Below are 57671 nucleotides of genomic sequence, written 5' to 3' on the forward strand. Positions count from 1 at the left end.
AACATTTTCCAATTTAATCTGTCTGTTTAACCATTTAATTTCTGCATTAAGATATTTCTTGAAAGTCTTGGCATACTTAGTCTTATAATTTTTAAAATGCTTCAAGATCTTCTTGTAAAGGGCTAATTTTTTAGTCTTATTCGTTAGCTTCTGCCCCTTCTTGATGTTCTTATTGAAATAATTATTTGCTTTTTGGTGGCGTTTTGACCAAGTTTTCTTAGTTTTGTGGATATTGGTCTTTGGTTCGGGATCATTATCTTGGATAGGTTGCGAAATTGGTTCAGCTACAGGGCAAGATATTTCTGATATTAATACGTGGGTATCTTGGATAGGTTGCGAAATTGGTTCAGCTACAGGAGTTTCAGTTTTATCTGTTGCACTTGTGTCTGGATTATTTGTATTAGTGTTGGTATTAGTATTTGTATTTGTTTCGTTAGTTGCAGCGACATCTGCTAAAACAGCTGAAGTTTGACTAATAACTGGCGCTAAAACGGTAATACCCGCGACAGCTGCAACAATAATATTTTTATGTAATTTCACTTTGGTTTACTCCTTTAAATTTGATTTCAATAATTTTTATCGCTAGGCTGGTCATCACGTTTTGTCAGTTGATAGCTGTTTTTTAATAATTAGTAGCTAATGAACCAGCATTAAACTGATAGTCTCATTTTTGCCATGCTCTACATATTGTCTATTATATTTGCTTGGACTATTTTAGTAAAACTAATATTGCTCTGACCAGTAGCCATTTAATCACCGGGAGGAGTAGACATAGTTGTCAGCTGCTCTTTAGCGGTTTTAACATACCAGACAGCTTCATCTACCTGCGTGACAGTTGCCTTATCAGACCTTAACATAGCAGAAGCGTTTCTTAAGGCACAATCATAATTAGACATAAGATCATGATAAGCGCTATTTTGTGCTAGATCTTTTCCTTCATTAAAAAGTGTGAGCAGTTCCTGTTTGTCAGCTCCTGTCGCAATCTTTTGCCCATTTTCAGCCTGCGCAATTGTATTCAGTGCTTTTAACTTTAACCCGCTGACGTATTTCACATCGTTCACCTTAATAAAGTTATTGCCATAGATTAGTGCTTGCTTTTTTGCAGGGTAAGTTGGCTCTGAATTTGGCACCGGGTTTGGTTGCTTGGCATCAATCACACTAGCGTCACTGTAATTTAAACAATGATAAAACAGTTCCGCCTTGTTTTCCTCGGGTACCCAGAGATACATTAAGCCGTCAACTGTCAGATTACTGTATTGCGGCTTTATAATACGTTTACCAGTTGCCTTACCAGCTGTGTCATAAAGTTCAACGCTGTTGTCTGTCACTGGCGTAACGTAAGTATAAACTAAGTCGCGATAGTCAATGATAGGCAAATTCTTTTTCAATTTAACATCGTCTTCATCAACATATTCATCCGGATAGTCGTGCAGTCTATAAAGATAACCCTCAAAGCCATCATTTTGGTAAGGAATAACAGTTAAATCAAGTTTAATCTTCTGTCCTTTTTTCAGTTTACGTTTAACGGCAGAATAATTTACCGTTATGCTGGCGGTGTTCTTAAGAACAGTCGCTGACGAAACACCGCTGTAGCGAGCAATGTGGCCATTAATATAGCCGACATTGGCTGCTTTAATGTAACTATTATGTCCTAAAGAGTAAAAATATTTTCCTTTTATTTTGTGGGCAGGTACGTATTTGGCTTGGAAGTACCTTGCGACATCATTAAGGTAGTAAAAATATTTGGGTGTTTTAGTAGCAGTCTTAGCTTTACCTTGGTACTTAACAACTGTATTAGTTCTTAGTTTCTTTCCCGTTGTTTTGCCAGTCTTGGTGTAAATCAGTGCATCGTGTTTGATAGTCAATTTACCTTGTGTGATATTGCGCCCATTGACTTTTAAAACATTAGCACTATTAATGTAATAGTTATGCCCTAAGTGGTAAAATTTTTGTCCGTTAATTTTTTTAGTGCCGTAGTAGGGATAACTGGTTCTACTGTCATCATCATAAACTATCATTTCTGTAGTCAAATAGCCCTTGGGATCAGAGCTAAAGCCGTTAGGAATGTTATAGCTATGTGTACTCTGATTTTGCTTCAATTTTATTTTATGGCCTGACGGGTTGTAAACATAATCGCTCTCAAGCAGAGTGACTTTTCCTTTGGTTTTCTGAGCTGCTTCTACCGTTTGGGAGTTAGCGGTATATGGCAAAAATAGACTAGTAGTTATAGCCAAGGCTGTTAAGCCAATGCCAACTTTCTTGAAAAATTTCATTTTATGACCTCGCAAAAAATTACTTATGTTAATATCATTGTACCCTAAACTGCTGCTTAAAATTGTTTTATTATATAAATTGTTAGAACTTTTGTCTGGTTTACAATATTTTGGCAAGGGTAAAATGATTTTCAAAACATTCAATAAATTTAAGCAATAAAAATAGAGTTAATCCACCATAAAAGTGGACTAACTCTATTTTTTAATTTAACTCCATTCGGCGAAGTTTAAAGTACTTAATTGAATTTTGGTTGTGTCAAGTAGCCAAATTGCCTGTTTTACTTGTGCAATCGTTGCTTTTGGAGATTGTAAAACAGAAGAAGCAATCATCAAAGCATTATTATAATTACTTACTGCACTTTGTTGCTCACACTTAACATTCTTGTTATTCTTATTTTCCTCAAATTTTCTTTGCAATTCTTGCTTATCCTTATCTGTTGCTACTTTCTGCTCGCTTTCAGCGTCTTTGGCAGTATTGAGAGGGGTAAGTTTAATTCCACCGGCAAAAGTAACATCACTAGCTTTGACAAAACTGTTAGTATAGCGAATCTTATCTTCTGTCGATTCAATTAGTTTATTGTTTTTGTCAAGCTCTGGTTTTTTAAGGTCAGTACCATCGTTATTAACGAAATAGCTTCTGTCTGTTCTGTAGGTTAAAAAGTGGTAAAACAATTCTGCTTTGTTTGCGCTAGGTACCCATATGTAATAAAGACCATCAACGGTCAAGGGGCTTTGATTACGATTCCTGTAACTAATGCCTGTTGTAGTGCCGTCAAAATTATAGAATTTAGTATTTGTCGTCGTATTAGGCCTTACATAGGTGAATGTAAGTTCATCGTAACTTGATGTTGGCAAATAGTTTCTCAATTTAATGTAACTTTGACCAACATATTCGTTAGGATAATCGTGCAGACGATAGATATAGCCTTCAAAGTCTTCTGCCCAAGGCTCAACCGCTAAATCAACTTTAATTTTTTGACCCTTTTTGAGAACGTGCTTAGTAGAATCATTGGTTAATGTTTGAGTTGTCGTCTTTTTGAGAACAGTAGCATAGGTAACGCCATTGTACATAAGGGGATACCCATCTATACTATCAACGTTATTTGCTCTAATATAACGATTTTTCCCTATTGCATAACAGTCTTTACCATTAACAGTTGCTGTCGGCAAGTAATAAAAAGTTGCCTTTTGCTCAGAAACGTTAAATTTTGCAAAGTAATATTTTTGCTTAGATTGGGTTTGCTTAACCTGGCCCTGATAGTTAACGACTGATTTAACTGGTAGAGTCTTGCCTTTTAGTTTACCTGTTTTAGTATAGATCGCAGATCTGTGATTCAAAACCAGCTTACCAGTCTTAGAGCTTTTACCGTTAACGTTATTAACATCACCGTCATTAATATATTCTCCTTGACCAATTTTATAGTATTTTTGCCCATTAATCATTATTGTGCCGTAATAATCTAAGGAGTCGACATCAAAAGAAGAAACATAGCAGAAACCATTAACGTCTGGTTCAATTACAGAATAATTCCCGTTTTTTCTTGCTTTAAGTCTTTGACCATATTGATTATATACGGGTGCGTCATTGACTAAAGTAATTCTGTTTCTAGCTAGTTTTTGTGCTTTTGGCGCAGCTTGCACTGTTTGAATATGATTTAGACTTGGTAGCAGCGGACTAATTGTCAACACTGTTGCGGCTAAGCCAAGACCAATTTTCTTGAAAAATTTCATATCTTCACCTCATAATATCTATTTTTTTACTTATTATCATTGTACTGCAAACTAGTTAATAAATTTATCTCAAACAAGCGTTCGATTATTTTTGCTTGCTAACAAATGCTTGTATAATTAGGTTAGTAAGTGTCTGAAAGTAAATAAAAAGAAGATGTCATGATGAAGCAAGAATCATTATTTGCAAATAGTGGACAAAATGAACCATTGGCTAACCGTGTACGTCCCCAAAACCTAGCTCAATTTGTAGGGCAAGAACAGCTGCTGGGACCGGGGAAAATATTGCGGGAAATCATTGATAATGACCAAGTTTCCTCAATGATTTTTTGGGGACCACCGGGAGTAGGTAAAACAACTTTGGCGGAAATAATTGCCCGGCAGAGTCAGGCGAGTTTTTTCAACTTTAGTGCAGTTGACAGCAGTATTACTAAAATCCGCAAGATTATGAAGCAGGCTGAAGCAGAACACGAAGTAGGACAAAAAACGCTGGTATTTGTTGATGAAATCCATCGTTTTAACAAAGCACAACAAGATGCTTTTTTACCCTATGTTGAACGTGGCAGTATCACGTTAATTGGTGCCACGACCGAAAATCCTTCCTTTGAAGTTAACTCGGCGCTGCTTTCACGCTGCAAGGTTTTTGTCTTAAAACCGCTTGAAGTCAAAGATATTATCAAGTTATTGCAAAATGCTTTGCATAACCCTAATGGCTTTGGTAAGTTAACCGTTAAAATCAGTGAGCAGGAGATTAAAGCCATTGCCAAATTTGCTAACGGTGATGCCAGAACAGCTTTAAACACGCTGGAGATGGCAGTTTTAAACGGCAACAAAAATGGTAATACGATCGCTGTGACTATGGATAGTCTGGAACAATTAATCACGCAAAAGTCAGTCTTGTATGACAAGGACGGAGAAGAACACTACAATATCATCTCCGCTTTGCATAAATCAATGCGTAACAGCGATGTAGATGCGGCAATTTATTGGCTGTCGCGGATGCTTGAAGGGGGAGAAGATCCGCTTTATATTGCACGCAGACTAGTGCGCTTTGCCAGTGAAGACATTGGCTTGGCAGACACTAATGCACTGAATGTCGCGGTCAATGTCTTTCAGGCTTGTCAATTTATAGGAATGCCGGAATGTGATGTGCATTTGACGGAAGCAGTGATCTATCTGTCACTTGCGCCAAAGTCAAATGCAGTTTATAAAGCTAGATTAGCCGCTGAAGAAGATGTTAAGAAGACGATAGATGAACCAGTGCCTTTGCAAATTCGCAACGCTCCGACTAAGTTGATGAAAGATTTGGGCTATGGTAAAGGTTACCAGCTGGCGCATTATGCTAAAGACAAGTTAACAACAATGAAAACTATGCCACCGAGTTTAGAGGGACACGAATATTATTTGCCGACCTCGCAAGGCCATGAAGACCGCTTTAAAAAAAGGCTGGAGCAAATTAAAGAATGGCACAGAGAACACGATAAATAGCCTGAAATTGTTCCTAAAGTCAGGTTTCATTGGTTAGATTATAATGTGGCACTTCTATTCAAGTGCCAACTAAAGACAGGCAAATCACTCAAATTGTGATTTGCCTGTTTGTTATGATCTCAAATTTGTCCTGATTTTGGGATTAACAGCAGAAATGAAGGTCACGGCTTTTAAATTTACATAAGTTACAAAAGGTTACTTTAGTTTGATAAAGTTATTAACTTCACAAATAAGTAGTATTATCAATGTGAAAAGAATAACTAATAGGAGGAAATAAAATGAATATTGCGCAAGCAATCAAAGTAACTTTTTCGAATGTTGCGATTGTCAGTTCAATAACGTCAACAATTTTCATTATTCTATTGGGCTTTTACCTGCGTAAACGCGGTATTTTTACCGAAAAGTTTGGTAAAATATTGTCCAAAATAGTTTTGACAGTTGCGTTACCAGCATTGGCTTTTAACTCATTCATGCAACCAATTAGTAATGAAACTTTATCACAAGGGATGAATGTTTTAATCTGGGGAATTGTAATTTATATCATTTTGATATTCTTGACCCCGTTGTCTTATGTTAAATACCCTAAAGATAAAAGGGATGTTTTGGCAGTATTGACCACATTTGGTTCAACTACTTTCTTTGGTATTCCAATTGTAGGGGCTGTTTTCGGTCCTAAAGGTATCATGTACAGCTCTATCTTTAACATTGGTTACCGTATCTTTTTATATTCATATGCGTATATCAAGATGTCTGGACTCAAGATGAAGGCCAGCAACTTAAAGAAGATGTTTGTCAATCCGGTCGTAATTGCTACATTCTTGGGTTTGATTTTATGGTTATGCCAAAATTACGTGCCTCAAGTAGCTGTTAAACAAGCAGTTAACGGTGTAATTAATGCCAATGCACCAATAGTTCACGTTGCGTTTTACCGGATTGACCAAACCGCAATTTGGCTATATAAACCAATGCAATATTTAGCAAATCTGGCTTCGCCTCTTGCCTGGTTATCAATCGGTTCTACTTTAGGTTCAACTTCATTCAAAGAAGCTGCTGCCAACAAGACTTCATGGTACTACAGTTTTAACAAGGTTATATTAGTGCCAATCTTGAACTTACTGCTCCTAGTTATTTTGAGTGTAACTAATATTTTACCTGTTAGCTACATTGCATTAGGAACAATTATCATCATGATGGCTACACCAACTGCAGCTGTTGCATCATCTTATGCAATCAGTTTTGACCGTGAGCCGGTGTTATCTTCTGATGCATCATTTATTTCAACTATTATGGCGGTTATTGCCATGCCAATATGGATCGCTTTTCTGGGCGTTTTGAGTCAAATTGGCATATTTCATTAATTAGGAGGGAATTTTTAAATGTTTAAAATAGTAGCCTATGGCGTTCGCGAAAATGAAGTTGATTATTTTAAGAAATTAAATAAATATAATTATGAATTGCAGCTGGAATCTGACATGTTAACCCATGATAATGTTGAAACGGCTAAGGGAGCAGATGCAGTTTTACTCAGAGCCAACTGTGTAGGTGATGCAACCAACTTAGCCAAATTCAACGAGTGGGGCATTAAGTATGTTTTCACGAGAACAGTAGGATATAACCATATTGATCTTAAGGCCGCTAAGAAATACGATATGAAAGTTGCCCGCGTTCCTGCTTATTCACCATACGCAGTGGCTGAATTAGCTATGACTTTAGGGATGATGCTCTTTAGACATACCGCCTTAGCTACCACCTTGACTAATAAGGGAAACTTTTCAGTTTCGACTGCCACTTTTTCAGGGGAAGTCCATTCAAGTACAGTAGGTATTATAGGTACAGGTAGAATTGGTGCTACAGAAGCACAACTGTATCATGGCATGGGAACCAATGTTTTGGGCTACGATCCTTATCCGAGTGATTTTGCCAAACAATACGTAAAGTTTGTAAGTCAAGACGAATTACTAGCTCAGTCAGACATTGTTTCAATTCATGTGCCATATTTTCCAGGGCAAAATGATAATTTGATAGATGAAGCTTTTCTAGGTAAAATGAAGAACAATGCGGTTCTGGTCAATACTGCCAGATCACAACTGGCAGATTATCCTGCTGTAATTAAGGCAATTAAGGATGGTCAAATTGCCGGCTTTGCCAGCGATGTTCTGCCTGATGAAGCAGAAGTTTTGGGCCATAATTATAATGGCAATATCACTAATGAGTTGACCAGACAATTAACAGAATTGTATCCTAAAGTTTTATTAACACCTCATATTGGCTCATATACCAGTCCTGCTTTAACAGACATGATTAATGTCAGTTATGAGAACTTCCACCAGGTATTAGAGACTGGTCATACTGATAATGATGTGAAACTTGACTAAAGTTTATCTAATAAAAAACAAGCTACGACAATGATATGATCCCCAAAATTTGTCCTAAATTTTGGGTCACTTCACAATAGCTTGTTTTTTTATTTATTCAATTTGTATATTTTAATTGGTCGACCAACCTTTAAATAGTGCACTTTAGTGGAAAGTTTGCCGGTTTTTTCCAAATAATCCAAATATTTTTTGGTAGTAATGCGTGATAATTTTGATTGTCGTGCTACATCTTGATTGGAAAATTCACCGGCAAGTTGGGAAATAGCAGTTTCAATTTTGGTTAAAGAAAAGTCTGAAAGTCCTTTAGGCAACCCGGTCTCATCATTTAAGTTATTCATATCTTGGGTAATAAAAATATGGTCAAGTTCACCTTGTGATACCGTGTTGTTTTTTTGTAGCACCTTGTTATATTTTAAAAAATGTTCAATTGCCTCTTTAAAACGTTTAAAAGAAAAAGGTTTGAGCAAGTAGTCCAAAACGCCATATTTTAAGGCCATATTGATGTTGGTACTGTCTTTAGCAGCGGAAAGCATAATGACATTGGGATGGAGATTATGTTGAATAAATTGTTCCAATAATTCGGTGCCAGAAGTTTTAGGAAGGTAAACATCAAGCAGAATTAGATCAGGACTGATTTTTTTAGTAATTGCTAGTGCCTTTTTGGCAGTAGCAGTTTGATATACAGTCAGATTTTCCGGCTTAATAATTCTCATTAAATATTGTTTGTTAATCGAGCTGACCATCGGGTCATCTTCAACTATTAAAATTGTTAACATTTTATTCCTTTTCGTGTTTTTCCTGCAAAGGCAATTCTATATAAAAATTGCTACCATGAGGTTTACAAGATGAAACTTCAAGATGGCCACTATAGGATTTAATGATTTGCTGCACCAGAATAAGTCCATAGCCGTGATCCTTGCCCTTAGTTGAATACTTCTGTTTAAATAAATGCTTTTTAACTGCGCTCGAAATGCCAGTACCGGTATCAGCAACTTCAATAATTAAGACTGAGCTTTCACTATCGAAATTAATTGCCAAGGTGATTTTGCCACTAGCTTTAATTGCTGCTAAGGAGTTGTCGATGAGGTTGCCCAGTATTTTAATCAGGTCTAAATTTAATTGCTCGGTTATAACCTTTTGCGGTAAATTGGAGTCTGGCGTAATTTCCAAGTTGACCCTTTGCTCTTGTGCCTGGTTCATTTTTCCAGTTAAAAAGCCAACAAGCGCAGGAGATTCGAGCTGTTTATTCAGTTGACCAAATTCTTGCTGGTAATTTTGGTTTATTTTTGCAATGAATGAATTAACTTGATCATACTGCTTTAATTCAATCATGCCGTAGATTGCCTGCAATTTATTTAAAAATTCGTGTGATTGTGCCCTTAGTGACTGAATATATTGTTGGCTGCCGGCAAGCTGTTCAGATAACTTCTGGTATTTGGACTGATCCTGCAATAGAGCAACTTGACCAAAAATCTGCTTATGGTATACCAGTTGACTAACTGAAACAATATATTCTTTAGCATTGATTAAGACAAGCTCATTTGTTTTAGGTAATTGTTGGTTGTCTGCAAATAACAAATCAATTAGATTTTTATCCAGGGCTTTTCCCACCATTAAGGAAGGGAAAGATTTTTTAGCCAAGTAATTAGCAGTAATTAAAATTTTGTGATTATTTACAACAATAAGCGCTTCATCAATACTGTCATTAATAGCATATAATTCTGTGAGCTTAAATGCAATTTCGTTTGGTTCCATATCAAACAGCGTTTTTTTAATGCGTCTTGATATTAATAAAGCCAGCAGTATGCCAATTATTAATGAAACTAGAGAGCCAATCACAACTGATCTTTGGGCGACTCGAATAACTTTATTAATTGATTTGTCAGTGAGACCAACACAAACTATTCCGATTTGCTGCTTGTGTGCAAAAATCGGGCGGAAAATCCGGTAGCCAGTTCCCAAAACACCCATACGGTGAGAATAATGCGTCTTACCAGAGCTTGATTTTTGAGCATCAGAAGGTGAACTAAATTTTTTGCCTATATGATTCTCGGAAGGATGGGAATAGCGGACGTAATTATCGTCAAGTACCACAATAAAGTCTACTTTAGTTTCTTTTTTAACTTGTTCGGCATACTTTTGGATCGGGTTATATGTTGTGGGTTTGACTTTTTTTCTTAAAGCAATTTGTACCTGCTCATTATTGGCCACAATTTTAGACACACTATTAATTTCTTCTTTGATGATTTGTTTTTGATTTTGCGCTACTTTGTATGAGGTGATGGTTCCAGCAGTTAGAATAAAAACAATGGTGGTAAAGAAAACCAGAAAAATAGTTTTTGTTTGCAGCGTAAAACGTGTTTTTTTAAACATATATCTGCCTTTAATATTTTGATTTTGGATAACTTAATATCTCTTTCATACAGCTGAGACCCCTTAATTATTATTAGACTAATATTTTTGATAAAATCACATTTTACTTATACTGTAAAATATGATAAAATGATTAAAATAAATTAGAAGAGAAAGGCTGTGGGAAATGAGATGAAAATGAAATTAGCAAGAGCTGCTTTACTGTGGTTGTGTATAATTGAAATGGAGGCTTTTTTCTCCAATAAGCCGAATTATAACTTAATATGGTCAATTAGTGCATTCATCATAACAATAATTGCTACAGTTTGCTTTGAAGTAAAAGAAGATACATTTATTGACCAAGTCGAAAATGATTTAATTTACTGTTTGGCATTACAAGGCGTACCTATTAGTTTTGAAACTTTATATTTATTGAATATGACAGATGAGCAAGAAGATCACCCATTATTGATACTCTTAATTATTGTGTTAAATTTAATCTGTGTAATTTTACTTGACTATTTAATTAATCGGGTTAAATTTTATAAAGCTGAAGGTAAAAATGAATAAAATTTAATAAGATTTGAGTACCAGGCAACTATACTGCTTGGTATTTTTTCTAGCATAAAGTACGTTAGACTATTTGATAGTCCCTGGCTTTATTTCTGGCTTATTCGAAAACTTTTCAATACTAATCAGCTTTTTCTTTAGTTTGGAATGATACAAGTAACAACCATTATTTGATAAAAAAACGACACCATTCTCGTTACCTTTATTTGCTTTTAAACTAAACACACTGTCACTTATGCGTTTATATGTGCCTCTTTCAAATTGATGTCCGTCGACATTTATAGCATATTCGGGGTCCAAACCAAACGAAATTTCCACATGAGGATTGGAAGGATTTAGTGGCATTGTATTATTAGTAAAACCCCCAAATACAGTGGGCGGGTTTCTAGTATCATAGAGCAAAAAGCCTAAAGTGATAATAAATAAGAATCCAAAAATGTAGGTAGTAATTTTGTAACCATTTTTCTTCATGAGTTTTTCTCCGATGGTGAGGTAAAAGTAGAGGGTTTTCTACTAGCGTAATGCTTGTTGACTATTTATCTACATATAATAATAGAATCTAATTTTTGTCAAACTTAATTTGGAATTTACAAAATAGCGGCATTAATAATATACTTAAATAAAGTAGCAGTGTATGCATAATAGCAATCGATTATATGAATATAGGCCAAAAAATGAGTACATCAGTGATAGAAAACGTAGAAATTAACGGGACAAAACTTTATTTTTCAATTAGTTCAAAGCAAGGCCGGAAACCAATCATTTTATACTTGCATGGTGGTCCAGGGGATGCCTGCATTCCCTTGACGAAAAAATTTAATAGCGAACTAGAAGATCATTTTATTTTTGTCAATCTGGAACAAAGGGGCAGTGGACTGTCATACTACAAGTTTTCACCTGAAGAAGACTTGTCCATTAATACCATCTTGGCAGATATTCATCAGTTTGTGCTTTATTTATTAAAACGGTTAAAACAAGATAAATTGATTATCATGGGTCATTCTTGGGGTACGGTTTTAGGGCTCAATTTTATTCAAAAGTATCCAGACCTAGTTACGCAATATATCGGAATTGGCCAAGTCGTTAATATGAAAAAGAATATTGTTTTACAAAAAGCTTTTTTACGAACAAAAATGAAAAATACTGCCAAACTTGACCAACTTGATTTTGTCCATGAACCAACTAAAGCCAGCCTCAAATTAACTAAAATGATTGTGGCTTATGGCGGCTCAATTTACGGTGCTAAAAACTACCGTAAATTAATTTGGCCGTTTATATCTGCTAAAGATTATTCTTTTAAAGACTTAATTCATCGTTTGCAAGGCTCAAAGCAATCAATTCAATATTTTTGGGAAGAACTGATGGACGTTAATTTTGAAAATATCCTGCATTTTGCCGTTCCCATCACTTTCTGTGAGGGCAGGCATGACCACCATGTGTCCTCGCAGTTGACTGCAGAATATGCTGCTAAAATTACTAGTCCGTGCAATATAATTTGGTTTGATCATTCTGGTCATTTCCCGCAGTGGGAAGAACCAACTAAATTTAATCAGGAAATTATTGGACTTTTAGAGCCACAAGCAAACTAAAAAACTGGCAAATCACGTTATTAACAGCGTGAGTTTACCAGTTTTTTATGTTTAATTAGACCTTATTAGTTATTCTGAAAATTACTCAAAAACTTGACGGTTTTTTCATTTTGCGGGTGATTGAATAATTGATCTGGCGTGCCTTGTTCGGTAATTATTCCATCGCTGATGAAAAACATTTGGTCGGAAATCTCTTTAGCAAATGCCATTTCGTGGGTTACGATAATCATCGTTAAACCAGTAGTAGCCAGGTTCTTCATAACGCTTAAAACTTCGCCTACCATTTCTGGATCCAAAGCACTAGTAGGCTCATCGAATAACAGAATTTCAGGATCCATGCAGATAGCACGGGCAATCGCAACCCGTTGCTGCTGTCCACCTGAAAGCTGACTGGGACGAGCATTAACGTATTGCTCCATACCTACCTTTTTCAAGTTTGTCATAGCAATTTTGCGGGCCTCGTCTTTTGACCGTTTTAATACCAATTCTTGACCTACCATACAATTGGCTAATACATTCTTGTTTTCAAACAAATCAAATTGTTGGAAAACCATGCCGACTTTAGCACGATAAATATTGCGATTGTAGTTTGGTGCCAGGACATTTTCACCATGAAAATCAACCTCGCCGGCGGTAGGCTCTTCTAGCAAATTGATGCAACGCAAAGTTGTTGATTTACCACCACCTGAAGGACCGATAATGGTGGCAATTTCACCTTTATTAATGTCAAAAGAGATATCTTTTAAAACTTGGTGTTCACCGAATGTTTTCTTGATGTGCTTTAAACTTAAAATAGTTTCGTTTGTTTCAGTCATTAGTTCTTAGCCTCCATGTCTTTTGGTGTGCCCACTTGAACTTGGTTTGCCATTAAGTTGTAATTCTTACTTCCTTGAAGGTGTTTTTCAATTAAGTTGAATATTCTGGTAATGGTAAAGGTCAAGATGAGGTAGATAGCAGAAATTGTCAGGTAAGTTGGGAAGAACTTGAATGTCTGACTAGCAACAGTTGAACCTACGAAGAACAACTCTGATACGGAGATGATGCTCAGGACTGAAGTATCCTTGATATTAACGATAAATTCGTTAGTAATTGAAGGTAGGCAATTCTTGATCGCTTGTGGCAAAATAATGTGCCACATTCTTTGATTATGAGTCATTCCCAAGGCACTGGCTGCTTCAAACTGACCTTCGGGTGTAGAAATAATACCTCCGCGAATAATTTCGGCTAAATACGCTCCAGTGTTGATCGAAACAATGATTAGTGCGGCGACAGTTCTGTCAATATTCAGGTGCCAGAATTGGGCAATACCATAGTAAATCACAGCTGCTTGCACCATCATTGGCGTACCCCGGAAGACTTCGATGTAAACCGAAAGTAGCCAGTTCACAAACTTGAGCAGCCATCTTTTACCGGTAGTAGTTGGTGTAGGAATGGTTCTGACGATACCAACTGCCAGGCCGATAAAGAAACCTGCAATGGTACCAACTGAGGCCAGAAGCAGCGTCATGCCGATACCATTTAAGATCATGCCGCCATATTGGCGCCACATTGATACTAACCACGGTTCTGACTTAGCTTTTTTGCCTTTTTTGTTATTATCTGTTTTAGGCTGCTGCTTAACAGCTTCAGTCATTAGCTTAGTTCTTTTTGCTTCAGGAATAGTAGCTAATATCTGATTAACACTCTTAAGCAGTGCTTTATTAGGCTTAGCGATTCCGATTGCAGTGACAGACTCATCTTTTGTGGCGTGGAAACCAGCCATTTTGCTGACAGGAATTGACTTAATGTCAGGATCAACCATTTTAAAGGAAGTTGATTCAGTGTCTTCGGCAACATAGCCGTCAATGGTGCCGGAGATTAAACTTTGCCGCATTGCCGCAAAATCACGCATAGCCGGTTGACGCTTAGCGCCTTTTAACTGCTTGATCAGGTCATAGTGGAAAGTACCTTGTTGCGCAGTTAATTTAGCACCTTTAAAGTCGGTTAGTTTCTTAGCATTAGCGTATCTGCTATTAATCTTGGTAATTACCACGAAAGTACTGTTTCTATAAGGCTGAGAGAAATTAATGGCCTTTTCCCGCTCAGCTGTAGGGCTCATGCCGGCAATAATCAAATCAGCTTTGCCGCTGGTTAGAGCAGGAAGTAAACCATCCCATTCGGTCTTAACTACTTCAACTTTTCGATGCAATTTTTGCCCAATAATTTTGGCAATTTTAACATCATAGCCATTGGCGAATTCTTTTGAACCCTCAATAGGTACAGCACCGTTAGCATCATTTGTTTGTGTCCAATTGTAAGGCTGGTAATTAGCTTCCATAGCTACTTTTAGTGTGCCGTCATCCTTTTTGGCATCAGCTTCAGTAAGACTAAAATTAGTCGCTATGCTCAAACAAGTGAATAAGGCAACTAGGGTAGCCAACCACTTAAATCTTGACTTCATTTTGAAAACCTCCACAAAATATGTTTCAAATAAAGCCAATACAATAAAAGCGTAAATAAAAACCTCGTTGTTAATCAAAACAACGAGGTTCATAATCTATTTTTAAAACAAATCATATAGCGCTCCCTGGGGACTAACCAGGACAGTCTGCAAAATATTCTCTTGCAGCCCAACAAGAAAATTGAAACGAACAATATTCTTATTTCGGCGGTAATTCTTATCCTGAACTTCACAGTGTTCGCTCACTCAGATCAGTTTTGTAATAACCGCGACCTCTATTGCATTGGAAATTATTTAACTTAGAAAAATAATAGGCTATTAAAAGCAACTTGTCAATAATTTTATTTAAAAAATATTTTATAATTATCTCATTTATTTTCTTTTACTATTTTAAAAGACTTCGAAAAGCTACTGTTACTGCCAGCCATTGCCACTTTGGTAAGCTTTCTTTTTCATTCTGGAAACATAGGGGTTGCCAGCTACATAGTAACGCAGTTTTTTATTGGCCCATTCTAGTTCAGACTGGCTAACACCGATTCTGGCACTGGTTTTAATTTCCTTAGCCAGCTTTTTGTGACTGTCATCTAAATCAATTTTAAAAGGGGAGTCAGTTAAGAAGTGTAAATTCCATTTTTTATTGTGAATGCCAAAAGCCTGCATTATTTTCGCGGGGCCATTAGTTAAAAGGACACCGCCTTTACCTCCGCGATTTTTAATCATCTGCTCTATGCCCCAAACTGGTTCAATAGCTCTGATTAAAACTCCTTGCGGCTCATTATATTCTTGCGTTGCAACATCAAAAAAGAAATATTGTCTTTGAGCATAAATATAGATGGTTCCGCCTTTGCGATAAAGACCTTCATTAGCTGGGCTGCGATGACCGCCGTATGAATGAGCTGCGCGATCTTTGACCCCTAAATATGCTTCCGCTTCCACAATATAGCCACCCATTATATTCTGACCATCATTATATGTTAATGGTCTGCCAATTAAGTCTTTAGTAATAGCAGCAGTTGGTTTATTAGTAAAATAAGTTGAATAATTCATTTTTTCTTCCGTGTAGTAAACTTAAACTAAAAGGAGATATTACAATGACAAAGATAAAATTAGTGCGCATTTACGACCATGAGCAGCCTGCTGGCTACCGCATTTTAGTTGATCGTCTGTGGCCAAGAGGCAAAAGCAAAAAAGATGCTAATTTGGATGAGTGGGTCAAAGAAATTGGTCCCAGCACTGAATTGCGTAAATGGTTCAATCACGATGATACTAAATATCCTGAGTTTAGGCAAAAGTACCTGAATGAATTAGAGCATAATCCAGCGACCACCGCTTTTGTTGACCAGATTAAAGCTAAGCTGGTTGAACAAGATGTCCTTTTTCTTTATGGTGCCAAAAACAAAGAACACAACCAGGCAGTTGTGCTCAAAGAATATGTTGAACAAAAACTATAATTTGCGTTTACTCTTTTTAACACGTAAAAAGTGAAAAGCAATGGTTAAAATTAGGATGCTGAAAACGATTAATGCAAAGGTCGTATTAGGTAATTCGTAGTTCAGTGGTGGCAAAGACAGCAATAGTTTAAGAGCAATGATGCCGATTAAAATATAAGCCATTGGCTGCAATTCAGGAATAATATCCATCAATTTGATGATGATTTCAGCGACACCCCGCATGCACAAGATACCGATCATGCCGCCAATTAATACTACTACCGGATTACTGGAAACCTCTAGGGCAGCTAGCACTGAATCAATTGAAAAAACGATATCCATTGCTTCAATTGAAAAAACGGTCCGCCAGAAAAGTGACAAAAAATGTTTGCCCTTTTTAGGGGTATGCTTAGTAATTTTTGCCCTTTCAATCTTTGCGCTAGTGGCAGCCTTTTGGGGATGCCTTTGGTCGTAGAAAAACTTAAAGGAAAGATAGAAAAGATAGAGACTACCTGCTAATTTATCTCCCAGAAATTGATTAAGTAAGTACCAATGCCAATCACGATAAAGCGAAAAATATATGCACCTCAAAGGCCATAGAACAATGACTTTTCCTGTTGTTTTTTATCAGGCAGAACCTTGGTTTGGGCTGCCAACACAACCGCATTGTCAACGGAAAGCAAGCATTCCATCAGAATCAGGGTTAAGATGGTGAGCCAATCTTTACCACTGGTTAACACGTGGATCCAGTTGCTGCCACTAAAAAAGGGAGCATACATTTTAAAAATTGTCATTTAAAGGCTCTTTTCTTTTTCAGATAAATTTTAATTACTGTGTCAAATTTTAACAAGTAATAACTAGTGCTCCAGTAAAAAAAGCAATGCGAATAGCTTAAAGAGCCTGCTTAAAAATTTAAAGCTGCTTAAAAACATCTAGAGCATCCGCAATGATGGCAGAAATGCCTTCTGCGGGAATGGCTGTTTTATTAATTGCCCAAACTTTGGCGCCAGCTTGCCTGTAAGATAAAAGTTGAGCGAAGGGATAGACCACAAAACTAGTGCCTGAAATAATTACAAGGTCAGAATTTTGCATTGCATTGACAGACTTTGCCAAACTGTCTCCGTTAATTGCTTCACCATATAAAACGATTCCTGGTCTGATGATGCCACCACAATTATCATGACGGTAAGTTTTGGCATATTCAGCGTATTCAACTGTTTTGTGACATTTAGTGCAGTAGATATTATAAAGGCAACCGTGAAATTCAGTGACGTGTTTATTGCCAGCTTTCGTGTCCAAGCCATCAACATTTTGGGTGATTAAATCGCCTTTTTCATTGCAGATAGCGGCAATTTTCTGGTGGATTTCGTTTGGCTTAGCTTCAGGAAAGTACATATTATCCATTACGAACTTGTAGAAAAATTCAGGTCGCTGATAAAGCGTTTCTTCACTCAGAATTGTTTCCGGACTTTCAGATACGCCATCATAAATACCGTTTTTAGAGCGATAATCAGGAATACCGGAATGAGTTGATACCCCAGCACCTGTCAGAAAAGTAATATGGTGTGCCTGATCAATATCATTTTTTAACTCAGTTATCTTGTTAGAATCAATCATAAATTTGCCTTCCTTAAAACTAGATTTTCTACTGTTAGTTTACTACAAGATTTTGCCTGTGAGATAGGGTTATTGCAATAAAAACCATGCTATCAATTTCTGACAGCATGGCTTTTTATTTATTAAAGAATTTGAATGTCATGTTCCCTGCACTTAGTAACCATATCTTGAGGCCAGACGCTTGCTTGTACTTCGCCAATGTGGGCTTTACCGAGCAAAAGCATGCATAACCGAGATTGACCAATACCACCTCCAATGGTGTAAGGCAGTTCTCCATCAAGCAGCATGCGGTGAAACTCCAATTTTTCACGGTCCAGGCAATCAGCTTTCTTTAATTGTTCGTGAAGACTTTCTGGACTAACGCGAATACCCATTGAGGAAATTTCAATTTTTTGTTTCAAGGGCTCATACCAGAAGATTAGGTCACCATTTAGTTGCCAGTCATCATAATCTGGTGCTCGACCGTCATGAGGTTTACCACTTCTTTTGAGCTTGTCACCGATTTTCATAATAAAGACGGCTTTTTCTTTTGCAGTTATCTTGTTTTCCCGTTCTTCAGGACTAATATCCGGCCAGCGGTCTTCTAGTTCTTGCGTGGTGATAAAGTAAAGCTTCTCTGGCAAACGGTAAGTAGAAGCGGGATAGCGGGAAGCACAGCCAGCTTCAATTTCTTTAATTGCTGCAAAAATTTTAGTAACGATACTTTTCAGGGTTTCCTCTGTTCTCTCTTCTTTGGCAATGATTTTTTCCCAATCCCACTGATCCACGTAGAGCGAATGGAAGTTGTCTAAATCTTCATCACGGCGAATGGCGTTCATGTTAGTGAAAAGTCCTTCATGCATGTTAAAGCCGTATTTTTTCAGTGCCATTCTTTTCCATTTAGCAAGTGAATGAACGACTTCAAGCGTATCATCTGCAGGCAGATCCTTGGCATCAAAGGCAACTGGACGTTCGACCCCATTTAGGTTATCGTTAAGCCCTGTATGCTTTTCGACGAAAAGTGGGGCAGACATGCGTTGCAGATTTAATTTTTTAGCTAGAACTCTTTGGAATTCTTCTCTAATAAACACGATAGCTGCTTCTGTATCACGAATTGTGAGAGTAGGATGGTAACCTTCTGGTAAAATTAAAGTCATTCTTTTGACCTCCTATAAATTAAGGAAAAGAAAAAGCCCTTTATCCCGTTTTTAATAAAAACAAGGACGAAAGGCTTTTTCCGCGGTACCACCTTAATTGCCCCAAAGGGCCAACTCATGAAGCACTATCATGCTTCACCAGCGTGGTAACGTACTGGAGACGACACAACCTACTTTTACGTGAATTTCAGCGTGCTGCTAAAAGTGTTTTTCAATAACCCAGGGTCTAACGGTTTTACACTATCACCGTTTCACTTAAAGAGATAAGCTATTTACTCGTCTTTTTCACTGCATTTAATTTGATAATAATTAAATCATAATTTTAATAAAAATGCAAGTAAAATATCATTAATGTTGATTAACCGCTCTAAAGACTGTGAGTCTGTTATAATAGATGAAAATACAATTGAGGAGAGTCATATGATAGTTTTTTATCTAATTCTGGATGCCTTACTTTTAGGCTACACCTGTTATAGTTGGTACTGGCAGGCAAATATTGATTTAAAGGGACATTATCGCTCCTCTTCAATTATTTGGGCCGTGATTTTTATCTGGATCGGTTTTACCTGGCAATTAATTGAAAAGGGAGACCCGGGTTTAAGTATATTTTTAGCGATTTTCTTGATGATCGGTATTATTGACGGCTTTACAGGTCTTGCACCAAAAAGGGCCGTAGTTTCAGGTTACTTTCGCCGAACGATTTCATATTCGGAAATTGCAATGGTAACTTTAATTAAAGTACCTAATCCAAAGAAAAAGCAGGTAATCTGTATTTTAACAACCCAAAAGAACAGACAATATTACCTGCGCTTTTCCTATGGCGTTGCGCAAATTGTTGAGGCGCTCAAAAATCACATTCATCATGATATTCATATTGAAATTCAGGATATTTTTTAAGTCACGTAAAAGCGTGTCTTTTTTTGAATTATTTTTCTTCCCAGTTCATTTCCAAATATTTAGTAAAACCGCCCTTAAGAGCGCGTTTTTTATTGACCTGATTTAAAAAAGTGTCCTGGTCAACTTTTTTAAATTTGAGATAGGCTAAAATGACTTCGTAAACGTCACCCAACTCTTCAATTAAATTAGTTTCGGTTTTAGCGGCAAGAACTTCGTTAGTTTCTTCAATTAGTTTTTGCTTTAATGCTGGTTCAATTTCTGCTGGAGCAAGTTTGCGATAAGTAGCATAATGAGCAAATTCTGGAATTTTATCTCTGACTAGTTTTTTCATTTTAATAGACCTTTCTTAGCTGTAATAATTTATATATTATTATACTGCTAATAATTATAAATAATATGTGAAAGCGGTAACAAGATGTAGTAAAATTAACGAGTAGAGATATATTTAATAAAGAAAGTGTGACGAAATGCGTAATAACGATTTTAATGATGTGGTTCAAAATCGTCATTCTGTGCGCCATTTTGATAAGAGTGTCAAGATTCCGCGTTCAGAATTTAAGGAAATGTTTGAAGAAACAATTACAGCACCATCAGCTTGTGATTTACAAGCTTGGCATTTTGAAGTAGCTGATACACCAGAAAGCTTGGCTAAAGTAAAAAAATATATGATGAAATTTAATTATCCTCAGGTTGATAGCTGCTCTGCTGTTGTACAAATATTTGGCTATAGTGATGCTTACAAGTCCTATCATGAAATGTGGAATAAGAATTATGAAGAGGGCCAAATCACTAAAGAAAAATTGAATGAAATTTTAAGTACTTTTTTGCCATTGTATGAAAATGGCAGCTATGAAATGCGTGCAACAGATGCAATAGTTGATAGTTCTTTAGCTGCAATGCAATTTATGTTAGTTGCTCGTAATCATGGTTACGACACGAACCCAATTGCTGGTTATGATGTTTCTAAAGTTGCGCAAACTTTTAATCTTGATCCTAAACTTTATGTGCCAGTTATGGCAATTGCTATCGGAAAAAGTAAGGAAACTTCAGATTCTTTAATTAAAACAACTCGCTACCCAGCTGAAAGTGTTTATCACTTTGCGGAATAATTAATAGCGTATTTTAAAAGCCTTCCCGTTGTGGAAGGCTTTTTAGCTGCTACAAAATTGGCGAAAGCATTCGTGAGAAACTTTGCAAAATTTTGAGCCAGCGACTTTGTTTGGCAATATCTTCAGGAGTCAATAAGGATGAAACTTTCATGTCATCTTCAAATGATTTTGCGACTTCACGGGTGAAATCTTTATCATAAAAAACGGCAACGTCTTCAAAATTAAGATCATACGAGCGATAGTCTTGATTCATTGAACCAACCGTAGAAAAGGTATCGTCAACTACAATCGTTTTGGCATGAATAAATCCTTTGTTATATATATATATTTTAATGCCATAACGGGATAATTCATTAGCATACCATTGTGTAGCGCGGTAAATAAAAGGGTGATCAGGTTTACAAGGAATCATAATTCGCAAGTCAATTCCCGACATAGCAATAGTTTGCAAAGTCGCAAACATCGCGTCATCAGGAATTAAATAGGGCGTCTGAATCCAGAGTCTCTTTTTCGCTAAAGACATTAAGCGCATAATACCATTACGCATATTAGCATTGTAACGATCGGGCCCATCTGAAATTATTTGTGTAGCTACATCACCGGGATGAATTTCATTTTCATCTAAATTAGGGAAAAGGACAGTATTAAATGTGATTACTTGGTTTTCCTTTTGAATGGAAGCATTCCAATCCATGACAAATCGTTCTTGCAAAAGTAGAGAAGCTGAACCGACAATTCTAACCTGACTGTCACGCCAATAACCAAATTTTTTCTTGCGACTGAGATATTGATCACCAATATTAAAGCCACCGGTCCAAGAAGTTTTACCGTCAACTACAACAATTTTGCGGTGCAAGTGGTAGTTAATCCGGTAACGGGTAATCATATTACGTGAAGTAATAAAAGGTAATACCACACCACCGGCTTTTCTTAATTGGTCAAACCAGGCTTTAGTTGCTCCCATTGAACCCCAGGCATCATATAGTAAGCGTACAGATACGCCTTCTTGTGCCTTTTGAATAAGTAAGTCGAGAAAATCATTGCCTATTTCATCATTATAAAAGGTGTAAAATTCAACATTTACAGACTGTTTAGCTTTTTTAATGTCAAGCATCATGTCGTGAAACATGATTGCACCATCGGTATAAAGCTTAACGTGGTTATTTTTACTTAATGGTGACTCACCATCGTGATCAAAAAAATGGATAACCATCTTAGCTTTATTTGAGGTATCAGATGTACTGATTTTTTTAGGTGCAGCAGTAATAGATTTTTGGACATTTCGCAAGCCGATATGATGTTGTTTGTTAATAGCGAAAATATTTTCCTGCGAAATTCCCCGACCGAAAAAGCCGTAAATGATCATCCCTAAAACTGGAAAAACCAGCAAGATAATCAACCACGCCCAGGTTGTTGAGACAGACCGCCTTCTGTGAAAGACGATGTAAAAGGCTAAGATAGTATTAGTAATAATGATGATGCGTCCTATGTCACGGAGCAGAATCACACTTATTTCCTCCAAAAATCAAATTACTTTTTAAGACCAATAAATTTATCAATAATGTCGATCACAAAAGGATTATCATGCATCCAGCTGTGTTCTGCGTACTTTTTCCCCCGAATCTCAACTTCATGATAAGATTTGGCATAAGGTGCTAAAATGTAGCGGATGCTTTTAGCAGAAGTCACGGAAATAAATTTATCGCTGTTGGTGTTGTCTAAAACATTGCCATAAATGTTTAGCACTGAAATATTGGGATTAAATCGTTTGCGTCTGAGTAAAAGATACAAGTAGTGCAAGTTAACTACAGCTGGACGACCCTTTTGATTGAAGGCATTAACGTTAGGAATATCTCCCAAGTAAACTACCCCGTCAAAGGGACCTGCGATAAAAGCACATTTGACCAAATGAGGAAACTGCTTTTTACGGGATTTGCGCATCTCTGTGCGCACGATGCAGGGACAAGCAAGAGAGTGTGCGATTGCTGAATAGTGAGAAAAATGGTACCTTTGAGCTAAGAAGGGTAATGTAAAACGCAAGTAGTAATCAATCGCATAAACGCCAACGAGTCGTTGGCGAAAAACAACTTGCACAATGGGATTGCGATCACCTGTCCAGGTACCTTCGAGCTTGAAGTTACCCAGCAAGTCAGTAGTTACTTTGAGATACTTCGAAGTTCCTTTATCTATCAGAGCCTGCTGAACCATTACCTTGGTGGTATAGTCACCGCCACGAAAGCCATGAAAATAAATTATTGGTACTTGTTCAAAGTTGCCTTTTTTTGGTTCAATGGTGGCGTCATCTTCAATTCTTTTTTTATGCAAACGCAAAAAAACACGAGTTGGTGCAAAAGTTGCCAAAGCAGCGAGAAAAAGCATACTGAGCCTGCTGGGCTCTTGTGCAAGATCACGTTTGTGGTTTTTTTCCACTTCTTCCTTGTATTTTTTAGTATTGAAGAACATAATACCACCTTAAAAATAGAACTACTTCTATTTTAGCATTGACTAGATAAATTAGTGAAAGGGGAACATATGAAATTTTATGCAGTAAAAAAGGGCCGCAAGCCAGGCGTTTATCGTACTTGGGATGAAGCCCGAAAACAGGTTGATGGCTATTCTGGAGCTGAATTTAAATCTTTTAGCAAGATAACGGATGCTACGGAATATTTGGATTGGGATCACGAAACTGTTCAACAGGTCTTTCAAAAAGACGAAGACTCTTTAAAAGAGGCAATTGCCAAGATTCAAAGAGAAAGCCGTAAAATCAAGGAAAAGCCTTCTGCTGCGGCAACTTCTCCCCAAAAGAATAGAGCCTTAAACAAGGCAACTAAAGCGAATCCGACCAGCTTTTTTGCCACAATCTATACGGATGGCGGCACCCGCAATACCGGTAACTTTAAAGGCGGCCATGTGCGTGCAACGGATAAAGCTGCATGGGCCTATCTAATTGAATGGCAAGAAGATGGCCAACAAAAGTCTGCTTATGATTCAAACGGTGAGTTTGGTGCAACTAATAATAAAATGGAATTAACTGCTTTAATTGAAGCTCTCAAGAAATTGCTTGAGTTAAACTTTAACCGCCAGCCGCTACTGTTTGTACTTGATTCTCAATATGTGCTAAATCCGATTACCAAAGGCTGGCTTAAGGGTTGGAAAAAGCGTGGCTGGACCAAAAGCTCTAAGGGTCCAATTGCAAACCTTGAATGCTGGCAGGAGTTGGATCAGCTCTTGGGTGAATTTTCTCAGACTAAATTTGAATGGACTAAAGGCCACGCCAATAATCGCGGTAATGAATTTGTTGACCATACATTAAATAAATTTATGGACCAAATGTAATTAGTTAAAATGTAGTGACTATTAAACCGCCAAACAGGTGACTGAAAAATGAAGTGATGCTGTGCCAAATTTGTTCAAACCAATTGCGGTTTTCAGGGGTATTTATTTTATCGAAAATGTCTTTTGCATTCTGTTTAATGTTTTTTGATAAAGCATCGGCCTGGTCCCTAAATTTATGATTTTTTAAAGCACCAGAATCACGCACTTCAATTAAGATGTTGATTATTTGCTGTTTCTGATTATTGTTAATGACGTCGCCAAGATGATTGATGTTAATTTGATTGTTAACAATGTCATGAATTTGACTGTTTGAAATATTGTTACCGATTTTACCCATTTCCTGCTTTGCACCAGCAACAGCGTTGTTTAGTTGCGCATCACTATAGCCGTCTTTATCTTTATTTTCTTTAGTAATTTTACTGAGTGCGTTTATTTCGTCTTGAGCTGCATTAACCTGGCTCTGATTTAAGTTTTCTCCGGTTTTGCTGTAAGCAGCGTAGACACCGGCTAAAGCACCGGAGCCATCAATAGGAACGGCACTAGTAACGTAAATATTAGCGTCAGAAATACCGGCAGTTAAAGCAGCATTTTTATATTGATCGGATGTGATTGTGGTAATGTTGTTGTGCCCTTGATAGTCAAGAATGTGGACGTTAATACCGTTACCAGAAGCTGTCTTTTCAATCATCGCACTGGACCAGACACCGGAATTAGTAGTAAAGTTAGCACCGGATGGGTTAAGGTATTTGACTAAGTCGGCACCCGTGATCGTAATAGTTTGATAGCTAGCGCCCTTTAGAGGTTCGCTGAGAGTTTTTAACGTACCGTTTTTTTGCGTTTCAGTCAAAGACGTTCCCAGGCAAACTACGGGCAAATCATCTGCTTTAACTGTTTGCTTAACAGTGCCACATAAAATGGTACTAAAAAATAACATTGTAATAATAGCTAAAATAGTTTTTGCTTTTTTCATTTGTAATTAGCTCCTTTTGACTGTCCTTAATTATACTAAATGATAAACGCAAAAGTTTAAATTATAGTTATGTACTACTTACTTTACGTTATTTTTAATATTTAGATGGTATAATAACAAAAGTGAAGGAGGGAGCTATGACTGAGCAACCTGAATTAACTGTCATCATGCCAGTTTACAATGTTGAAAGATACTTGACTCGAGCACTTGATCATTTAGCACAGCAAGATGATCCGAATTTTAAGTTGTTAATTGTCAATGATGGTTCAACGGATAATACTAGAAAAATAGCTGAGAGCTATCGTGCGCGATTCCGTTACTTTAAAATAATAAATAAGCATAATGGTGGCCTGTCTGATGCGCGTAATGTTGGCATTGCAAACGTTGATACACCATATTTTACTTTTCATGATGGTGATGACTGGGTAGATTCTGGTTACACAGCTTTTTTTGTAAATGCTTTTCATGATCATCCTGATGCTGCAATGGTTTCCTGTGGCTTTTGGCTTGATTACGAAAATAAGCAGGGCTCGGTTCCCGTCACTAAAAAAGTTGTACGGGGGATGAAAGGTAAGGCTAGAACCTACCAGTTAATCAGTAATCCATTTGGCTCTTTATGTGATAACCATTGCTTGGCTACTTCTGTTAAAGGCTATACTTGGAACAAAGGATACAAATTGGCGGTTGTACGCCAGAATCATCTTAGTTTCAAGAAAAACTTGGCCTTTATGGAAGATCAAATATTTAATGTCCAATACTTAGCTTTAACAGAGGGCTTTTATTGTGATAGCAAGCCTCTATATCATTACTGGCAACGTAAAGACAGCATGGTTCATCACTTTAATTCAAAAATGATTCCTGATAATTTTAAAGCGAATTACATTATTGTAAAAATTATCATCCGCAGCTTGTGGCATGAACATAAGAAGGAAAATGGTTCTAATCAGAAGTTGATTGAGGCTAGTGAGAGAGACCAAAGATGAGAGAAAAAGTAAATGGTAATGAACTTTATTACAGTAAATTAGGTAAGGGCGCGCCGCTTCTTCTATTACACGGACACCATTTAGATGGTGGCATGTTTGACCAGATAGTGGCTCCTTTGTCTCTTTATTACACGGTTTATGTGCTGGATATGAGAGGTCATGGTCTGAGTCAGGGAGAAGCAGCAGAACACTATCAGACTGAAGTCGAAGACCTTGCGGCTTTTATTAGGCAGGTTCATATCAGAGGCTGCTATTGCTTTGGCTTTGATGCAGGCGGCTTAGTAGCAATGATGCTGGCTAGTCAAGACCAAGATGTCTTTAAAAAGCTGATGATAGCAGGGGTTTTTGTTAACGGTAATGGCATCAGGTCTTACCACTATTTGACTGAAGGCTTTCTGCGCTTCTTACGCATGAACCGGGACAGTAAAGTAGAATTATCAGAGAGCTTTATGTCGGTTGACAGCTTAAAGGCAATAAAGATACCTACCTATTGTGTAGTAGGTGAAAAAGACTGGGTTAAAGTAGAGCATGTTCGCTGGTATAGCCAGATTATTCCTCAAGGGCAGCTTTTGGTCATGCCCAGACAAAAACATGAAAGTTATGCCGTAAAGAGTTTTAAATTACTAAACTTAATGGAAGACTTTTTCCAATAGGTCATTAAATTTTTTAGAAATAAGAGTAAATTCGTATAGTAGAAGCCGAAAGTATCTTCGGCTTTTTGTTTGAATTATTACTTTTCTAGGCACTGATGACTTTTTTGGTTATAATAGACTTGCAAAGATTGTATTTTTTAAAAAACGAGGTAGCTATGAACAAGGAAGAACTTCTTCAGTTAATGCACCCAATGAAGCTAATTGGGCTGGGCGGAAATCCCGCTTTAAATGAAAAAATTGCGCAAATATTGAAAAAGCCGTTAATCGAAACTGCTGTGCAGCACTTCAGTGACGGTGAAATTCAAGTTAATATTGGCGAAAGTGTCAGGGGGTGTGATGTTTTTGTCATTCAGTCAATTCAAGATCCTGTAAATGAGAACTTTATGGAATTAGAAATTGTTTTAGATGCATTGCATCGGGCTTCAGCGCATAGGGTTAATGTAGTAGTACCATATCTGGCTTATTCACGCTCAGATACTAAAACTCGTTCACGGGAACCAATTACTGCTAAACTCATAGCTAATTTATTACAAATTACTGGTATGGATCACTTAATCGCACTTGATTTGCACGCTTCACAAATTCAAGGCTTTTATAATGTTCCGGTTGATCATTTGCATGCTATGCCGCTTTTAGCGCAATATTTTATTGATAACGGTATTGCTACCAAAGAAGAAGATGATATTGTAGTTGTTTCACCGGATCACTCTGGCGCTAAACTTGCCCGTAACTTTGGTCAGTGCTTTGATGCTCCTATCGCAATTGTGGATCAGCGCCGTGCCCGTTATGATGCGGATGTGCATGATATGATCGGTGATGTTAAAGACAAAAAGTGCATTATTGTTGATGATTTAATTGACACGGGATCACGCATTTCTTCTTCAACCAAGTCTGTTTTAGCAGCTGGCGCCAAGAAGGTTTATGTTGCTGCCACACACGCACTGCTCTCACAAAATGCGCTTGAAGTTTTGAATGAATTACCAATTGAACAAATTGTAGTAACTGATACAATTAAGCACAGCCATTATCCTGACAGAATGGTCCGTATTTCTGTTGATTTGCTTTTGGCGCGAGGAATTAATTATGTATATAATGATCGCTCAATGCATTTGTTAAGTGAAAGTGATTTAAAGTAAAGACATATTAAATGGCTTGCTGATAATATTTGTTTTTTAATCTAAATTATAAGCATATAATATACCGGTGCCTTTTTTGTTTATTTATTCTATATCATTGGTATAATTAAGGCAAAATGTATAGGAGCTGAGAAAACATTATGGCACGACGTAAAAATTATAAAAGAAGACGTACAATTTTAAGTAATACATTTCACTTGATTAGAGAAAATGGAATGGATAGTGTTTCATTTCAAATGATTGCAGAAAAGTCGGGAATTTCCAAATCCTTACTGCAATCGTATTATCCACATAAATCAAGCTTGATTACTGATGTAGTGCGCAATATTCTTAATACATTAGATAAGCAGGTGCAAAAATTCGGCGTTAACAAGGAAGACGAAGTTTGTGCGCGCACTAAGGCTTTTATTTATGCAATTGAAATGTTGGGAATCAATGATGAAGGTCTTAAGCGCATTATTACAGAAGTGTTTAAGAGTAACGAATCGTTAGATTTTTGGAGTAAGACCATTAATGACTGGTTAAAGGAAAAACAGCTATTTAACCACGTAGACTTTGATGCAAAAGAAGTACGGCTGGGAATTGCTTTTGTCGTAACAGGCATCAGTCGTCTTTATTATGATAATAAAGAATATGACGTTTCTCCTGAAGAAATAGCAGATTATGGTACAAAATCATTTATGTATAGTTTCTTACATTGTTCAAAATCTACTATTGATAAAGCGCTCAAAGAAGGTCATGAGATTATCGAATCTACCGATGTTAAAACCATTCATCATGCTATAGATACAATGTTTGATGAAGACAAGGAGATTGTCTGTTAGAAAGGAAAAATATGGCAAATGGCGCGCGCGATGGTTTGCACAGAATAAATAGAGAGCAGAACGAGGATTATAAAAAAGTTCTGTCCTTTATTATCTTTCTGATTGTGTCGCTAACCATGATTACCGCTACTTTCCTAAATCCCTTTTTCATGAAAGGGCAAATTAGAAGCAATAGTAATGAGGCTGTAGTTGTCAGGCAGATCAACAAGCACTTTGATGCTTTAGCAGAAATAATTGGTGCTAATAAAAATGGCAACGCTAATTTGTTGACTACTAAACAAACACAGCCAATTGCCGACCATATTATTGACTATACGTTGGGTACGCCATGGTTTAAATTCAGTAATATGAAATTAGCCAAGCAAATTTTGCATGACATTGATTTAAACGTTGATCAAGGCGTATCTAGTGATGCCCAGTTAGTACAAGAAAAACTAAAAGAACAGGAAAATAATGCCCCATATGACGTAATAGATGCTTTTAATTTGAATACTATTACACTTGGGGGCAATGTAGCTTTTATTTTATTAATCGTTAATGTAATCATACTAATAATGGCTATTATTAGTTTACGGTCATTAATAAGTGATATGAAGTTATTTTTGAATTCAAAAATGCTGACCCACGAAGTTACCGCATCTGGTATGTGGGCTGGATTTTGGTTAATATTAATTGCGGGCGTATTGGCAGTTATACCCGTAATTTTTAACGTTGAAAGTTTAGCTGTACTAGGTTATGTATTAGAAATAAGCAGCAGTATTTTCCTGGATTTTGTAATTATCGGAGTTGTTCTTTATATCCTGAGTGCGATTCCATGGGAAATTAGCTCGCCAAACAATTAAGTAGCTTGGCTTAAAAAGCAATTGGTCATTTTTACCAAAGGAAGCTCATATGAAAATTTATTTTGCAAATGCTTTGTTTTCACAAGCAGAAATCAACTATAACGCGCAATTAGCGGCAAAAATTCGGCAAATAGATGATGCCATTGATTTATATTTGCCCCAAGAAAACGCGTCAATTAATGATAAACAAGCGTATGCCGATTCTAAAATGATCGCTCAGGCAGATACCGCAAAATTACTTAACAGTGATTTGATGGTAGCGGTTCTAGATGGACTTAGCATTGATAATGGTGTCGCTAGTGAAATAGGCGTCGCTTATGCAAAAGAGATTCCCATAATTGGCTTATACACTGATACACGCCAACAGGGTGCTACTAACCAGGAAAAACTGCACGCTCTAACTCAGATAGCTGAGAATCAGTTTCATTATGTTAACTTGTACACTACCGGTTTGATTAAGCTTAATGGAACCATAGTTAATAATGAAAAAGATTTATTAGCTGCTGTTGCACGCTACCTTTAAAGTTTTATTCAGTTCAAAAATATCTATTTAAAAATGTAATTTTCTCTCTAAAAAGGGATATTAATTCATTTTACTAAATGCCATATTTCGCTTAAGTTTCGAAATATGGTTTTTATTTATTTAATTTTATCTATATTATACCCCGATATTTTATATAATGGGGTTTAATATAGATAAAAGAATGTGACTAAAATGACTAGAAAATCTGAATTGGAAAATTTGTTGAAACAAAATAACTATGTGCTGTCTAGAAAACAACTCACAAAGAAAAACTTTTCAGGACAACAAATTAAGAGCTATCTTAATAACAATACGTTAATTTTGATTGATAAAGGAATTTATGGTAGTCCAAACCATTTGGAAGATGCTTTTTATACTATTCAGCTTAGGCTCAAGAAGGGAATAATATCGTTGAGGTCTGCACTTTATTTATATGGTTTGAGTGATCGTGTTCCAGATAAAATTGATCTTACCTTTCCGAGAGGATATAAAAATTCGAAGCTAAAAGAACAAATTGTGCCCCATCAACAAGTACTTCAAATGTATAATTTGGGTATAGAAATAGTAAAAACTCCTAGTGGAAATAATGTTAGGGTTTATTCTATTGATCGAACTATGGCAGAAATATTACGACCACAGAATCACATTGATCCTGAAATAATAAATAAAGCTTATAAGCAGTATTTAAAACAGCCAAATAAAAATATTACCAAATTGCTGTACTTTGCAAGAAAATTCAAAACTGTTAAAAAAGTTCAAGAATACCTAGAAATATTGCTATAATAATGAAACTATCATTGCTCAAAAACTAGAAACAGTATTTAGTCGCAGTACTGCTAATACTCGAATGAAAGACTTTTATGACATATATATGTTAAACAAGCTTAGAAAACTAACAGATTATAAAAAAATAAAGCTGAACTTACCCATCGCTAGAACTGCTTTAGAAAATACTGCTAATTCAAGGAACAGTTTTAATGAAATTTTTGAAAAAGTAAATAAAGAAAATTATTTATGGCAAATTACATTAAATGACATAAAAAGTAGTAAGGCAATGCGAGATAAATGGGAAAATTATACCCACCAAAAAGCTTATGCCCAAAAGGTAAACTTTCAGGATACTTTGAATGCAATTGAAGAACTTATGTTGGAACTTTTTAAATAGCTGATTGTTTTCATTATTTAATAATGAAAACACATGGTCGTCATAGGACACATCATTTTCCGAGGTTTTTATTATTGAATTGATTCAGAAAGATTTTTGAGTTGAAACAGCTTAAAGGTATAACTGGTCAAGCCCGTGATTTTTACTTCATATTCATGACCAACAACCAGCGGGATTGATCCAGGATAATAAGTGATAATAGTTTCAAAATTGCCATAGCCAGTATGACTGTAATTATGGACATTCTTAGCCTGATAAGTTTGAGCAGTATCCTTATCAGTAATGGTAATTATTGGGTTGCCTTTAAAGCTTTGATCTGAAAGATAGACAGACCAGGCAATATTTTGACCTTGCAAAAGTTCAATTGGAAAAACACCGCTGCTGGGATAAGTTACCATTTCTTGGCTGGGAGCACGAAAAACGTCATCAGGATTAAAAACTTTTTGAACAGAATAGCGGTAGCCATTCTTACCGTACGCAGCGCCTGCTCCAGTTGAAGTTAAGCGTGTTGACAATAGCCATGCTCGGTGACCAGTGTCAGCGCCGGTTAAATTATATTGGTCGGTTAGCAAATCAGTAATAACATCACCAGCTGTTTGATCACTAGTATTAAAATTAAGGTTAGCTTTGCTTGAAATGTTGCGCGCTAACTGCCAAACATTTTTGTTAATTACTTTCGGACGCTTTTCAAAAGGCAGACTATGTTGGTTAATCCGAGGGTTGGCATTAAGTGCGGCCAGCACGGCTGCAGTTTTTTGTGCAGCAATATTATCCTGAAAATTTTCTTTAACAGGGTTCAAGCCAAATAGCTGTCTATAATAGTTGGTGTAAGCTAATTGACTATTGAGGTAAGCAGGAACGAGTGCGCCTTGTTTAAATCTGTTTTTAAACTGGGGTTTGCTCAAATAAAGATTATTAAAATTAAAAGTGGTATTATCAAGCTGTGCATATTCCTGTTGTAAATGGGTTACCTTATTTATTTCTTCAGGAGTGAACTCTGCCGCAAAAACTTCGGTGTTACTAAATGGAAAAATGAAAAGTAAACACAAGAGGGCAGTATAAATTTTCTTAATCATTTAAAGAGCTCTCCTTTCTTTAAGATAAATTATAAGGCAAAATTAAATTAAGTATTATTCAAATTGAAAAAAGATAGTGATATTTAATAATTTGTTGCACAGGACTTTTATGAGGAAAAAGTATTTTGATTAATAATGCGAATATGCAGCTGGCAAAAAATATTAGTATTACTTTAACCAGTAACCTAGATGATTGGGATGGGATAACCGGTCCGGTAGATAAGGACTTGCGGCAAGTAGTAGTTCAGAAAACTACTATCAATAATGGCTATGCTTATGCTTTGCAACATGTAGCTGGGGATACTTTTGTTTATCGTGGTCAAAATAACAGTAATGTTTCTTTTAATAAGCAATTACCAGTTTTACATCTAACTGGAACGGCTGCTGGTCATACACAAACTTTGGAGTATGCAGGAAGAAATGGGCAGTGGTTTATTGGCACCAAGCCAAATGATTTGAATTCAGGTTGGTCTAGCTGGTCTAAACAAATTGCACGTATTGCAATTCCACGATATTTTAAAGTTACTGCAAATACTAAAATGCGGCCGCGATTGTCCAATTTAAATTATGCAGGAGCTGATTTTGGTATCAGTTGCAGTGGAGATCAATTTGCGCGTGTAGAAGTTACTGTATCACCAGATTTACGTTACTTTTTAATAGCTTATGGGGATAATGACTTTACCGGCTATTTTGCACTTTATTATTTAAACGATATTAATAATGCTCTTGATCAAGCAGCAACGTTAACTAAACATGTTGATATTACTACAATAAGATGTTTAGCTGCCTTTAAAATACCAGATTTGTCTGGTCGCATGGGATTAGTAGGCTCGCTGCAGGGATTTGCCATAGATAATAATCGGGATATCTATATTTCCAGCCAGTTTGCAGACGACAGACTGGGCCAAAACCGCAAAATTGTTAAAATTCCTTGGAATGCAGTCAATCCGTCACATTGGGAACTAATTGATTTGTCTCAGAAAAATCAATTAGAGCTAGCCGGTTATTATACTGAGCTAGAAGGCATACAACTGATTAGCAGTAATGATATCTATTTGACTGTAGCCTACCATCAGTCGTTTGATCCGGTTAATCCTGGCAAGCATCCCACAAAAATAAATAAGCTTTATGAAATAACCTGGGAATAAAACGGTATTTTTTAATATAGCATAAATTTTTTGTTGATGATTTTGTCTTATACAAGGCTTTTTGCTTATAATAAAAATAATCCTAAAAAATTGTCTAAATTACAATTCTTCAGGTTTTTCTTGCCGTATAATAAAAAGTTAAGAAATAATGCTAAGAGGTAAAAATAATGACTAAGAAAACACAAGTTGGTTTAATTTTTGGTGGAAATTCATCTGAATATGAAGTCTCAATCATGTCAGGCCACAATATTTATAATGCGATTGACCAAAATAAGTTTGATGTTCACCCAATTTGGATAACCAATGATGGCTATTTAGCAAGCGAAGAGGATTCATTTAAAGTTTTAAAAGATCCTAAATATACTATTGAGAATCCACATGAAGTAGCCAATATTTCAAACTTAATTCAACTGCAGAATTTACCGGAAATTGATGTTTTCTTTCCAATAGTGCATGGTAATTTAGGTGAGGACGGTTGTCTGCAAGGACTGTTCAGAATCCTGAATAAGCCTTTTGTTGGCGATGATGTGTTAGCTTCTGCTGTAACCATGGACAAGGAATTTACCAAAATTTTAGCACAACGTGTTGGCGTTCCTGTTGCTGACTGGATTGCGATTAAACGCTTTGAATATGAAGATGATGCTAATGCCAAGCGCGACTATGATAAAGTCAGTGAGAAACTAGGTTCTGATCTATTTGTTAAGCCGTCAAATCAAGGCTCTTCAGTTGGCGTTCATCATGTTACCAATAAAGAAGAATTTGCTGATGCTTTGGCTGACGCTTTTAGATATGATGATAAGGTCTTAATTGAAGAAACCATTCACGGTACGGAAGTTGAAACTGCTGTTTTAGGTAATGACAAGCCAATTGTTTCAGGCGTAGGTCAAATTATCAATGCGGCTGGGACTTTTTACAGTTATGAAAATAAGTATGATGCTGATTCCACTACTACCTTGCAAATTCCGGCAAAATTACCTCAAGAAATTGTAGATAAAGTTAGAGCAAATGCTTTAAAAGTATATCAAGTTACAGAATGCAGTGGCTTGGCTCGGGTTGATTCGACATTACGTGCCAGTGATAATAAAGTTATTTTGACAGAAGTTAATGCGCTGCCCGGTTTCACTAATATTAGTATGTATCCTAAGCTGTTTGAAGAAGTAGGTATTTCGTATACTGAACTGATTACCCGTTTAATTGGAAAAGCGCAGGAGCGTTTTGACCATAAGAAAAACCTGTTACATAAAATTGGTTAATTAATTGTGCTAGGGAGTATATCTGATGAGTGAAGATAAGCATAATTTTGAAGAATTAACCGCACCTTCGGCAACGGCTAAACACCTGCACATTAGTGTTGCTACATTACGTAAATATTCTTTAATTGTGGAAAAAGTTACTGGTAAGCCTGATTATTATGCCAGAACAAAGCAAAATGCACGTTTATATAGCAAGCAGGATGTACAGGACCTGGAAGATTTTCACAAATTGGCCCAGGATAATGGTTTAACCTTACAGGAAGCTGCTCAACAGGTTTTTGCGGTTACTGCTAAAAAAGATAAGCCTGAAAAAACTGAAGATGACAAAAAGCAGGAAGTAATGTCTACTTCTCAGATGGTGAAACTGCTGAATGCTTTACAGCAAACAATTGGCCAGCAGAATACGGCACTGAGTAATCTGCAAAAACAATTGGATCATATCGAAAAGCAGAATAAACAGTTATTGGAAAAGCAAAAAGAGTTGGAAAAGCCTGTCCCTAAAACTACTAGTTCAGAAGATGATTTTAGCGTTTTGCCTGATATTTCAGGAATCGTGACTAATGTTGATGATATAACTGATGTTGACGAAATGCCTGATACTAAGCCACTAACTGCGGCTGAAAAGCGAGCTCAGGTGGCACAAGACGAAGAAAAGTCAAGCGAGCAAATGCATGAGGAAATTTTGGCTAAAGCTAAAGAAAATGCCGAAAAAGGTGCCAGTGCCAATACTCACCGGACATTAGCAGACATGCAGGTTGAGCCGGAAAAAACACATTGGTGGCAACGGTTTCTCGATATGTAGGTATAGAAGAAACGACTTTTAGTTAAAAGCCGTTTTTATAATATTTAAATTTTGCAAACTTAGCTTAAAATTTATGTTTAATGGCTGCTTTTAAGTTACAGTAGGTAAGTATAAATCGATTGGAATGATTTGGTTGAAAAAAATTAAAAAACGCTACTTATTTGCGGTATTAATTGCAGCTATAGGCTTGATTCTAACAGCTTGTACCTATTTTGCGACAGATATTTATTCTAAAAATGATGTGGCTGTAATTACCGATACTAAGATTAAGGATACTTTAGAAGAAAAAAGTACGGATGTTTATGGCAATAAAGATGAAACCAGAAAGCAGGTCCTTCATTTAAAAGTCTTGTCAGGTAAGTTTAAGGGTCAAACCTATAAAACTATTAATATGTATTACCCCTCGCAATTAGTTACACAAAAATTTCGCGCGGGTCAAAGAGTGCTGGTCAATGTTAAACATGGTGAACCGGTTATTCAAGATCCCAAACGAGACTGGGTTTTGGTTTTAGCTTTGACTGTAATGTCAACGCTGATGGTCGCAGTTGCCGGTAAAAAATCATTTAACTTAATCGCGTCAATGATACTCAGCTGGATAATTTTTTATATTGTTATCATGCTGGATATCAAACTTAACGGTTCTTATATTGTCCTGCTGTTTGGTTTGGCTGATATTGTTTTTTCATTCTTTAGTTTATTGGTTGTTCAAGGCTTTAACCGTAAAATGCTGGCAACGTGGCTGGCAACAATTCTAGGTACTTTTGTTTCTTTTGCACTGTGCTACTTGATTATGCGCCTGACTGGTGAATCGGAGATCAAATACGAAACGGGAGATTATGCCACCCAAGATCCTCGCGGCATCTTTTTAGCACAAACCTTGCTAGGCATTTTAGGGGCTGTAATGGATGAAGCTACTGATATTATTTCCAGTCTTTATGAATTAATTCAGACTAAAGCCGATTTAACTGCTAAGCAATTAATTAAAAGTGGACGTACTATGGGTCAGGAAATCATGGGACCTCTGATTAATGTTTTGGTGTTAATCTTTATGTCTGAAGAATTGCCAATGACAATTATCTATTTGCGCGATAATAACAGTTTGCGTTCCACCTTTGGTTTTACTCTTTCACTTGGTGTCACGCAGAGTATTATCTCAGCGATTGGTATAGTTTTAACAGTTGTCTTTGCCACTGGCTGCAGTCTGCTGTTTTTAGAAGAAAAAAAGCGGAAAGCGGGGACTGAAGAATGAGTACATTAACGGCCTTACTGATCGTGCTAGCAATCTTAATGACGATTGTAGGTGGAGAAACGGGAATTCGCAGTTTCTTTAGCGTTTTGATCAACACTTTATTATTAATCTTAGTAGCCATCTTGATTTCTTGGGGTATCAACATTCCTCTTTTGATTTTGATTTTTGTTCCTTTAAAATTGGTAACTATTATTTTCTTAGGCACGCATGATTATCAGGTTGCTAAAAATTCATTTTATTCTTCTCTAGTTGTTTGTTTAGCAGCCAGCTTGATCATTCTGGGTTTTGAATGGCTGGCGCAAGCTGCCGGACTTGGACCAGAAGCTGGTGAAATTTTGGTTGGCTTGTCGCAAATGCCGGGATTAAGTTATCCCTTAATTGCAGTAGCAGTTGCTATCTTTTCCACACTTGGCGCAGTGGCTGAAGCTGCTGTATCAATGAGCTCCGGTTTGCTTGAAATCAAAAAGCATAATCCAGCAATTTCATATGAAGATCTGAAAGCTAGTGGAGCAAAAATCGGTAATGACGTCCTGGGCACAGCAATGAATACCATTTTGTTTGGAATGTTTGGCAGCTTCCTTTCATTATTTTTATGGTATATTCGTTTGAATTACACTTTAGGCGAAGTACTAAATGAAAAAATGTTTGTTAATGAAGCTTTAATTATAATGTATTCTTTAATTGGTGTATTATTAACAGTACCATTAGCAACAACATTTTTAACAAAAAACATGGTAAAAGTGGGGGAGAAAAATGAAAGTAAATGATTTAACATTAACTAATTTTAACCAGCGCAAGTTCAACGTGCACACATACACTTTGGGGTCAATTGGCGAGCTGGTAACACCAAAACACCCCCTGGCAATTGTCGTTCCCGGAGGCAGCTTCGATCATTTATCCCAAAGAGAAAGTGAACCTGTAGCGCTGGCTTTCAATAACTATGGTTTTAACAGCGTGGTCATGGAATATAACCTCGTGCAAGACGAAGGTGACATTTATCCTGATGCCGGGCTTGATGTCTTAACTACTGTTAAGTACTTTCGCAATCATGCACCAGAATATCAGATTGATCCCAACAAAATAGTCACGATTGGCTTTTCCGCTGGTGGTCACGTAACTAGTTTTGCCAACAGCATGGCTAATTCTTCAAAGTATCAGAAAGAGTTTGGCTTTAAGAGTGAAGAAGTTTTGCCAAATAAAACTATTTTGGGTTATCCTTTAATTAACTTGACCAAAATTGGCTTTGATATCCCAGAAGATGAGCAGGATAAAGTTCCGCAAGATGAATTTATCAAGGATAGTTCTTTAGGCGTAACCACTAATACGCCAGCAACATTTATTTTTCATGCCTGGGATGACCCGGTGGTTCTTGTCACTAATACGTTTGAGTATGCAGCAGCTTTACATGATAATAAAGTTCCATGTGAAGTTCATATTTTCAATCGTGGTGGTCACGGTTTTTCTTTAGCACGAAAAGATATGGTAGTTAAAGGCAGGGAATGGCAAGAAAATCCGCACGCTGCCCATTGGTTTGAACTGGCACAGGAATGGTTAACAAGTGAATGGCAATAAAAGGGAGTACAGATTCTGTACTTCTTTTTATTCGGATTTAGAAGTTTTAATTATAAAATTATAATAATACTCATATTAGAAATAAAAAATTTAAATTATTTTAAGCAAAGGCCTTGCATTTATTTCCAGAGGGTATATAATACCGGTATTTAAATCGAAAGAAAGGACATGATTTTTTGAAGCTAACGAAGATAAAAATTTTAACGGCAGTTAATGGCTTACTAACTCTAAGCAGTCTAATCATGTTATTCTTTGGATTATGCAATCAAGTTAATGAGTCAAAGAATCTGCTAGAAGAAGAGCAAGCAATTTCGCTGGACAATAATAATATGATTATTTTGGCGGCTGTAGTTGCTTTAATGGTCTTCGGCTATGCATTCTTTGCTACTTGGTTAAAAGGTGAACCCGCAAAAGTTCATTTATTAAGACACAGAGCATAAGATGATTAGAAAAACTGAGCTGTACTTCAATGGTTGAGGTACAGCTCATTTTTTTTTACGAAAATAATTTAGACTATCTTTTTTGATTTCCTTTTTATATAGAGTTGCTTGTTTAACTAAACATATTTATGATGGGAATAAGTATCAAAAAGCCAGTAATAAAGGAAGGTATTATTGATAATGTGTACAATAAAAGATGAAGTTTATGATCCGTTTTTACCTACTTTACTAATTTCTCTACATGAGGAGTATGTAAAAGAAATTTTAACGGGACAAAAAATAATTGAGTACCGTAAGAGTTTTTTTAAGGACAGTTTTCAAGCCTTTGTTTATACTACCGGCAGTAATGGCGGGATACAACTATTTGTCAAATGTGCACCTTTGATTCGCAGCCATGCTGCTACTTTAGCTCAGATAGGTCAAGAAATTCAAAAAGATGATTATGGAGAAATTTACGACTATTTTATGCCTAAAGACGATGGCTGCATTATCCCAATTCTAAAATCATGTGTTGTTAAAAAAATATCTCTCAAGCAGTTGCGAGCAGTTATGGCTGAAATTGTTGTTCCACAAAAATATTTGTTCTTAGATCGACCTGATAAAAAGGACTTGCTCGACTTTTTATTAAAACAGAAATACGATAACTTAATCATTAATAAATGGGATGAACGGTATGCAAAAATTAGGCAAATAGTTGAAGAGAATAAGTAACTGTAAAAGAAATTGTTTCAAACAAAAACGCAACCTAACAATTAGTTAGGCTGCGTTTCTTAATGGGATATTTGTATTAAAGAGGTATCTTCTAATACCAGTGATGTGTTAGCCAGAAATTCTTGGCATTAACCCATGAACCATAACGACCGTAAACATATCTGTCAGCGGTTCTTTCTTGGTTCTTCTTAGAATAATTACCTTTTAGGTAAGCAATGTTTAATTGGTATTTGCCATAACAAACACCATTACGTGCGTAATAATTGCCACCCGATTCACGCATTGCAATCCATTTCTTGGCTGCACGTTCTGCTTTTGACATCTTACGAGCGGCTTGTACTGTTTGTGTACATGAATTATTATTAGTAGTTTCCAAAGCAGTGACAAAACTAAACGATAGCGCCAGTGCTGTAATTAACTTAAGTATTAAGCTTTTACTATTCTTCAATATCTTCAATCCCCACAATTAACTGTCTTAATTCTATGGATAATAATACACAGTCAATGTGTCATTGTTGTTACAGAAATAACACGCAACTCTTACAAAATTTTTGAAAAATTTAATAATTCTACTAGTTTTGAAAAAATTTATCTTAATAAAGCCAATTATTACTTCCTTGAATGTTTTAATGTCATTTTTATTTATGTCTGTTAAAATTGGTAGTAATTAATATTTTAGGAGGTAAATATGGCTGCTAAACATTTTTATGAAACTTTTCATCCAGAACACTATGATTTATTCATAGACATCAATCGGGAGCAGAAAAGTATTAATGGTACTTCGACAATTACCGGTGAAGCAATTGAGGACACTATTTTAATTAATCAGAAATATATGAAGATTGCTTCAGTAACAAGTGAAGGCAAAAAAGTACCGTTCACTGTCAATGACGAAAAAGAAGCAATTGAAATCGAACTAGGCCAAACTGGCAAGGTAAAGGTTGAGATTAAGTATTCGGCACCGCTGACCGATTCTATGATGGGAATTTATCCGTCATACTATCAAGTTGATGGTGTTCAAAAACAGATTATCGGTACTCAATTTGAAACAACAGCTGCACGTCAGGCTTTCCCATGTGTTGATGAACCGGAAGCCAAAGCTACTTTTTCTTTAGCACTTAAGTATGATGAGCATGAAGGTGAAACTACGATTGCCAACATGCCGGAAGTTAAAGTTGAAGATGGCGTGCACTACTTCGAACAAACCGTTAGAATGTCCAGCTACTTGATTGCCTTTGCCTTTGGTGAATTACAATCAAAGCTTACCGAAACCAAAGACGGCGTTCAAGTGGGAGTTTTTGCGACTAAAGCACATCAAACTAAGGAATTAGACTTTGCTTTGGATATCGCAAAACGGGCAATCGAATTTTACGAAGAATTTTACCAAACTAAGTATCCACTACCGCATTCTTGGCAATTAGCGCTGCCTGACTTTTCTGCCGGAGCAATGGAAAACTGGGGACTAGTCACATACCGTGAAGTCGCAATTTTGCTTGATCCTGATAATGCAACTCCGTACCAAAAAGCTTATGTGGCAACTGTTATCACTCACGAATTGGCGCACCAATGGTTTGGCGATTTAGTTACTATGAAGTGGTGGGACGATTTGTGGCTCAATGAAAGTTTTGCCAACATGATGGAATATGTTTCAGTTGATGCTTTAGAGCCAGGCTGGCATGTTTGGGATAATCTTTACCAAATTTCGGAAGTACCAGCAGCTTTAAAACGTGATGCCACTGATGGTGTCCAATCCGTTCACGTTGATGTGGAACATCCAGCTGATATTGATTCAATTTTTGATAGTGCAATTGTTTACGCTAAAGGTTCAAGGATGCTGGTTATGGTACGGGCACTCTTAGGAGATGATGCTTTGCGTAAGGGACTTAAGTATTACTTTGAGCAACACCATTATGGTAACGCTACGGGTGATGACTTATGGAACGCCCTTTCAACTGCTACTGATTTAGATATTGGCAAGATCATGCATACTTGGCTTGATCAACCGGGTTACCCAGTAGTTTCTGCCAAAGTAAACTCAGCTGGTCACTTGATTTTGAGCCAAAAGCAATTCTTCATTGGTGAAGGCAAAGATGTTGGACGTAAGTGGGCTATTCCATTGAATGCGAACTTTAAGGCGCCACAAATTATGTCTGAAAGAGAACTGGATCTAGGAGATTATCAAGAGTTGCGCAGTGCTGCCGGTCACGCTTTACGTGTAAATGTAGGCAATAGTTCGCACTTCATTGTTAATTATGATGAAACCTTAATGAATGATATTATGGCTGAATTTACTAAGTTGAAGCCGGTTGATCAATTACAATTACTGCAAGACTTGGGACTTTTAGCAGAAAGTAAACAAATTTCATACGCTGAGATTGTCCCGTTACTGCCAAAATTTGCGCATTCTAAGTCATATATTGTCATTAGTGCGTTATCTTCCAGTGTTCGTTCATTGCGTAAATTTGTTACTCCGAATTCACCTGCAGAAAAAGATTTAAAGGCATTCGTTAATAAATTGACTCAAAAGCAAGTCGAACGGTTGGGCTGGCAGGCACAAGCTTCCGATACAGACGATGACAAGAGAATTCGCCCATTAGAAATAGCTTTGTCGTTGTATACCGATAATTCTGCTGTGATAAAAGATGGTCACCAAATTTTTACTGAACACAAGCAAAACTTAAACGAAATTGATGCTTCGGTTCGACCATATGTTTTAATGAATGAAGTTAAAAACTATAATAAAGCGGGTCTAGTTGATCGTTTGCTGAAAGAATATCAAGCTGCCATCGATCCTAACTATAAGGACGATCTTACTGATGGTATTACTAGCACTAAAGATCCCGCTGAAATCAAGGAACTTATTGAGAATTTTGAAAATGCTGCAGTCGTTAAGCCTCAAGATTTGCGTTCTTGGTTTGCGAATGTCTTGGCCAATCCAAAAGGCGAACAATTTGCTTGGGACTGGTTACGGGACCAATGGTCATGGCTGGAAAAAACAGTCGGTGGTGATATGGAATTTACCACTTATATTACTGTGGCTTCAAACATTTTCCATACTGAAAAGAGACTGGAAGAATTCAAAGAATTCTTTGAACCAAAGGTTGATCAGCCGGGTCTTGGGCGTGAAATCAGAATGGATACTAAGAATATTGAGTCCAAGGTTGACTTGATTAATGCTGAAAAGGATGCTGTCAATCAAGCTGTTAAGGAAACTTTATAAGTAAAATTGTTTTATATTTAATATCATATTAATAAGTGTTAAAAAAGAAGCTGGTAAATGAATGTTTAAAAACATAATTTACCAGCTTTTTTATGCTTATATTGATATGTTAATTTCATAAAAGTAAGACTTTAAAATATGGTGCTCTCAATTTAGAGTAAGTGAAGTGCTCCAGAATAGTTGGATAGGTAATCTAATTATTGGAGCATTTTTTTACGACAAAATGTTTATACCAACTATATTCTTTACCAGTCGAATTATAATTAATCTTTGTGAAAAATTAGTTTAATTCTAAGAAGGCTAAGTTAAAGTCATTGGTACTAAAAGCAAAAACAAATGTCATGCATAAATTTATTAATTTTTGTAATTAATTATAAATACTGACTAACAATATTTTCAATTAAATTAATAGTATTGCCATAAAAATAGTTTAGGCTTGTGTTCTCAGAATCGGGCACACCACTGCCACTTTCTACGACAAAGGCTAAGTCACCTATATTGGCATAAGTGCTGTGTGGTGTAGCAGTAATGGTAATAATGTCACCGCCATCCTTCTTACAACCTGCAATTTTGATCAAACCATTTTTATTTTCTCCAGATTGTGAGAACGTAATCAAAGTATGAGGCGATTGATCAGATACAATTGAGATTTCAACGCCATCCAGGTCTACACCATAAATTTTTTTAAGTAATAGTTTGCGGTAAGTGTAATTAACTAAAATCTTGCAAAAGCCCTCACCAAATAAATAAGTTCTTTTTTCCAGCTTAATTTTATTGAAGAAATCAACAACTAATTCAGCGCTTAAATTACAGTGAACAAATGGCAGGTTGGCAAAGGTCTTTAGCGGCTGAGTTTTGTAACGAGAGGAAAGGAAAAAGATAAATTCTTTAAAGTTAGCAAAACCAGCCCGCTTGACTAGTCTGCTGACTGAAGCAGTTGACAGATAATTTTTCTTAGCTATGTAGCGAATGTCTAAACTGTCATTGTTAATGATTGAATCAACAATTGATTCAATCACTTTAATATCTTGATGACGCAAATGATTGTTAGGGAACAAACGGTCAATTTGAAAGATTTTTGTCATTTAACACACTACCTTGAAAATATTTTCCCATTTTGAAAATCACACCATAATTTGTGTGTTTTGTTGTTATTGCTCTTTCATTATACTATATTAACTTTGTTGAAAGAAAGCGTTTTAAATAATTTGAAAGGTGTGTGTGAATGAAACAAGTTGTTATTAATGCCGATGATTTTGGCTATTCACTGGCCGTAAATCGAGGAGTTATTAAAGCGTATAAAGATGGGATGGTTTCTTCTACAACACTCATGGCAAATATGCCAGGGTGTATAGAAGCAATCAAGTTAGCAAATGAAAACAAGGACTTAGGAGTTGGCTGTCACCTTAACATCACAACGGGTAAACCCATGACGGATGCCAAAACACTGGTTGATGAGAATGGCGAATTTTACCATTTGGCCGGTTATAAAGAGCATCGTAGTGAAATGGATCCCGAAGAAATTTACCATGAGTGGTGCGCGCAAGTCGATTTCTTGTTAAGTAAGGGAGTAAAGCTAACTCATTTAGATAGTCACCACCATGTTCATTCTTTTTCTGAGAACTTGAATCTTACCCAGCGCATTTCTGATAAGTATCAGTTACCGGTTAGAAATTGTTACGGTATTGAAGAACAAGTTAAGTTGTCTTATCAAAGAGGAATTGCTGGTTTTGACGATCTGATGAATTACTCGCATATTCGCAATTTGGATAAATCTTATCATGCAGATCAAGAACAATGTTTAACAGAAATACAAGCTGTTCTTGACCGTCTGCAAGATAACCAAATAACTGAGTTTATGGTTCATCCTGCATTTGTAGACGAAACACTTTACTTTAATTCTTCATTTAATGTGCCTCGAATCAAAGAGGTGACAATCCTCTGTGATTCGGCTTTTAAAAAGAAGTTGCAGGAAAATCAGGTAAAGGTAATTCCTTATCCCAAATCTTAAATAAAAATGTAAGGAGGCAAAATTATGAAGGGTAAGTTTATGAAGTCCGCGAATGTTTTTTCACGGGCAATAATTCAACCCGTTATGTTTATGGCCGTAACTGGTATTATCTTATCAGTTTGTGCCATTTTAAAGCTAGACTTAATGCCGACCATTTTGAAAGATACTGGTAATTTTATTTACAATATCCTGTCAAGTGGTATGATCGGGCAATTAAGTTGTATTTTCTGTGTAGGTATCGCTACAGCTTTGGCTAAACCTAAATATAAAACTGATGCCGCAATTTTAGGTATCGTTACTTATTTAATCTTTTTGTTCGCTAACAATTCATGGCTGCAATTAACCCATCGTTTGGCAAAGCCAAATTCTCAAGGACTATTTGGTACTGGTCAAAACATGGTTTTCGGTATCCAAGTCACTGATATGGGAGTTTTTCTCGGAATTATTTTAGGAATCCTAGTGGGCTGGATGGTAAATAAATGGGGAAATATTAAGCTCCATAAATATTTATCACCATATGCAGGAACAAAATCCGTTTACATTATTTTAGTATTTGTCACAATTCTGTTTGCAATTGCTATTACTTATGTTTGGCCTGCAGTTAACTGGGTTATTGAAAATATTGTTAAGGTAATGTCAACTACGGGCTCCATTGGGTTCTTCTTCTATGGCTTTTTAAACCGCATGCTTTTACCAGTTGGACTGCACCACTTCTTATGGATGCCTTTGTTCTACACTCCACTTGGTGGTACTGCCAGAATTGCCGGCAAGCTGTACACTGGTGCGTTTAACATTTGGTTAGCTGAGCTAGGCAACCCTAGTCATATTACTGCAATGCACCAATCCATTGGTTATCTGTCTAATTTTGGTTCAATTTCGTTACCTATCGGTATTGCTTTTGCTTTCTGGAAGATGTCAGAACCAAAGAATAGGCAAAAAGTTGCGGCTATTTTAATTCCAACTGTTACTACTGCCTTCTTAGCAGGTGTTACTGAGCCTTTGGAATTTATGTTCCTGTTCTTATCACCATTACTATGGCTAGCTCACTCAGTTGTTTACGGGATTAGTCTATTTTTGACAAATATAGTTGGTATCGATATTCAGTTTGATACCGGTATTAATATGATTATTAACAGTTTTGCCTTTCCAGCAAGGCTGGGACACCAGTATCTCATCCCAATAATGTTTGTTGTCACCGGTTTACTTGAATATTTTGTCTTCGTCTTTATGATCAAACGCTTCAACATTCCAACTATTGGACGTGCTAACGCTGACGAATCACTCCTTAATGGTGCAGAAAGTGAAGATGAATCTGTCGAGCAGGCAGAAGAAGAACTTGCTCAAACTGGCAGTGGAGCAGAATCTGCAGACACTGCAAAATTTGATAATCAAACTAAAAATATTGTAGCTGGTCTAGGTGGTCCAGAAAACATCGATGAAATGATTAATTGTTATACTCGACTTCGCGTTGACGTTAAAGATACAAACAAATTAGATATGGATCTGTTAAAACACAAGACAGGTACTAAAGGCGTAATGCAAGATGGTAATAATATCCAAATAGTATTTGGAGTTGATGTAGAAAGTATTCATGATAAAGTTGATGAATATCTTGATTATTTGAAAAAACACCCATCAGAAAGTGGAAAGTAATTTAGGAGGATTATTGAAATGGCAAATAAATTTGTAATCATTGGTGGCGGATCAACCCAATCACCAAGTATCTTGGAGGTTTTACGTCAACGTTCTGCTGACTTAGATATGAACCAGCTAGTTCTTTATGATATTGATGAAGAAAGAGTGTCTCTTTTAGGGCAGTACACCAAAATGTATTACGAAGAAACAGGCTCACCGGTTCATGTTTCTTACACGACTAACCTAGAAGAAGCTCTACAAGATGCAAACTTTTTATTCATGCAGATTCGTCCGGGTCTAAACAAACAACGGGCTATTGATGAAAAAATTTGTATTCGCAATGGCGTTATTGGTCAGGAAACTTGTGGACTTGGCGGCTTTTCTTTTGCAATGAGGGTAATACCGGATATTATCGCTATCATTAAGAAGGTTAAGCAGATTTGTCCTGATGCATGGATTTTAAATTACACTAACCCAGAAGCAATTTTGTCAGAGGCAATTTACCGAGAATTTCCTGAAGCAAAGGTAATTTGTATCTGTGACATGCCAATTTCAATTGAAGGTGCAATTGCACAATACTTTCATAAAGATTTAAAAGATATTACTTTCAAATATTTTGGCATGAACCACTTCGGCTGGTGGACATCAATGATTGATGAGAACGGTCAGGACTTATTGCCACAACTGCGTGAGGACGTCCAGTCTGGCAAGATTGATACCCTTGCTCAATGGAATGACGAAACTCTTGATGACCAGTATTGGATTGATACATACAAGCGCATGATTACCATTTTCAAGCGTTTTCCTGAATATTTCCCTAACTGCTACTTGCAGTACTATTTGATGCCTGATGTAATGATGGCTGAATCTGATGTTAACTTCACACGTGGTGACTGGGTAATGCAGGGACGTGAAAAGAGAATCTTCACAGAATGTCGGCGCGTTTTAAAAGCCGGCACAGCTAAAGGCTCTTCACTTAATTCTGGTGTTCACGGTAACTATATCGTTGATATTGCTAACGCAATTATCCATAATACCCGCGAACGTTTCACCGTTAACCAAAAGAACAATGGTGCCATATCTAATTTTGATCCAGATGCCGTAGTGGAAGTTCCAGCATATATTGGTAGCATGGGTGCAGAAACCATTAGCATTGGTAAGATCCCAACTTTTCATAAAGGACTAATGGAACTGCAAAAAGCTTACGAAAAACGGACAGTTGACGCAGCATTATCTGGCTCATATCAAGTTGCCTTAGAAGCAGTTGTCCTTAATAAGACCATACCAGATTACCATGTAGGTAAAAAGGTTTTGGATGAGTTATATGAGGCTAACAAACAATACTGGCCGGAATTGCATTAAAAATATCACTACTAAAGATATCTCACTACTAAAAAGATTAGCTTTAACTGTAGTTATTGCTAGTCTTTTTTGTGAGTAATCAATTTTTTTACAGAAAAAAGACTAACTTTCACTTCAAAGTTAGTCTTTTAGTATATTATTTGACTTATTTGATTAAGATTTAGTCATATACAATAACTGGCTCATGTTTACTTACATTGTGCCAGACCTGCTTAATTTCTCTGGGCTTAATATTAACGCAGCCGTGTGAGCCACCTCTTAAATAGGCTTTTTTACTCCAGTCACCGCGCCAGCCAGCGTCGTGAAATCCGCAACCAGTCAAGGTAAACGGCATCCAGTAACTAACAGGTGAAGCGTATTTAGAGCCATCGTTGTTGCGCCCACGCAGTACCGCATGGCGTTGCTTATAGTGAATATACCAGACTCCTTGAGGCGTACGGTTATTCTTATTACCGTCCTTTGTCCCGGTAACAACATCGTTAAGGTGAACAACCATCTTGCCTTTGCGCACAATCCACATTTCCTGCTTTTGCAGAGAAACTACAATATAGTCATCACCTATGCCATGATTATTTAAGCCGTAGCCTAAACCATAAGTGCTGTAGCCAAGACCATAAATATAATTTTTGCCGTCCAGATTTTTAGTTCCATTCAAAAATGCCTGCTCAATAGCTGTTTGTGCTCTTTTGACATGCACGCCCCAGCCATAGCTTTGGTTTTTAACACTAATTTTCTTTCCTGCAACTTTATTGCCTTTTGGAACCGCAAAACTATAGCTTTGATGAATTGTTGAAACATCCTGGTCAATTTTATTAAGCTTTGCCGTTAAGCTTTCACTGTTAAGAAAAGTGTACTTGCCTTTTCTATAAATTGCCTGGTTAATTAACTTTTGTGCTTTGAGTTTATAAACTTTGCCTGCAACATGGTAATTAACTACTGCGTGACTCATCGTTTGCATTTTTTTGTTAGCGGCATCCAGATCAGTATTGCGGTATTCATAGCTTTGCTTATTGGGCATAGTTGTATGTTGCTTTTTAAAATAAGCGGCAACTTCCTGCTTCTTAATAGTTTTGCTGCTAGGATCATATTCAAGTGCAACTTTACCATTTTCCAGTGAAACCATATTATTCGCTTTCCGATTGATTTTGGCAGTTGCTTTATTAATTGTTAAGTTTCCAACTTCTACGCCATAAATGTTAACATTAGGGTTAAAATGATTTGTAGCGAATGCTTTAGCCTGCTTTTGCGCTTCGACGTGATTGTTATACAACACCACGCCAAATACAACTGCTAAAATCAGAACTATTCCGATAATAATTAAAAGCAAGTTATTGCGGTTATTGTATTTTTTTAAATTTCTTTTTGATTGCATAAGTTCTACCACCGTTGGAATTTTCAAAAAAATAATTGCGGTTACAGTTTACCATCTATTGCGGCCCTAGTAAAATGCAAGATTTAAGAATGTTTTTGGGAGGGATTGCTCAATGGAAAATGACCCATTAGTGTTTGATGTTAACATAGCTAAAGAAAAGCCTAATTCTTATCATAAAGTTAAAAATAATTCTGGCTGTCCCTTTTGTGATGTGGCGGGTTTGACCCATATCTTAAAAAAACAGGGTGGGATGATTTGGCTTGATAATAAATACCATACGTTACGTGATACGGTTCAGACTGTTTTGATTGAGTCTAATAAGCATCAAGGAGATATTACCACTTATTCGCTTGATTATAATCGTTCTTTGATGCGTTTTTCATTATCATGCTTTAAGCAGATGAATGATTCACACCAGTTCAGATCGGTTTTATGGTATAAAAATTATGGCGAAAATTCTGGTGGCTCTCTTGCACACCCCCACATGCAAATAGTGGGTCTGGAAAAGATGGATGGTTATAAATATATTCAACCCAATAATTTTGAGGGTATAAGTCTTTTTAATAAAGATGGGGTTGAGGTTAATGTGAGCACGCATCCAATTCAGGGCTACATTGAACTCGATTTTAATCTTCTTGATGAAAACAGTATTGACGAATGGTCCGACTGGATTCAAAGCGGAGCAAAGTATATGCTAAAAGTTTTATCAAAAGGGCGTAATAACTCCTATAACTTGTTTTTCTATCCGCGCTTTGATCGGGGCATTAGTGCTAAATTAATCTTACGTTATACGGCATCACCGTATTTTGTCGGTTATAAGCTCTCACAGGTAGACAACAAGGAGAAACTGGTCACTGAAGCCGAAAATTTTAAGCGCTTTTTTGAGTCTGGGTCAGTTTTAGAGAAAGGATTTAAAATATAGCTTTTACTGAATTAATTATTATTAAAACTAATACTTAGCAGAGATAATATTTGCGACAAATAATTCTAAGCAATATAATAGCAAGGTGTTTTTTTAAGGAGGACTTAGATGCGTAGAAAAGAAACAAAAAACCTGGCTATTACTGCTATATTTGTCGCAATCTTTTTATTGCAAACTCTCATACCCAATATTGGTTACATTCGCATACTACCAACTTTGCCTGCTGTAACGACTATTCCATTGACTGTTGCCATATATTCTTTGCTTATGGGGCCAATTGCTGGGACTTTCTTTGGCATTTTCTGGGGCATTGCCCGCATGGTGCAGGCGTATACTCAGCCTGGCGATATTGTCAGCTTAATGCTCTTTCAAAACTTTGCGATTGCGGTAATTCCTAGTGTTTTAGCTGGTCTTTTCCCGGGACTGATTGGGAAACTAACTGCTAAAAAGAAAAATAGCATTAAAGAATTAAGCTACACATTTGCAGGTGCAGTGACTTCTTTAACTAACACAGCTTTTGTAATCTTGTTAACCAGTTTGGTTTTCATGGGCAACTCTGCCAAACTGCTAGGCCATTTGGGCAGCTTCACTCAGGGGACGCCTTTAATTACAGCGTTAATAATTGCTTTAGGTTTGAACGGCCTGGTTGAGGCAGTATTTACTGCAATTGTGACACCAATTATTGTGACACCGCTCAATAAGGTGTTACGCAGAGTAGGCTAAAAGAACAGTAGTGTTTTTAAGAAAAACTTAATATTCTTAATTGACCGTTAAAAATAAGGAAAAAGTATTCAGATAAGTCTTTCTAAATTGGAAAGGCTTATTTTTTTATTGACATTCTTGCTTTCTTACATTAGTGTATTAGATAAATAGTACACAAGTATTACAACGAGGATTTTGCAAATGACTGAAATTTTACGAGTAGATCAAGTTACTAAAACATACGGCAAGCGGGGCGAAAAGCAGTACCAGGCTTTAAAGGGAGTTAATTTTGCGGTCAATTCAGGCGAATTTGTAGCGATTATGGGTGCTTCTGGTTCTGGTAAAACGACTTTGCTCAATATCTTGTCGACTTTAGACAAGCCAACTTCAGGCAACGTTTTTATTAACCACCAAGACAACAGTACTTTGAACGCTAACCAGTTGGCAGATTTTAGAAGTCAACAAATCGGCTTTATTTTTCAGGACTTTAATTTGCTGGAAAATTTAACTAATCGGGAAAATATTGCCTTGCCTTTAAGTTTAAGAGGGATAGCTCCCAGAAAAATTGATCCCTTAGTTGATAAAATTGCGACTAGGCTGGGAATTAAAGAGATATTGCCTAAATATCCTGCTGAAGTATCTGGTGGGCAAAAGCAGAGAGTGGCGGCAGCCAGGGCGCTGGTGCATGAACCGGCAATTTTGCTTGCGGACGAGCCGACGGGGGCCTTGGATTCAAAGAGCGCGCGTGAATTGCTTTTTACTATGGCTGATTTGAATCAAAACGACGGTATCACCACTCTCATGGTTACGCACGATCCGTTTGCTGCCAGCTTTGCCAGTCGCATTTTATTTATTAAAGACGGCCAAATTGGTGAACAAATGCTGAAAAACGGGCAGTCGAGGCAGGAATTTTATCATCTGTTAATTGATCACTTAGATACTGATGAATAAGGAGAACAAAAATGATTTGGAAGTTGTCCTTAACGGGAATCAAGAGTCGCTTTAAAGATTACGCGGTTTTGTTTTCCGGCTTGGTTGTTGCCAGCATGATTTTTTACATGTTCCTCACAATCACTATTAATCCCACCTTTATTAAAAATGATATTGCAGCACCAAGTAATTATGTCCGTTTCACCTTTGGCTTTGGTATTGTCTTGCTGGTAATCATTACTGCTATTTATTTGGTTTATGCTAATTCTTTTTTATTGAGCATGCGCAAACACGATTATGGCATGTACATGATGCTGGGAGCTAAAAGCACTAAAATCGGGGCACTAATTTTTCTGGAAACTCTGATAACCGGTATTTTGGCCACAATAGTGGGTATTCTGCTGGGTTTTGGTCTAACAGCCATTGTATCGCAGCTGCTGATATCTCGTTTAGGCTTGACGGTAAAACATTTTGCCGTTATTTTACCCAATGCCATTATCTGGACGATTATCTTCTTCATTCTCATCTTCTTATTTGGCGCTTTGAAAAATGTCCGTAAATTAACCAAGACACCGGTGATTGAACTTTTGCGCGACAACCAAAAGCCGGTCGCATTCAAGCGTCAGCCAGTTTTGCACTGGATTCAAGGAATACTGGGGCTGGTGCTCTTAGCTGTAGGCTACTTTATTTTGGGTCTTCCCGGTGGCGCTATTTTATTCATTATTCCAGCAGCACTGGTAACGATAGTTGCCGGCTCATATTTCACTTTTAATGCCTTTTTCAGTGCGCTGATTGGGTTCTTGCTCAACCGCAGAAACTTTTCTTATCATGGCATTCGGATTTTTACCTTAGGCCAATTGAAGTTTCGGCTGCATGATTATACGCGGATTTTAACCGTGGTTTCACTGCTTTTTGCCTTGGCGCTTGGAGCTATCACTGTGGGACTTAATTTCAGTACCCTCAGTGAGCAGCTTAAAGGCAATTTCTACTATGACACCACTATTATCAGTGATTCACCCAAAGTAACGCAGGCTGAAAATAAACTGACCATCACCCGTCAGCAAACTTATCATTATAAGGAACAGGGCAAGTATTTATACTTTAACCGCAGTGAATTTACAAATAATCCAGTTAAAAACGTCAAGTTTTACATGAAAAATGGTCAACCTGCCTACAAGACGATCAACTTGCCTACTAAAAAATTAGATGTGCCAGCAACGTATGCCAACAATGCTTTTGGCGCTATGGTTCCTGATGGTATTGCTAAAATTATTCGTTTGGTTTCACCTAAAAATTGGGCACAGAAAAAAGGGCAGAATAAATTTGTCAGTTTCGTAAATGTAAAAAACTTCGATCAAGATTACTCCACCATTTTAAAATTGCAAAAACAACAGTTAAAAGAAAATTCTGCTTATGAGTATATATATACTTCGAGCAAGGCTGGCAGTTACCAGTTAATTAAGAATTTCAGCAGCGGGTTTGAATTTATGGGTTTCTTTTTAGGGATCGCCTTTCTAACCATGCTGGCTTCGACCTTAATGTTTAAGGTGTTAAGTGGTGCTGCCAATGACAAGGTGCGCTACCAAATGTTATTTGAAATTGGCACAAGGGTAAAGATATTGCGTCAATCTATCAGAAATGAGATTGGAGTTCTGTTTCTTCTGCCCGGTATATTAGGCGTGATCGACGTTCTCTTTGGCTTAAGATTATTTAAACTGCTCTTACCGCACCCCTACCAGAACTTGTGGATTCCCTTTACGATTTTTATCGTGCTTTATCTGATTTATTACTTATTAACGGTGAAATTATATGAAAAAATCGTGCTTGCACATGAATAAAATTGGGGCGGTAATTAATACAAGTTTGTTTTTAGTAAAAGAAAAGGAGCAGTAATGATTTGGAAACTGTCCGTGACGGGTATTAAGAATAGGCTGAAAGACTATCTGGTGTTGTTTTCAGGCTTGATTGTTGCCAGCATGATTTTCTACATGTTTTTGTCAATTGCTACTAACCCTGTGTTTATTAGTAAGGATGTTTATGGTAGAGAAGCATACCTGAATTATATTTTTACCTTTGGTATTATTCTGCTAGTGATCATTACCTCGGTTTATCTTGTTTATGCCAATTCATTTTTGCTGAGCATGCGTAAGCATGACTATGGCATGTATATGATGCTCGGGGCCAAAAGCACGCGCATTGGCTTACTGATTTTTTCTGAAACTCTGTTAACTGGTTTCTTGGCTGTGTTGTTGGGAATAACACTGGGGCTTGGGTTGACCACAATAGTTACCAAGGTACTGGTAGGTAAACTAGGGCTGGAAATTACTCACTATAAGGCAATATTGCCGAGTGCGATAATAGGAACATTGCTTTTCTTTGTTATTATCTTTCTCTTAGGTGCACTGGGCAATATGCGCAAGCTTACTCGTACCTCCGTAATCGACCTGTTACATGAAGATCAAACTCCAATTAATCTAAATCATCATCCGATTTTGCGGGGAATTGAAGCAATTTGCGGTGTACTTTTGCTAGCGGTCGGTTACTATGTAATGACTTTACCTACTAACTATATTTATCTTCTTATTCCCACCGCGTTAGTAACAATTATTGTCGGTTCTTTCTTTGTCTTTAATGGCGTCTTCACGGCTATTATTAATTATTTACTTAATAAAAAATCTTTTTCATATCGTGGCATTAATGAATTTACTCTGGGCCAATTAAAATTTCGCTTGCAAAGTTACACCAAGGTATTAACTATGATTTCAATTCTGTTTGCCTTGGCTTTAGGTGCAATTACCGTGGGACTTAATTTTGGTTCCATGAAGGATGAAGCGCAAAAAGGGATTTATTATGATGCTACAATTATCAGTCAGACGCCGGCAGTTAAAAAAGCAGAAGCCAAGTTAACTATTACTAATAAGCAAACATATCATTACAAAGAAAAGGGGATGCACCTCTACTTTAACCGCGCGGAATTTAACAAGCAGCCGTTGAAAGAAATGGCAGTTTATTTTCATGACAATCAAGACAATTCCCCCACTTATAAAGTAAAAACGCTGGCTACTGCTAAACTGGATAAACCGCAAACAACGGAAAACAGTATTTTTAGCCAAATGGTGCCAAATGGTCTTCCTAAGAAGATACATCTAGTTTCACCAAAAAGGTGGCTGAGTATTGATGGTCAGGAAAAATTTGTCAGTTATATTAATGTGAAAGACTTTGTCCACGATTTTCCGGTGATCAATCAAATTCAAAAGCAGCAATTGAGGGAAAATCGTGACTACAAAGATACTTACCTTAATTCAAAGCCATACTATTATAGTAATGTGCTCGGCTTTACCAGTGCGTTTGAATTTATGGGCTTTTTCTTAGGAATAGCATTTCTGACTATGCTGGCTTCGACGTTAATGTTTAAAGTTTTAAGTGGTGCCGCTAGTGACAAGGTGCGCTACCAGATGCTACATGAAATTGGTGCTAGACCACGATTATTGCGCAGTTCAGTCAGAAAAGAGATTGGTACTTTGTTCACCATGCCTGCTATTTTAGGCATAGTCGATGTTTTGTGTGGTTTACAACTGTTTCGTTCGTTGCTGAAGGCACCTTACCATAATATTTGGATTCCATTCACAATTTTTATTGTTCTCTATTTAGGATACTATTTGTTAACAGTTACTCTATATGAAAAAATTGTGCTGAAAACTGAATAATTTTAAAGTGAGGTATCAAAGCTGGACTAATATATTTTAATAATTATTTTGTTAAGGCTTGACGCCATTCAATCGGCGCCAAGCCTTTTAGTCTGCTCTTGATTCTTTTATTGATGTAATACCTAATGCAATCAAACGAACGGTTGCTATGGCGGATTGAATTTTTGGTTGCTATCGCTTTAGAAAAAAAGATTTTTGCAGAGTGATATCCGCTATGATTATACAACTACATCAAAAACACCCAGAGAACTGCTTTACGATGAGTAAACCAACTGAAAAATATTTTTTCTTTGCGGAGTTGCGACCCAAGCTTTCTTTTAAAAAACAAAAAAGGCTAACCAGTTGGACGGAATTGACACTAACAAAAACCCATTATTCAAAAAATAATGTTTTAAAAATTAATTATTAAAATATGTTCAAGAAAACAGTTAACTCATTTAAAACATGGTAGCGCTAACTATAATTAAGTTAAAAGGTGGTCTACTTGAAGGAGCTAACCAGAAAGTTTGGTGATCTTGATGCAAAGATTAAAGAACATGCGCATTGGACTGGTAGAACTTTGTGCGACCCTCATTATTAGCAGTCTGATGATCATAGCTGGTATTATTTTAGGCTTGGATTTAGCGTCCTTAATTATTAAATTATTTAACGGTTTGATAAAACCGGATATGCCGAATTTTAACGTCATTATTAGTTTTCTGAGGATAAATTCGGGCATGCAAGTCGTTATGTTACTGGCAGCCTTAATAATGTTGGGCGGTATTGTAATAACTTTGAGGTTAACCAGATCCACTTTAAGTAATCTAGCTGAAAAAGAAGATGCACCTGCAATTTTTCAAAAACATTCAGGGCTAAAAATAATTGAAGTAGTTTTAGGGTTGACGGCAGTAGTTGCAGGCTACTTTATGTTAAATCTACCTAGTCAAAGCCTGTTTGACACTGTATTGCCGGCATTTATCACAATTGTGTCAGGTACTTATTTGCTTTGCCACTCGTTATTAAGCTTGGTGCCAGCAAATTGGTTTGCCAAAATTAATTTAACTAAAGGAAAAACGCAGCAGGGACTCCATCATTATGCCAGCGTTTTTACTATCATTTCCTTACTTTTCGCCTTGACTATGGGCGCTCTCGCTTTAAGTCATGACTTTAATGCTTTTCCCCAAGATATTAAAAGGGGCATATATTATGATGGGGTAATTGTCAGCAACACCGCTAATATTAAAAACGATGTTGCTCAACTAAAAATTAAAAAGCAGCAAACTTACCATTACAAAGAAACAAAAGGGCACTTTTATTTTGTTCGTAATGAACTGGCAGAAAATCCAATTAAGTATGTCAAAAATACCGGCAGAAGCAATTTTCAAGTCAAAGCTATCAAGTTAGACCAATTGAATAAAAATTCTCTAGCAGGTGAAAGTTTCCGCGAACTCGTTCCTAATAGCAGTCAAAAAAATAAAACAATTGCACTTTGTTCAACTGCAGAATTAAATAAGGTTAAAGGTAAAACTAAATATCTGACTTTGGTGCAGCTAAACAGTTTCGATAGAGATTGGCCATTTTTACTAAAAATTGAACATAAACGGGCTCAAAGTAATCTTGCCTATAGTCACCTCTATAGCAACTCTAAGGCGGCTACTTATCAGCTGATTTTAGGGATGAGTAAAGAAATGAAGATCTTGGGCTATTCAGTGGCATTTGTGTTTGGCGTAAGTCTGATTACTGTTTTAATGATAGTAGTAAAAGCTGCTAAAAGAGAACAGAAGTTAGCGAATGAGAGGCTGGCTCAAAGAGCATGGCAGAGCAAAACAGGACTTTTATTCTTTATTCCCGCAATATTTGGTGTCTTTGATGTTTTGTTTGGCTTAAAATTTTTTGATCAGGTTTTGCCAACAGCATATTATAAAGTTTGGCTACCAATAGTATTGATGTTACTAGTTTATTTTGTTATTTATCTGATAACAGTGATGCGGCATCACAAAGCTGAGTTTTAAAAATTTAGGCAATGGAAAAGCACGCTAAAGAGCGTGCTTTTTTCAGCGTCTTTAATTAATGAAAGATAATGCCCAAAATCAGCCCAAAGACTTGCATTAACTGAAACCAAAACAAATTTTGCGGAGCCAAGT

At 36.7% G+C, this 57671-nt stretch carries 56 protein-coding genes, 1 pseudogene and 1 other annotated feature (2 of these 58 cut by a window edge); of the genes and pseudogenes, 35 read left to right on the plus strand and 22 right to left on the minus strand.

Annotated elements, in window-relative coordinates; all coding sequences use genetic code 11:
• From Q0R51_RS00280 to Q0R51_RS00290, 3 genes are all read right to left on the minus strand, one after another.
• A protein-coding gene (locus tag Q0R51_RS00280; RefSeq protein WP_294755855.1) for a hypothetical protein crosses the window boundary here: on the minus strand, positions 1–540 show its 5' portion. Its footprint begins 300 nt before the window's first position; 540 of the gene's 840 nt are visible here — the first part of the coding sequence; it begins with the start codon at positions 538–540; its stop codon lies beyond the left edge, outside the window.
• 209 nt (positions 541–749) lie between these two features.
• Entirely contained in the window at positions 750–2273 is a 1524-nt protein-coding gene (locus tag Q0R51_RS00285) for an SLAP domain-containing protein (RefSeq protein WP_294755857.1), read from the minus strand.
• 207 nt (positions 2274–2480) lie between these two features.
• Positions 2481–4004 carry an SLAP domain-containing protein gene (locus tag Q0R51_RS00290; protein ID WP_294755859.1) on the minus strand — a complete coding sequence of 508 codons (1524 nt, stop codon included), beginning with the start codon at positions 4002–4004 and terminating at the stop codon, positions 2481–2483.
• A 162-nt stretch (positions 4005–4166) separates the two neighbouring features.
• On the opposite strand from Q0R51_RS00290, the gene Q0R51_RS00295 reads away from it, so the two are divergent.
• The 3 genes from Q0R51_RS00295 to Q0R51_RS00305 all read left to right on the plus strand — a co-directional run bounded on the left by Q0R51_RS00295 (position 4167) and on the right by Q0R51_RS00305 (position 7864).
• Positions 4167–5489: a replication-associated recombination protein A gene (locus tag Q0R51_RS00295; RefSeq protein ID WP_294756142.1), complete on the plus strand. Its 1323-nt coding sequence runs from the start codon at positions 4167–4169 to the stop codon at positions 5487–5489.
• Between the two features lie 278 nt (positions 5490–5767).
• Positions 5768–6847 (plus strand): AEC family transporter, encoded by a 1080-nt coding sequence (locus Q0R51_RS00300; RefSeq protein WP_122025520.1) that lies wholly within the window; start codon positions 5768–5770, stop codon positions 6845–6847.
• Positions 6848–6865: 18 nt separating this feature from the next.
• On the plus strand, positions 6866–7864 hold the full coding sequence (locus Q0R51_RS00305) for an NAD(P)-dependent oxidoreductase (RefSeq protein ID WP_294755861.1): 999 nt from the start codon (positions 6866–6868) through the stop codon (positions 7862–7864).
• An 89-nt stretch (positions 7865–7953) separates the two neighbouring features.
• On the opposite strand, the gene Q0R51_RS00310 is transcribed toward Q0R51_RS00305, so the two are convergent.
• Together Q0R51_RS00310 and Q0R51_RS00315 are read right to left on the minus strand one after the other, a co-directional pair.
• Positions 7954–8640 (minus strand): response regulator, encoded by a 687-nt coding sequence (locus tag Q0R51_RS00310; protein ID WP_294755863.1) that lies wholly within the window; start codon positions 8638–8640, stop codon positions 7954–7956.
• A gap of 1 nt (position 8641) precedes the next feature.
• Positions 8642–10237 carry a sensor histidine kinase gene (locus Q0R51_RS00315; protein ID WP_294755865.1) on the minus strand — a complete coding sequence of 532 codons (1596 nt, stop codon included), beginning with the start codon at positions 10235–10237 and terminating at the stop codon, positions 8642–8644.
• A 177-nt stretch (positions 10238–10414) separates the two neighbouring features.
• Between Q0R51_RS00315 and Q0R51_RS00320 the strand changes: the two genes are divergently transcribed.
• Positions 10415–10786 carry a hypothetical protein gene (locus Q0R51_RS00320; RefSeq protein WP_122025528.1) on the plus strand — a complete coding sequence of 124 codons (372 nt, stop codon included), beginning with the start codon at positions 10415–10417 and terminating at the stop codon, positions 10784–10786.
• Between the two features lie 69 nt (positions 10787–10855).
• On the opposite strand, the gene Q0R51_RS00325 is transcribed toward Q0R51_RS00320, so the two are convergent.
• Entirely contained in the window at positions 10856–11257 is a 402-nt protein-coding gene (locus Q0R51_RS00325; RefSeq protein WP_294755866.1) for a hypothetical protein, read from the minus strand.
• 215 nt (positions 11258–11472) lie between these two features.
• On the opposite strand from Q0R51_RS00325, the gene Q0R51_RS00330 reads away from it, so the two are divergent.
• Entirely contained in the window at positions 11473–12375 is a 903-nt protein-coding gene (locus Q0R51_RS00330) for an alpha/beta fold hydrolase (protein ID WP_294755868.1), read from the plus strand.
• 65 nt (positions 12376–12440) lie between these two features.
• On the opposite strand, the gene Q0R51_RS00335 is transcribed toward Q0R51_RS00330, so the two are convergent.
• From Q0R51_RS00335 to Q0R51_RS00345, 3 genes are all read right to left on the minus strand, one after another.
• Positions 12441–13190, minus strand: coding sequence for an amino acid ABC transporter ATP-binding protein (locus Q0R51_RS00335; RefSeq protein WP_294755870.1), 750 nt, complete (start codon positions 13188–13190; stop codon positions 12441–12443).
• Entirely contained in the window at positions 13190–14815 is a 1626-nt protein-coding gene (locus Q0R51_RS00340; RefSeq protein ID WP_294755872.1) for an ABC transporter substrate-binding protein/permease, read from the minus strand. The genes Q0R51_RS00335 and Q0R51_RS00340 overlap by 1 nt, the downstream gene beginning before the upstream one ends.
• A 414-nt stretch (positions 14816–15229) precedes the next feature.
• Positions 15230–15862, minus strand: a complete 633-nt coding sequence (locus Q0R51_RS00345) for a DNA-3-methyladenine glycosylase (protein ID WP_294755874.1) — start codon at positions 15860–15862, stop codon at positions 15230–15232.
• A gap of 44 nt (positions 15863–15906) precedes the next feature.
• On the opposite strand from Q0R51_RS00345, the gene Q0R51_RS00350 reads away from it, so the two are divergent.
• Entirely contained in the window at positions 15907–16266 is a 360-nt protein-coding gene (locus Q0R51_RS00350; RefSeq protein ID WP_294755875.1) for a DUF488 domain-containing protein, read from the plus strand.
• Here Q0R51_RS00350 and Q0R51_RS00355 read toward each other — a convergent pair.
• The 3 genes and pseudogenes from Q0R51_RS00355 to asnA all read right to left on the minus strand — a co-directional run bounded on the left by Q0R51_RS00355 (position 16261) and on the right by asnA (position 18998).
• Positions 16261–17039, minus strand: a pseudogene (locus Q0R51_RS00355) (TerC family protein). The gene Q0R51_RS00350 and the pseudogene Q0R51_RS00355 sit on opposite strands and share 6 nt — an antisense overlap.
• Positions 17040–17157: 118 nt before the next feature.
• A complete protein-coding gene (locus tag Q0R51_RS00360; protein ID WP_294755878.1) occupies positions 17158–17862 on the minus strand; it encodes an NAD-dependent protein deacylase in 705 nt (234 codons plus the stop codon).
• A gap of 122 nt (positions 17863–17984) precedes the next feature.
• Positions 17985–18998, minus strand: coding sequence for an aspartate--ammonia ligase (gene asnA, locus Q0R51_RS00365; RefSeq protein ID WP_294755880.1), 1014 nt, complete (start codon positions 18996–18998; stop codon positions 17985–17987).
• Positions 18999–19057: 59 nt separating this feature from the next.
• Positions 19058–19296 (minus strand) — a binding site (T-box leader).
• A gap of 122 nt (positions 19297–19418) precedes the next feature.
• On the opposite strand from asnA, the gene Q0R51_RS00370 reads away from it, so the two are divergent.
• Entirely contained in the window at positions 19419–19895 is a 477-nt protein-coding gene (locus tag Q0R51_RS00370; protein WP_122025537.1) for a hypothetical protein, read from the plus strand.
• 28 nt (positions 19896–19923) lie between these two features.
• On the opposite strand, the gene Q0R51_RS00375 is transcribed toward Q0R51_RS00370, so the two are convergent.
• Positions 19924–20226, minus strand: a complete 303-nt coding sequence (locus Q0R51_RS00375; protein WP_294755882.1) for a nucleoside triphosphate pyrophosphohydrolase — start codon at positions 20224–20226, stop codon at positions 19924–19926.
• A gap of 136 nt (positions 20227–20362) precedes the next feature.
• Between Q0R51_RS00375 and Q0R51_RS00380 the strand changes: the two genes are divergently transcribed.
• Positions 20363–21004 carry a nitroreductase family protein gene (locus tag Q0R51_RS00380; RefSeq protein WP_294755883.1) on the plus strand — a complete coding sequence of 214 codons (642 nt, stop codon included), beginning with the start codon at positions 20363–20365 and terminating at the stop codon, positions 21002–21004.
• A gap of 49 nt (positions 21005–21053) precedes the next feature.
• On the opposite strand, the gene cls is transcribed toward Q0R51_RS00380, so the two are convergent.
• Positions 21054–22511 (minus strand): cardiolipin synthase, encoded by a 1458-nt coding sequence (cls, locus tag Q0R51_RS00385; protein WP_294755885.1) that lies wholly within the window; start codon positions 22509–22511, stop codon positions 21054–21056.
• Between the two features lie 23 nt (positions 22512–22534).
• Positions 22535–23467: an alpha/beta hydrolase gene (locus Q0R51_RS00390; protein WP_294755886.1), complete on the minus strand. Its 933-nt coding sequence runs from the start codon at positions 23465–23467 to the stop codon at positions 22535–22537.
• A gap of 69 nt (positions 23468–23536) precedes the next feature.
• On the opposite strand from Q0R51_RS00390, the gene Q0R51_RS00395 reads away from it, so the two are divergent.
• A complete protein-coding gene (locus tag Q0R51_RS00395) occupies positions 23537–24340 on the plus strand; it encodes a ribonuclease H family protein (protein WP_294755888.1) in 804 nt (267 codons plus the stop codon).
• A gap of 4 nt (positions 24341–24344) precedes the next feature.
• Here the strand turns inward: Q0R51_RS00395 and Q0R51_RS00400 are convergent, their stop codons facing one another.
• Positions 24345–25274, minus strand: a complete 930-nt coding sequence (locus Q0R51_RS00400; RefSeq protein WP_294756143.1) for a DUF1002 domain-containing protein — start codon at positions 25272–25274, stop codon at positions 24345–24347.
• Positions 25275–25447: 173 nt separating this feature from the next.
• On the opposite strand from Q0R51_RS00400, the gene Q0R51_RS00405 reads away from it, so the two are divergent.
• The 8 genes from Q0R51_RS00405 to Q0R51_RS00440 all read left to right on the plus strand — a co-directional run bounded on the left by Q0R51_RS00405 (position 25448) and on the right by Q0R51_RS00440 (position 31436).
• Entirely contained in the window at positions 25448–26293 is an 846-nt protein-coding gene (locus Q0R51_RS00405) for a glycosyltransferase family A protein (RefSeq protein ID WP_294755890.1), read from the plus strand.
• Positions 26290–26946, plus strand: a complete 657-nt coding sequence (locus Q0R51_RS00410; RefSeq protein WP_294755891.1) for an alpha/beta fold hydrolase — start codon at positions 26290–26292, stop codon at positions 26944–26946. Before Q0R51_RS00405 ends, Q0R51_RS00410 begins: the two co-directional genes overlap by 4 nt.
• Before the next feature lie 155 nt (positions 26947–27101).
• Entirely contained in the window at positions 27102–28082 is a 981-nt protein-coding gene (locus Q0R51_RS00415) for a ribose-phosphate pyrophosphokinase (protein WP_046324161.1), read from the plus strand.
• A 140-nt stretch (positions 28083–28222) separates the two neighbouring features.
• On the plus strand, positions 28223–28906 hold the full coding sequence (locus Q0R51_RS00420) for a TetR/AcrR family transcriptional regulator (RefSeq protein ID WP_294755895.1): 684 nt from the start codon (positions 28223–28225) through the stop codon (positions 28904–28906).
• A gap of 11 nt (positions 28907–28917) precedes the next feature.
• Positions 28918–29748, plus strand: a complete 831-nt coding sequence (locus Q0R51_RS00425; protein WP_265667140.1) for a hypothetical protein — start codon at positions 28918–28920, stop codon at positions 29746–29748.
• A 49-nt stretch (positions 29749–29797) separates the two neighbouring features.
• Positions 29798–30271 carry a nucleoside 2-deoxyribosyltransferase gene (locus tag Q0R51_RS00430; protein WP_294755896.1) on the plus strand — a complete coding sequence of 158 codons (474 nt, stop codon included), beginning with the start codon at positions 29798–29800 and terminating at the stop codon, positions 30269–30271.
• A gap of 192 nt (positions 30272–30463) precedes the next feature.
• On the plus strand, positions 30464–31054 hold the full coding sequence (locus Q0R51_RS00435) for a hypothetical protein (RefSeq protein WP_294755898.1): 591 nt from the start codon (positions 30464–30466) through the stop codon (positions 31052–31054).
• Between the two features lie 13 nt (positions 31055–31067).
• Positions 31068–31436 carry a nucleotidyl transferase AbiEii/AbiGii toxin family protein gene (locus Q0R51_RS00440; RefSeq protein ID WP_294756144.1) on the plus strand — a complete coding sequence of 123 codons (369 nt, stop codon included), beginning with the start codon at positions 31068–31070 and terminating at the stop codon, positions 31434–31436.
• A 71-nt stretch (positions 31437–31507) separates the two neighbouring features.
• Here the strand turns inward: Q0R51_RS00440 and Q0R51_RS00445 are convergent, their stop codons facing one another.
• Complete coding sequence (locus Q0R51_RS00445) at positions 31508–32512, minus strand: CAP domain-containing protein (RefSeq protein WP_294755900.1); 1005 nt, start codon at positions 32510–32512, stop codon at positions 31508–31510.
• Positions 32513–32637: 125 nt separating this feature from the next.
• Here Q0R51_RS00445 and Q0R51_RS00450 point away from each other — a divergent pair, with 125 nt between their 5' ends.
• The 8 genes from Q0R51_RS00450 to Q0R51_RS00485 all read left to right on the plus strand — a co-directional run bounded on the left by Q0R51_RS00450 (position 32638) and on the right by Q0R51_RS00485 (position 39687).
• On the plus strand, positions 32638–33660 hold the full coding sequence (locus Q0R51_RS00450; protein WP_294755901.1) for a helveticin J family class III bacteriocin: 1023 nt from the start codon (positions 32638–32640) through the stop codon (positions 33658–33660).
• 167 nt (positions 33661–33827) lie between these two features.
• A complete protein-coding gene (locus tag Q0R51_RS00455) occupies positions 33828–34913 on the plus strand; it encodes a D-alanine--D-alanine ligase family protein (RefSeq protein ID WP_294755904.1) in 1086 nt (361 codons plus the stop codon).
• 25 nt (positions 34914–34938) lie between these two features.
• On the plus strand, positions 34939–35715 hold the full coding sequence (locus Q0R51_RS00460) for a transcriptional regulator (protein ID WP_294755905.1): 777 nt from the start codon (positions 34939–34941) through the stop codon (positions 35713–35715).
• 133 nt (positions 35716–35848) lie between these two features.
• Positions 35849–36964 (plus strand): YibE/F family protein, encoded by a 1116-nt coding sequence (locus Q0R51_RS00465; protein ID WP_294755907.1) that lies wholly within the window; start codon positions 35849–35851, stop codon positions 36962–36964.
• Positions 36961–37731: a YibE/F family protein gene (locus tag Q0R51_RS00470; protein ID WP_294755908.1), complete on the plus strand. Its 771-nt coding sequence runs from the start codon at positions 36961–36963 to the stop codon at positions 37729–37731. Before Q0R51_RS00465 ends, Q0R51_RS00470 begins: the two co-directional genes overlap by 4 nt.
• Positions 37718–38536 carry an alpha/beta hydrolase gene (locus Q0R51_RS00475; protein WP_294755911.1) on the plus strand — a complete coding sequence of 273 codons (819 nt, stop codon included), beginning with the start codon at positions 37718–37720 and terminating at the stop codon, positions 38534–38536. Before Q0R51_RS00470 ends, Q0R51_RS00475 begins: the two co-directional genes overlap by 14 nt.
• Positions 38537–38712: 176 nt before the next feature.
• Positions 38713–38976: a hypothetical protein gene (locus Q0R51_RS00480; protein ID WP_046324173.1), complete on the plus strand. Its 264-nt coding sequence runs from the start codon at positions 38713–38715 to the stop codon at positions 38974–38976.
• Positions 38977–39156: 180 nt separating this feature from the next.
• Entirely contained in the window at positions 39157–39687 is a 531-nt protein-coding gene (locus tag Q0R51_RS00485) for a hypothetical protein (RefSeq protein ID WP_294755913.1), read from the plus strand.
• A gap of 91 nt (positions 39688–39778) precedes the next feature.
• Here the strand turns inward: Q0R51_RS00485 and Q0R51_RS00490 are convergent, their stop codons facing one another.
• Positions 39779–40138 carry an aggregation promoting factor surface protein gene (locus tag Q0R51_RS00490; RefSeq protein WP_294756146.1) on the minus strand — a complete coding sequence of 120 codons (360 nt, stop codon included), beginning with the start codon at positions 40136–40138 and terminating at the stop codon, positions 39779–39781.
• Between the two features lie 237 nt (positions 40139–40375).
• Between Q0R51_RS00490 and Q0R51_RS00495 the strand changes: the two genes are divergently transcribed.
• Positions 40376–42907, plus strand: coding sequence for a M1 family metallopeptidase (locus Q0R51_RS00495; protein ID WP_294755914.1), 2532 nt, complete (start codon positions 40376–40378; stop codon positions 42905–42907).
• A 371-nt stretch (positions 42908–43278) separates the two neighbouring features.
• Here Q0R51_RS00495 and Q0R51_RS00500 read toward each other — a convergent pair whose 3' ends face one another.
• Positions 43279–43992: a MurR/RpiR family transcriptional regulator gene (locus tag Q0R51_RS00500; RefSeq protein WP_294755915.1), complete on the minus strand. Its 714-nt coding sequence runs from the start codon at positions 43990–43992 to the stop codon at positions 43279–43281.
• Positions 43993–44132: 140 nt separating this feature from the next.
• On the opposite strand from Q0R51_RS00500, the gene Q0R51_RS00505 reads away from it, so the two are divergent.
• From Q0R51_RS00505 to Q0R51_RS00515, 3 genes are read left to right on the plus strand one after another with little or no spacing between them, the layout of a single operon-like run.
• Positions 44133–44918, plus strand: coding sequence for a carbohydrate deacetylase (locus Q0R51_RS00505; RefSeq protein ID WP_294755916.1), 786 nt, complete (start codon positions 44133–44135; stop codon positions 44916–44918).
• 24 nt (positions 44919–44942) lie between these two features.
• Positions 44943–46571 (plus strand): PTS transporter subunit EIIC, encoded by a 1629-nt coding sequence (locus tag Q0R51_RS00510; protein ID WP_294755917.1) that lies wholly within the window; start codon positions 44943–44945, stop codon positions 46569–46571.
• A gap of 18 nt (positions 46572–46589) precedes the next feature.
• A complete protein-coding gene (locus Q0R51_RS00515; RefSeq protein WP_294755919.1) occupies positions 46590–47915 on the plus strand; it encodes a 6-phospho-alpha-glucosidase in 1326 nt (441 codons plus the stop codon).
• A 160-nt stretch (positions 47916–48075) separates the two neighbouring features.
• Here the strand turns inward: Q0R51_RS00515 and Q0R51_RS00520 are convergent, their stop codons facing one another.
• Positions 48076–49287, minus strand: a complete 1212-nt coding sequence (locus Q0R51_RS00520) for a L,D-transpeptidase family protein (RefSeq protein WP_294755920.1) — start codon at positions 49285–49287, stop codon at positions 48076–48078.
• A gap of 112 nt (positions 49288–49399) precedes the next feature.
• Between Q0R51_RS00520 and Q0R51_RS00525 the strand changes: the two genes are divergently transcribed.
• The 5 genes from Q0R51_RS00525 (at position 49400) to Q0R51_RS00545 (ending at position 55548) form a co-directional block, all read left to right on the plus strand.
• A complete protein-coding gene (locus Q0R51_RS00525) occupies positions 49400–50209 on the plus strand; it encodes a DUF4931 domain-containing protein (RefSeq protein ID WP_294755921.1) in 810 nt (269 codons plus the stop codon).
• 108 nt (positions 50210–50317) lie between these two features.
• Entirely contained in the window at positions 50318–50932 is a 615-nt protein-coding gene (locus Q0R51_RS00530; protein ID WP_294755922.1) for an ECF transporter S component, read from the plus strand.
• Positions 50933–51112: 180 nt separating this feature from the next.
• Positions 51113–51862, plus strand: a complete 750-nt coding sequence (locus tag Q0R51_RS00535; protein ID WP_294755923.1) for an ABC transporter ATP-binding protein — start codon at positions 51113–51115, stop codon at positions 51860–51862.
• A gap of 11 nt (positions 51863–51873) precedes the next feature.
• Positions 51874–53679: an FtsX-like permease family protein gene (locus tag Q0R51_RS00540; protein WP_294755924.1), complete on the plus strand. Its 1806-nt coding sequence runs from the start codon at positions 51874–51876 to the stop codon at positions 53677–53679.
• Between the two features lie 54 nt (positions 53680–53733).
• Positions 53734–55548: an FtsX-like permease family protein gene (locus Q0R51_RS00545; RefSeq protein WP_294755925.1), complete on the plus strand. Its 1815-nt coding sequence runs from the start codon at positions 53734–53736 to the stop codon at positions 55546–55548.
• 43 nt (positions 55549–55591) lie between these two features.
• Here Q0R51_RS00545 and Q0R51_RS09030 read toward each other — a convergent pair whose 3' ends face one another.
• The gene (locus Q0R51_RS09030; RefSeq protein ID WP_367178596.1) at positions 55592–55774 is read right to left on the minus strand and encodes an IS3 family transposase; all 183 of its coding nucleotides are present in this window, start codon (positions 55772–55774) and stop codon (positions 55592–55594) included.
• A gap of 292 nt (positions 55775–56066) precedes the next feature.
• On the opposite strand from Q0R51_RS09030, the gene Q0R51_RS00550 reads away from it, so the two are divergent.
• The gene (locus Q0R51_RS00550; protein ID WP_294755926.1) at positions 56067–57539 is read left to right on the plus strand and encodes a hypothetical protein; all 1473 of its coding nucleotides are present in this window, start codon (positions 56067–56069) and stop codon (positions 57537–57539) included.
• A 55-nt stretch (positions 57540–57594) separates the two neighbouring features.
• Here the strand turns inward: Q0R51_RS00550 and Q0R51_RS00555 are convergent, their stop codons facing one another.
• Positions 57595–57671, minus strand: partial view of a UbiA family prenyltransferase gene (locus tag Q0R51_RS00555; RefSeq protein ID WP_294755927.1) — the final stretch only. Its footprint extends 937 nt past the window's final position; 77 of the gene's 1014 nt are visible here — the last part of the coding sequence; its start codon lies beyond the right edge, outside the window; it ends in the stop codon at positions 57595–57597.

The sequence above is a fragment of the uncultured Lactobacillus sp. genome, from assembly GCF_946477725.1.
Lineage (GTDB): Bacteria > Bacillota > Bacilli > Lactobacillales > Lactobacillaceae > Lactobacillus.

Excerpts from the sequence above, each read along its gene's own strand:
- Q0R51_RS00320 (WP_122025528.1), top strand. The coding sequence starts at position 10,415 with ATGAAATTAGCAAGAGCTGCTTTACTGTGGTTGTGTATAATTGAAATG.
- Q0R51_RS00345 (WP_294755874.1), bottom strand. The coding sequence starts at position 15,862 with ATGAATTATTCAACTTATTTTACTAATAAACCAACTGCTGCTATTACT.
- Q0R51_RS00290 (WP_294755859.1), bottom strand. The coding sequence starts at position 4,004 with ATGAAATTTTTCAAGAAAATTGGTCTTGGCTTAGCCGCAACAGTGTTG.
- Q0R51_RS00475 (WP_294755911.1), top strand. The coding sequence starts at position 37,718 with ATGAAAGTAAATGATTTAACATTAACTAATTTTAACCAGCGCAAGTTC.
- Q0R51_RS00395 (WP_294755888.1), top strand. The coding sequence starts at position 23,537 with ATGAAATTTTATGCAGTAAAAAAGGGCCGCAAGCCAGGCGTTTATCGT.
- Q0R51_RS00455 (WP_294755904.1), top strand. The coding sequence starts at position 33,828 with ATGACTAAGAAAACACAAGTTGGTTTAATTTTTGGTGGAAATTCATCT.
- Q0R51_RS00315 (WP_294755865.1), bottom strand. The coding sequence starts at position 10,237 with ATGTTTAAAAAAACACGTTTTACGCTGCAAACAAAAACTATTTTTCTG.
- Q0R51_RS00370 (WP_122025537.1), top strand. The coding sequence starts at position 19,419 with ATGATAGTTTTTTATCTAATTCTGGATGCCTTACTTTTAGGCTACACC.
- Q0R51_RS00540 (WP_294755924.1), top strand. The coding sequence starts at position 51,874 with ATGATTTGGAAGTTGTCCTTAACGGGAATCAAGAGTCGCTTTAAAGAT.
- Q0R51_RS00300 (WP_122025520.1), top strand. The coding sequence starts at position 5,768 with ATGAATATTGCGCAAGCAATCAAAGTAACTTTTTCGAATGTTGCGATT.
- Q0R51_RS00430 (WP_294755896.1), top strand. The coding sequence starts at position 29,798 with ATGAAAATTTATTTTGCAAATGCTTTGTTTTCACAAGCAGAAATCAAC.
- Q0R51_RS00420 (WP_294755895.1), top strand. The coding sequence starts at position 28,223 with ATGGCACGACGTAAAAATTATAAAAGAAGACGTACAATTTTAAGTAAT.
- Q0R51_RS00505 (WP_294755916.1), top strand. The coding sequence starts at position 44,133 with ATGAAACAAGTTGTTATTAATGCCGATGATTTTGGCTATTCACTGGCC.
- Q0R51_RS00545 (WP_294755925.1), top strand. The coding sequence starts at position 53,734 with ATGATTTGGAAACTGTCCGTGACGGGTATTAAGAATAGGCTGAAAGAC.
- Q0R51_RS00350 (WP_294755875.1), top strand. The coding sequence starts at position 15,907 with ATGACAAAGATAAAATTAGTGCGCATTTACGACCATGAGCAGCCTGCT.
- Q0R51_RS00445 (WP_294755900.1), bottom strand. The coding sequence starts at position 32,512 with ATGATTAAGAAAATTTATACTGCCCTCTTGTGTTTACTTTTCATTTTT.
- Q0R51_RS00415 (WP_046324161.1), top strand. The coding sequence starts at position 27,102 with ATGAACAAGGAAGAACTTCTTCAGTTAATGCACCCAATGAAGCTAATT.
- Q0R51_RS00500 (WP_294755915.1), bottom strand. The coding sequence starts at position 43,992 with ATGACAAAAATCTTTCAAATTGACCGTTTGTTCCCTAACAATCATTTG.
- Q0R51_RS00360 (WP_294755878.1), bottom strand. The coding sequence starts at position 17,862 with ATGATTGATTCTAACAAGATAACTGAGTTAAAAAATGATATTGATCAG.
- Q0R51_RS00375 (WP_294755882.1), bottom strand. The coding sequence starts at position 20,226 with ATGAAAAAACTAGTCAGAGATAAAATTCCAGAATTTGCTCATTATGCT.
- asnA (WP_294755880.1), bottom strand. The coding sequence starts at position 18,998 with ATGACTTTAATTTTACCAGAAGGTTACCATCCTACTCTCACAATTCGT.
- Q0R51_RS00340 (WP_294755872.1), bottom strand. The coding sequence starts at position 14,815 with ATGAAGTCAAGATTTAAGTGGTTGGCTACCCTAGTTGCCTTATTCACT.
- Q0R51_RS00525 (WP_294755921.1), top strand. The coding sequence starts at position 49,400 with ATGGAAAATGACCCATTAGTGTTTGATGTTAACATAGCTAAAGAAAAG.
- Q0R51_RS00400 (WP_294756143.1), bottom strand. The coding sequence starts at position 25,274 with ATGTTATTTTTTAGTACCATTTTATGTGGCACTGTTAAGCAAACAGTT.
- Q0R51_RS00530 (WP_294755922.1), top strand. The coding sequence starts at position 50,318 with ATGCGTAGAAAAGAAACAAAAAACCTGGCTATTACTGCTATATTTGTC.
- Q0R51_RS00380 (WP_294755883.1), top strand. The coding sequence starts at position 20,363 with ATGCGTAATAACGATTTTAATGATGTGGTTCAAAATCGTCATTCTGTG.
- Q0R51_RS00310 (WP_294755863.1), bottom strand. The coding sequence starts at position 8,640 with ATGTTAACAATTTTAATAGTTGAAGATGACCCGATGGTCAGCTCGATT.
- Q0R51_RS00325 (WP_294755866.1), bottom strand. The coding sequence starts at position 11,257 with ATGAAGAAAAATGGTTACAAAATTACTACCTACATTTTTGGATTCTTA.
- Q0R51_RS00305 (WP_294755861.1), top strand. The coding sequence starts at position 6,866 with ATGTTTAAAATAGTAGCCTATGGCGTTCGCGAAAATGAAGTTGATTAT.
- Q0R51_RS00285 (WP_294755857.1), bottom strand. The coding sequence starts at position 2,273 with ATGAAATTTTTCAAGAAAGTTGGCATTGGCTTAACAGCCTTGGCTATA.
- Q0R51_RS00460 (WP_294755905.1), top strand. The coding sequence starts at position 34,939 with ATGAGTGAAGATAAGCATAATTTTGAAGAATTAACCGCACCTTCGGCA.
- Q0R51_RS00485 (WP_294755913.1), top strand. The coding sequence starts at position 39,157 with ATGTGTACAATAAAAGATGAAGTTTATGATCCGTTTTTACCTACTTTA.
- Q0R51_RS00495 (WP_294755914.1), top strand. The coding sequence starts at position 40,376 with ATGGCTGCTAAACATTTTTATGAAACTTTTCATCCAGAACACTATGAT.
- Q0R51_RS00550 (WP_294755926.1), top strand. The coding sequence starts at position 56,067 with ATGCAAAGATTAAAGAACATGCGCATTGGACTGGTAGAACTTTGTGCG.
- Q0R51_RS00390 (WP_294755886.1), bottom strand. The coding sequence starts at position 23,467 with ATGTTCTTCAATACTAAAAAATACAAGGAAGAAGTGGAAAAAAACCAC.
- Q0R51_RS00520 (WP_294755920.1), bottom strand. The coding sequence starts at position 49,287 with ATGCAATCAAAAAGAAATTTAAAAAAATACAATAACCGCAATAACTTG.
- Q0R51_RS00425 (WP_265667140.1), top strand. The coding sequence starts at position 28,918 with ATGGCAAATGGCGCGCGCGATGGTTTGCACAGAATAAATAGAGAGCAG.
- Q0R51_RS00515 (WP_294755919.1), top strand. The coding sequence starts at position 46,590 with ATGGCAAATAAATTTGTAATCATTGGTGGCGGATCAACCCAATCACCA.
- Q0R51_RS00335 (WP_294755870.1), bottom strand. The coding sequence starts at position 13,190 with ATGACTGAAACAAACGAAACTATTTTAAGTTTAAAGCACATCAAGAAA.
- Q0R51_RS00295 (WP_294756142.1), top strand. The coding sequence starts at position 4,167 with ATGAAGCAAGAATCATTATTTGCAAATAGTGGACAAAATGAACCATTG.
- Q0R51_RS00470 (WP_294755908.1), top strand. The coding sequence starts at position 36,961 with ATGAGTACATTAACGGCCTTACTGATCGTGCTAGCAATCTTAATGACG.
- Q0R51_RS00510 (WP_294755917.1), top strand. The coding sequence starts at position 44,943 with ATGAAGGGTAAGTTTATGAAGTCCGCGAATGTTTTTTCACGGGCAATA.
- Q0R51_RS00535 (WP_294755923.1), top strand. The coding sequence starts at position 51,113 with ATGACTGAAATTTTACGAGTAGATCAAGTTACTAAAACATACGGCAAG.
- Q0R51_RS00405 (WP_294755890.1), top strand. The coding sequence starts at position 25,448 with ATGACTGAGCAACCTGAATTAACTGTCATCATGCCAGTTTACAATGTT.
- Q0R51_RS00435 (WP_294755898.1), top strand. The coding sequence starts at position 30,464 with ATGACTAGAAAATCTGAATTGGAAAATTTGTTGAAACAAAATAACTAT.
- Q0R51_RS00410 (WP_294755891.1), top strand. The coding sequence starts at position 26,290 with ATGAGAGAAAAAGTAAATGGTAATGAACTTTATTACAGTAAATTAGGT.